General features: G+C 74.1%; 56 protein-coding genes and 1 tRNA gene (2 of these 57 running past the window's edge). 32 read left to right on the forward strand and 25 right to left on the reverse strand.

The genetic code is table 11. The annotated features are described in order from the left end of the window. Positions 1-305, reverse strand: the start of a protein-coding gene (locus LIV55_RS08545) for an NAD(P)-binding domain-containing protein (RefSeq protein WP_229299909.1). 817 nt of this gene lie to the left of the window's left edge; the window shows 305 of its 1,122 coding nt (coding positions 1-305); it begins with the start codon at positions 303-305; the stop codon falls past the left edge of the window. 57 nt (positions 306-362) lie between these two features. Here LIV55_RS08545 and ispF point away from each other — a divergent pair, with 57 nt between their 5' ends. The 3 genes from ispF to LIV55_RS08560 all read left to right on the forward strand — a co-directional run bounded on the left by ispF (position 363) and on the right by LIV55_RS08560 (position 2,642). Then, positions 363-848: a 2-C-methyl-D-erythritol 2,4-cyclodiphosphate synthase gene (gene ispF, locus LIV55_RS08550; protein ID WP_123093553.1), complete on the forward strand. Its 486-nt coding sequence runs from the start codon at positions 363-365 to the stop codon at positions 846-848. 76 nt (positions 849-924) lie between these two features. Beyond that, on the forward strand, positions 925-1,986 hold the full coding sequence (locus LIV55_RS08555; protein ID WP_229299910.1) for a DUF4344 domain-containing metallopeptidase: 1,062 nt from the start codon (positions 925-927) through the stop codon (positions 1,984-1,986). After that, complete coding sequence (locus LIV55_RS08560; protein ID WP_229299911.1) at positions 1,980-2,642, forward strand: hypothetical protein; 663 nt, start codon at positions 1,980-1,982, stop codon at positions 2,640-2,642. Before LIV55_RS08555 ends, LIV55_RS08560 begins: the two co-directional genes overlap by 7 nt. A 3-nt stretch (positions 2,643-2,645) precedes the next feature. Here the strand turns inward: LIV55_RS08560 and LIV55_RS08565 are convergent, their stop codons facing one another. Both LIV55_RS08565 and LIV55_RS08570 read right to left on the reverse strand, forming a co-directional pair. After that, the gene (locus tag LIV55_RS08565) at positions 2,646-3,365 is read right to left on the reverse strand and encodes a type 1 glutamine amidotransferase (RefSeq protein ID WP_229299912.1); all 720 of its coding nucleotides are present in this window, start codon (positions 3,363-3,365) and stop codon (positions 2,646-2,648) included. Next, positions 3,358-3,714 (reverse strand): hypothetical protein, encoded by a 357-nt coding sequence (locus tag LIV55_RS08570; protein WP_123093549.1) that lies wholly within the window; start codon positions 3,712-3,714, stop codon positions 3,358-3,360. The genes LIV55_RS08565 and LIV55_RS08570 overlap by 8 nt, the downstream gene beginning before the upstream one ends. 129 nt (positions 3,715-3,843) lie before the next feature. On the opposite strand from LIV55_RS08570, the gene LIV55_RS08575 reads away from it, so the two are divergent. Together LIV55_RS08575 and LIV55_RS08580 are read left to right on the forward strand one after the other, a co-directional pair. Then, the gene (locus tag LIV55_RS08575) at positions 3,844-4,932 is read left to right on the forward strand and encodes an S-(hydroxymethyl)mycothiol dehydrogenase (protein ID WP_191681269.1); all 1,089 of its coding nucleotides are present in this window, start codon (positions 3,844-3,846) and stop codon (positions 4,930-4,932) included. Then, positions 4,932-5,582, forward strand: coding sequence for an MBL fold metallo-hydrolase (locus LIV55_RS08580; RefSeq protein ID WP_229299913.1), 651 nt, complete (start codon positions 4,932-4,934; stop codon positions 5,580-5,582). Before LIV55_RS08575 ends, LIV55_RS08580 begins: the two co-directional genes overlap by 1 nt. A gap of 228 nt (positions 5,583-5,810) precedes the next feature. Here the strand turns inward: LIV55_RS08580 and LIV55_RS08585 are convergent, their stop codons facing one another. Genes LIV55_RS08585 through LIV55_RS08600 form a run of 4 tightly spaced genes read right to left on the reverse strand, consistent with a single transcriptional unit; the run spans position 5,811 to position 9,950 of the window. Further along, positions 5,811-6,071, reverse strand: a complete 261-nt coding sequence (locus LIV55_RS08585; protein WP_068269872.1) for an HPr family phosphocarrier protein — start codon at positions 6,069-6,071, stop codon at positions 5,811-5,813. A gap of 18 nt (positions 6,072-6,089) precedes the next feature. After that, positions 6,090-8,183 (reverse strand): PTS fructose transporter subunit IIABC, encoded by a 2,094-nt coding sequence (locus tag LIV55_RS08590; protein ID WP_229299914.1) that lies wholly within the window; start codon positions 8,181-8,183, stop codon positions 6,090-6,092. Between the two features lie 40 nt (positions 8,184-8,223). Beyond that, the gene (locus tag LIV55_RS08595; protein ID WP_123093546.1) at positions 8,224-9,186 is read right to left on the reverse strand and encodes a 1-phosphofructokinase family hexose kinase; all 963 of its coding nucleotides are present in this window, start codon (positions 9,184-9,186) and stop codon (positions 8,224-8,226) included. Beyond that, entirely contained in the window at positions 9,183-9,950 is a 768-nt protein-coding gene (locus LIV55_RS08600) for a DeoR/GlpR family DNA-binding transcription regulator (protein ID WP_123093545.1), read from the reverse strand. The genes LIV55_RS08595 and LIV55_RS08600 overlap by 4 nt, the downstream gene beginning before the upstream one ends. A 200-nt stretch (positions 9,951-10,150) precedes the next feature. Here LIV55_RS08600 and ptsP point away from each other — a divergent pair, with 200 nt between their 5' ends. The 3 genes from ptsP to rlmB all read left to right on the forward strand — a co-directional run bounded on the left by ptsP (position 10,151) and on the right by rlmB (position 14,294). After that, complete coding sequence (gene ptsP / locus LIV55_RS08605) at positions 10,151-11,848, forward strand: phosphoenolpyruvate--protein phosphotransferase (protein WP_229299915.1); 1,698 nt, start codon at positions 10,151-10,153, stop codon at positions 11,846-11,848. Between the two features lie 62 nt (positions 11,849-11,910). After that, positions 11,911-13,344 (forward strand): cysteine--tRNA ligase, encoded by a 1,434-nt coding sequence (gene cysS / locus LIV55_RS08610; RefSeq protein ID WP_191564650.1) that lies wholly within the window; start codon positions 11,911-11,913, stop codon positions 13,342-13,344. Continuing rightward, the gene (gene rlmB, locus LIV55_RS08615; RefSeq protein ID WP_229299916.1) at positions 13,344-14,294 is read left to right on the forward strand and encodes a 23S rRNA (guanosine(2251)-2'-O)-methyltransferase RlmB; all 951 of its coding nucleotides are present in this window, start codon (positions 13,344-13,346) and stop codon (positions 14,292-14,294) included. Before cysS ends, rlmB begins: the two co-directional genes overlap by 1 nt. Positions 14,295-14,318: 24 nt before the next feature. On the opposite strand, the gene LIV55_RS08620 is transcribed toward rlmB, so the two are convergent. From LIV55_RS08620 to LIV55_RS08630, 3 genes are all read right to left on the reverse strand, one after another. Further along, positions 14,319-14,921 (reverse strand): RDD family protein, encoded by a 603-nt coding sequence (locus LIV55_RS08620; RefSeq protein ID WP_229299917.1) that lies wholly within the window; start codon positions 14,919-14,921, stop codon positions 14,319-14,321. Continuing rightward, on the reverse strand, positions 14,918-16,165 hold the full coding sequence (locus LIV55_RS08625) for a DUF4032 domain-containing protein (RefSeq protein WP_068269847.1): 1,248 nt from the start codon (positions 16,163-16,165) through the stop codon (positions 14,918-14,920). Before LIV55_RS08625 ends, LIV55_RS08620 begins: the two co-directional genes overlap by 4 nt. Positions 16,166-16,270: 105 nt before the next feature. Next, positions 16,271-17,374 (reverse strand): ABC transporter ATP-binding protein, encoded by a 1,104-nt coding sequence (locus tag LIV55_RS08630; protein WP_068269844.1) that lies wholly within the window; start codon positions 17,372-17,374, stop codon positions 16,271-16,273. Positions 17,375-17,560: 186 nt separating this feature from the next. Here LIV55_RS08630 and LIV55_RS08635 point away from each other — a divergent pair, with 186 nt between their 5' ends. Then, positions 17,561-18,610, forward strand: coding sequence for a LacI family DNA-binding transcriptional regulator (locus tag LIV55_RS08635; RefSeq protein WP_229299918.1), 1,050 nt, complete (start codon positions 17,561-17,563; stop codon positions 18,608-18,610). A gap of 124 nt (positions 18,611-18,734) precedes the next feature. Here LIV55_RS08635 and otsB read toward each other — a convergent pair whose 3' ends face one another. Beyond that, positions 18,735-19,502, reverse strand: coding sequence for a trehalose-phosphatase (gene otsB, locus LIV55_RS08640; protein ID WP_229299919.1), 768 nt, complete (start codon positions 19,500-19,502; stop codon positions 18,735-18,737). After that, a complete protein-coding gene (locus LIV55_RS08645; RefSeq protein WP_229299920.1) occupies positions 19,499-20,944 on the reverse strand; it encodes an alpha,alpha-trehalose-phosphate synthase (UDP-forming) in 1,446 nt (481 codons plus the stop codon). The genes otsB and LIV55_RS08645 overlap by 4 nt, the downstream gene beginning before the upstream one ends. An 81-nt stretch (positions 20,945-21,025) precedes the next feature. Between LIV55_RS08645 and LIV55_RS08650 the strand changes: the two genes are divergently transcribed. The 5 genes from LIV55_RS08650 (at position 21,026) to LIV55_RS08670 (ending at position 26,914) form a co-directional block, all read left to right on the forward strand. Further along, a complete protein-coding gene (locus LIV55_RS08650; RefSeq protein WP_123093538.1) occupies positions 21,026-21,454 on the forward strand; it encodes a CBS domain-containing protein in 429 nt (142 codons plus the stop codon). Positions 21,455-21,537: 83 nt separating this feature from the next. Next, complete coding sequence (locus LIV55_RS08655) at positions 21,538-23,316, forward strand: serine/threonine-protein kinase (protein ID WP_229299921.1); 1,779 nt, start codon at positions 21,538-21,540, stop codon at positions 23,314-23,316. A 10-nt stretch (positions 23,317-23,326) separates the two neighbouring features. Next, on the forward strand, positions 23,327-24,973 hold the full coding sequence (locus tag LIV55_RS08660; RefSeq protein ID WP_229299922.1) for a threonine/serine exporter family protein: 1,647 nt from the start codon (positions 23,327-23,329) through the stop codon (positions 24,971-24,973). A 128-nt stretch (positions 24,974-25,101) separates the two neighbouring features. Beyond that, positions 25,102-25,824 carry a transglycosylase family protein gene (locus tag LIV55_RS17190; protein WP_308012893.1) on the forward strand — a complete coding sequence of 241 codons (723 nt, stop codon included), beginning with the start codon at positions 25,102-25,104 and terminating at the stop codon, positions 25,822-25,824. Positions 25,825-26,185: 361 nt separating this feature from the next. Continuing rightward, positions 26,186-26,914, forward strand: coding sequence for a transglycosylase family protein (locus tag LIV55_RS08670; RefSeq protein WP_229299923.1), 729 nt, complete (start codon positions 26,186-26,188; stop codon positions 26,912-26,914). Between the two features lie 77 nt (positions 26,915-26,991). Here LIV55_RS08670 and LIV55_RS08675 read toward each other — a convergent pair. The 4 genes from LIV55_RS08675 to LIV55_RS08690 all read right to left on the reverse strand — a co-directional run bounded on the left by LIV55_RS08675 (position 26,992) and on the right by LIV55_RS08690 (position 29,301). Beyond that, a tRNA-Thr gene (locus LIV55_RS08675) sits at positions 26,992-27,064 on the reverse strand. A gap of 66 nt (positions 27,065-27,130) precedes the next feature. Next, the gene (locus LIV55_RS08680; RefSeq protein ID WP_123093533.1) at positions 27,131-28,126 is read right to left on the reverse strand and encodes a cation diffusion facilitator family transporter; all 996 of its coding nucleotides are present in this window, start codon (positions 28,124-28,126) and stop codon (positions 27,131-27,133) included. Continuing rightward, positions 28,123-28,584, reverse strand: a complete 462-nt coding sequence (locus tag LIV55_RS08685) for a transporter substrate-binding domain-containing protein (protein ID WP_229299924.1) — start codon at positions 28,582-28,584, stop codon at positions 28,123-28,125. Before LIV55_RS08685 ends, LIV55_RS08680 begins: the two co-directional genes overlap by 4 nt. Before the next feature lie 3 nt (positions 28,585-28,587). Continuing rightward, positions 28,588-29,301 carry a helix-turn-helix transcriptional regulator gene (locus tag LIV55_RS08690; RefSeq protein ID WP_229299925.1) on the reverse strand — a complete coding sequence of 238 codons (714 nt, stop codon included), beginning with the start codon at positions 29,299-29,301 and terminating at the stop codon, positions 28,588-28,590. Positions 29,302-29,448: 147 nt separating this feature from the next. Between LIV55_RS08690 and LIV55_RS08695 the strand changes: the two genes are divergently transcribed. The 14 genes from LIV55_RS08695 to LIV55_RS08760 all read left to right on the forward strand — a co-directional run bounded on the left by LIV55_RS08695 (position 29,449) and on the right by LIV55_RS08760 (position 44,463). Next, complete coding sequence (locus LIV55_RS08695; protein WP_224766851.1) at positions 29,449-31,533, forward strand: catalase; 2,085 nt, start codon at positions 29,449-29,451, stop codon at positions 31,531-31,533. 13 nt (positions 31,534-31,546) lie between these two features. Beyond that, a complete protein-coding gene (locus tag LIV55_RS08700) occupies positions 31,547-32,728 on the forward strand; it encodes a zinc-dependent alcohol dehydrogenase (RefSeq protein WP_123093530.1) in 1,182 nt (393 codons plus the stop codon). After that, positions 32,725-33,744 carry an SDR family NAD(P)-dependent oxidoreductase gene (locus tag LIV55_RS08705; protein WP_229299926.1) on the forward strand — a complete coding sequence of 340 codons (1,020 nt, stop codon included), beginning with the start codon at positions 32,725-32,727 and terminating at the stop codon, positions 33,742-33,744. The genes LIV55_RS08700 and LIV55_RS08705 overlap by 4 nt, the downstream gene beginning before the upstream one ends. Next, entirely contained in the window at positions 33,741-34,763 is a 1,023-nt protein-coding gene (locus LIV55_RS08710; RefSeq protein WP_229299927.1) for an acyl-CoA dehydrogenase family protein, read from the forward strand. The genes LIV55_RS08705 and LIV55_RS08710 overlap by 4 nt, the downstream gene beginning before the upstream one ends. Further along, positions 34,760-36,136, forward strand: coding sequence for a bifunctional PIG-L family deacetylase/class I SAM-dependent methyltransferase (locus LIV55_RS08715; RefSeq protein WP_191563753.1), 1,377 nt, complete (start codon positions 34,760-34,762; stop codon positions 36,134-36,136). The genes LIV55_RS08710 and LIV55_RS08715 overlap by 4 nt, the downstream gene beginning before the upstream one ends. Further along, positions 36,133-36,843, forward strand: coding sequence for a glycosyltransferase (locus LIV55_RS08720; protein ID WP_123093526.1), 711 nt, complete (start codon positions 36,133-36,135; stop codon positions 36,841-36,843). Before LIV55_RS08715 ends, LIV55_RS08720 begins: the two co-directional genes overlap by 4 nt. Beyond that, a complete protein-coding gene (locus tag LIV55_RS08725; protein ID WP_191563755.1) occupies positions 36,844-37,914 on the forward strand; it encodes a glycosyltransferase in 1,071 nt (356 codons plus the stop codon). After that, on the forward strand, positions 37,911-38,885 hold the full coding sequence (locus LIV55_RS08730; RefSeq protein ID WP_123093524.1) for a glycosyltransferase: 975 nt from the start codon (positions 37,911-37,913) through the stop codon (positions 38,883-38,885). The genes LIV55_RS08725 and LIV55_RS08730 overlap by 4 nt, the downstream gene beginning before the upstream one ends. Then, on the forward strand, positions 38,878-39,723 hold the full coding sequence (locus LIV55_RS08735) for a glycosyltransferase family 2 protein (protein ID WP_229299928.1): 846 nt from the start codon (positions 38,878-38,880) through the stop codon (positions 39,721-39,723). Before LIV55_RS08730 ends, LIV55_RS08735 begins: the two co-directional genes overlap by 8 nt. Positions 39,724-39,776: 53 nt before the next feature. Continuing rightward, positions 39,777-41,054 carry a 4-aminobutyrate--2-oxoglutarate transaminase gene (gabT, locus tag LIV55_RS08740; RefSeq protein WP_229300360.1) on the forward strand — a complete coding sequence of 426 codons (1,278 nt, stop codon included), beginning with the start codon at positions 39,777-39,779 and terminating at the stop codon, positions 41,052-41,054. 151 nt (positions 41,055-41,205) lie between these two features. Further along, a complete protein-coding gene (locus tag LIV55_RS08745) occupies positions 41,206-41,775 on the forward strand; it encodes a DoxX family protein (protein WP_229299929.1) in 570 nt (189 codons plus the stop codon). Between the two features lie 137 nt (positions 41,776-41,912). After that, positions 41,913-42,890, forward strand: coding sequence for a glucosyl-3-phosphoglycerate synthase (locus LIV55_RS08750; protein WP_229299930.1), 978 nt, complete (start codon positions 41,913-41,915; stop codon positions 42,888-42,890). Continuing rightward, complete coding sequence (gene folP / locus LIV55_RS08755; protein WP_229299931.1) at positions 42,887-43,753, forward strand: dihydropteroate synthase; 867 nt, start codon at positions 42,887-42,889, stop codon at positions 43,751-43,753. The genes LIV55_RS08750 and folP overlap by 4 nt, the downstream gene beginning before the upstream one ends. Beyond that, complete coding sequence (locus LIV55_RS08760; protein ID WP_229299932.1) at positions 43,750-44,463, forward strand: class III extradiol ring-cleavage dioxygenase family protein; 714 nt, start codon at positions 43,750-43,752, stop codon at positions 44,461-44,463. Before folP ends, LIV55_RS08760 begins: the two co-directional genes overlap by 4 nt. Positions 44,464-44,499: 36 nt before the next feature. On the opposite strand, the gene LIV55_RS08765 is transcribed toward LIV55_RS08760, so the two are convergent. The 3 genes from LIV55_RS08765 to LIV55_RS08775 all read right to left on the reverse strand — a co-directional run bounded on the left by LIV55_RS08765 (position 44,500) and on the right by LIV55_RS08775 (position 46,673). Further along, positions 44,500-44,907, reverse strand: coding sequence for a GntR family transcriptional regulator (locus LIV55_RS08765; protein ID WP_068269774.1), 408 nt, complete (start codon positions 44,905-44,907; stop codon positions 44,500-44,502). Then, complete coding sequence (locus LIV55_RS08770) at positions 44,904-45,827, reverse strand: hypothetical protein (RefSeq protein ID WP_201467762.1); 924 nt, start codon at positions 45,825-45,827, stop codon at positions 44,904-44,906. The genes LIV55_RS08765 and LIV55_RS08770 overlap by 4 nt, the downstream gene beginning before the upstream one ends. A gap of 81 nt (positions 45,828-45,908) precedes the next feature. Then, positions 45,909-46,673, reverse strand: a complete 765-nt coding sequence (locus LIV55_RS08775; RefSeq protein WP_068272145.1) for an SDR family NAD(P)-dependent oxidoreductase — start codon at positions 46,671-46,673, stop codon at positions 45,909-45,911. 77 nt (positions 46,674-46,750) lie between these two features. On the opposite strand from LIV55_RS08775, the gene LIV55_RS08780 reads away from it, so the two are divergent. Next, on the forward strand, positions 46,751-47,698 hold the full coding sequence (locus LIV55_RS08780) for an alpha/beta fold hydrolase (RefSeq protein WP_191563763.1): 948 nt from the start codon (positions 46,751-46,753) through the stop codon (positions 47,696-47,698). Positions 47,699-47,734: 36 nt separating this feature from the next. Here LIV55_RS08780 and LIV55_RS08785 read toward each other — a convergent pair whose 3' ends face one another. After that, positions 47,735-48,898: an acyl-CoA dehydrogenase family protein gene (locus tag LIV55_RS08785; protein WP_229299933.1), complete on the reverse strand. Its 1,164-nt coding sequence runs from the start codon at positions 48,896-48,898 to the stop codon at positions 47,735-47,737. 61 nt (positions 48,899-48,959) lie between these two features. Between LIV55_RS08785 and LIV55_RS08790 the strand changes: the two genes are divergently transcribed. Then, the gene (locus LIV55_RS08790) at positions 48,960-50,108 is read left to right on the forward strand and encodes an LCP family protein (protein ID WP_229299934.1); all 1,149 of its coding nucleotides are present in this window, start codon (positions 48,960-48,962) and stop codon (positions 50,106-50,108) included. A 33-nt stretch (positions 50,109-50,141) separates the two neighbouring features. On the opposite strand, the gene LIV55_RS08795 is transcribed toward LIV55_RS08790, so the two are convergent. The 5 genes from LIV55_RS08795 to LIV55_RS08815 form a co-directional block, all read right to left on the reverse strand. Further along, entirely contained in the window at positions 50,142-50,963 is an 822-nt protein-coding gene (locus LIV55_RS08795; protein ID WP_123093512.1) for an SGNH/GDSL hydrolase family protein, read from the reverse strand. Continuing rightward, positions 50,960-51,634: a uracil-DNA glycosylase gene (locus LIV55_RS08800; RefSeq protein WP_201467756.1), complete on the reverse strand. Its 675-nt coding sequence runs from the start codon at positions 51,632-51,634 to the stop codon at positions 50,960-50,962. Before LIV55_RS08800 ends, LIV55_RS08795 begins: the two co-directional genes overlap by 4 nt. A gap of 47 nt (positions 51,635-51,681) precedes the next feature. After that, a complete protein-coding gene (locus tag LIV55_RS08805) occupies positions 51,682-52,095 on the reverse strand; it encodes an arsenate reductase ArsC (RefSeq protein WP_123093510.1) in 414 nt (137 codons plus the stop codon). Beyond that, positions 52,092-53,099 (reverse strand): ACR3 family arsenite efflux transporter, encoded by a 1,008-nt coding sequence (gene arsB, locus LIV55_RS08810; RefSeq protein WP_229300361.1) that lies wholly within the window; start codon positions 53,097-53,099, stop codon positions 52,092-52,094. The genes LIV55_RS08805 and arsB overlap by 4 nt, the downstream gene beginning before the upstream one ends. An 83-nt stretch (positions 53,100-53,182) precedes the next feature. Then, complete coding sequence (locus tag LIV55_RS08815) at positions 53,183-53,650, reverse strand: ArsI/CadI family heavy metal resistance metalloenzyme (RefSeq protein WP_123093814.1); 468 nt, start codon at positions 53,648-53,650, stop codon at positions 53,183-53,185. A gap of 83 nt (positions 53,651-53,733) precedes the next feature. Here LIV55_RS08815 and LIV55_RS08820 point away from each other — a divergent pair, with 83 nt between their 5' ends. Further along, the gene (locus tag LIV55_RS08820; protein ID WP_068269745.1) at positions 53,734-54,093 is read left to right on the forward strand and encodes an ArsR/SmtB family transcription factor; all 360 of its coding nucleotides are present in this window, start codon (positions 53,734-53,736) and stop codon (positions 54,091-54,093) included. Positions 54,094-54,139: 46 nt separating this feature from the next. After that, on the forward strand, positions 54,140-54,407 hold the beginning of the coding sequence (locus tag LIV55_RS08825) for a pyridoxal phosphate-dependent decarboxylase family protein (protein WP_229299935.1). It continues 1,109 nt past the right edge of the window; 268 of the gene's 1,377 nt are visible here — the first part of the coding sequence; the start codon lies at positions 54,140-54,142; its stop codon lies off the right edge, out of view.

Below are 54,407 nucleotides of genomic sequence, written 5' to 3' on the forward strand. Positions count from 1 at the left end.
GTGACGGCGTCGACCCGCACGGGGCGCAGCACCGGCAGCTCCTGGGCCTGCTCGTACTCGTCGAACCACGACGCGATGACCTGGTTGGCTGGCTCGTCGCCGCGACCCGGGGCGGGGGCGTCGGGCAGGTCGGCGACGCCGTGCACGTCGTCCATCGTCAGCGAGTCCCAGCGGTGCTGCCAGGCGCCACCGGGACGCTCGTCGGCGTCGAGCACGACGTGCTCCACGCCGAGCCGGCGCAGGTGGTAGGACGTCGACAGGCCCGCCTGCCCCGCGCCGATGACGACCGACTCCCAGATCTGCACGTCGGGTGCAACACCGGCCCCCGCCTGGTTGTGCCCGGGCTGGGGGAGACTGGCGCCATGACTGCGCTGCCCCGCACCGGCATCGGTGTCGACGTCCACGCCCTCGCCGACCCCGCGAGCGGGCGGGAGCTGTGGGTGGGCGGGCTGCTGTGGCCGGGCGAGACCGGCCTCGAGGGCCACTCCGACGCCGACGTCGCCTGCCACGCCGCCTGCGACGCCCTCTTCTCCGCTGCCGGCATCGGTGACCTCGGCGCGCACTTCGGCACCGACCGGCCCGAGCTCGCGGGCGCCTCCGGGCTCACCCTGCTCGCCGAGGCGGCGCGTCTCGTGCGCGAGGCGGGCTTCGAGATCGGCAACGTCGCCGTGCAGGTCGTCGGCAACCGCCCGAAGATCGGCTCCCGGCGCGACGAGGCGCAGCGGGCGATGAGCGACGCGTGCGGTGCGCCGGTCTCGCTCGCCGGCACGACGACCGACGGGCTCGGGCTCACCGGCCGGGGCGAGGGCGCCGCCGCGATCGCGACGGCTCTCGTCGTCAGCGGGTAGTCCTCCCCATGGGCGCCGCCGTCGGGTCTGGCTAGCATCGGCCGGGACCGCGACGACAGGGGAGGTGCGCGGCGCGATGAGCCTCACTCACGGTGGTGACCCGCAGCAGATGCGGGAGGTGGCCCGCCAGCTCGTCGAGTCCGGACGCCGGATCGGTGACTGCGGGCAGGTCATCGCGCACTCGGCCGGGGTGCTCGACGGCGGCTGGCAGGGCCCGGACTCCGCGTACCTGCTCCAGGCGGCACGCGACTCGCAGGGCCGTCTCGACGGCGCTCAGCAGGCCCTCATCGCCTTCGCCGCGCGGCTCGTCGACCAGGCCGACCAGCAGGACGAGGCGTCGGGCGCGCGGGCCGGTGGCGCGGGCGCGGGCACCGGCGGCGGCCCCCGGGCCCAGGACACCGGCGGCCCCGGTGGCGACGCCCGGGCCGACAACAACGACGCTCGCGACAACCGCTGGTGGTGGGACCGCAAGGACGAGGCCGACTACGAGACCGACGGGGACCCCGGTCCCGACGTCGAGATGCCCGACGGTCTGGACCCGGACTCCCAGCTCGCCCGCGACCTCATGGCCACGCCCTCGGGGCGCGAGATGCTCGAGTGGCTGCGGATCAACGACATCGAGATCCGCTACGACGACGGCGAGGCCGGCGCCTGGTACGACCCGGGCTCGAACTCCATCACCTTCGGCGTCGACGACCCGAGCCTGCCGGAGGACGAGCGGCAGTACAACGACACCCCGGACACGCTCATCCACGAGGCCAACCACGCGCAGTGGGACGCTCGCGACGAGGGTCTCGAGATCAGCCACGACGACCGTGACGAGTACGTGCAGTCGCAGGTCGACGAGGAGATCGAGGGTCAGGTCGACCGGTGGACGTGGAACGAGGAGGCTCGCCGGGAGGGCATCGACGTGCCGGTCGGCGCGGACGAGCAGGCCTGGCGCGACGCCTACGACGCGGCCCTGGCCGGCGGGGCCTCGCAGGAGGAGGCCGCGCAGGCCGGGCACGACGAGATCGAGCTGATGTTCCGCGGCGAGCACCCCAGCGTCAACTACTCGCAGTCCACCGACGGCCAGAACTACTACGACCGGCACCGCGAGGACTGGGACGACCGGCACGACTGGTGGCCCTGGTGGTGAGCCGCCGGGTCGCGGCGCTCGTCGTCGCGGGCGGGCTGCTGGCAGGGTGCGGTGGACAGGACACGAGCACGGAGGGCACGCAGATGATGCAGGAGCGCACGGTCGAGGCCTTCGAGAGCAGCGACCCCTCGGTCGCCTCTCTCGCCCGCTCCGACGAGACGAGGCCGCGCCCGATCGCGACCCCCTTCACCGACCGGTGGTTCGTCATCCAGCTCGAGGCGCGTCACCGGCTGCAGGTCGTCGCGGTGACGCGCGAAGGGGAGCCGCGCGGCGTCGTCCTGTCGGGTCACCCCGAGCGCTGGGCCGAGGTCGTCAAGGGCGTCACCGTCGCGGACGAGGAGACGGCGACCCAGGTCGCCGACGCGTACTCTGCGGCGCTGCGCCCGACCACCGGGGGGCCCAGGCTGCTCGACTCGATCGACGACCTCGACCTGCCCTCCGGCGCCGCGGACCAGGCGCAGGAGCTGCAGCGCGAGCACGGCGCGGACGTCGCCGACCGGTCGGTGACGGCGCTCGACGGCGGCTGGCGCACCCAGCGCTGGTCCACCGAGGACCGCGACCTCGTGCGGCACGTCCTCACGGTCGCGACCGACGGGACGGTCGAGGACGAGCGCACCGTCGTCGAGCAGGACCTCCCGCTGCCGATCCCGCTCTGAGGATCAGCGCGGGCCGAGCAGGCCCGCCCAGGCCGCGACGACGGGCTGCCAGGCCGCGTCCGTCTCGGGCTGGCGACGGGCGACCTCCTCGAGCACGGCGGGCAGCTCGTCCTCCGAGGCGCCGGTCAGGCCCCCTTCGGCCAGGTCCGTGCGCGCCCAGACCTCGACGACCTCCTTCGTCGCCTCGGGGTGGCCCTGGATGCCCCAGACCGAGCCCGCGAGCCGGGCGAGGAGCACGTCGGCGCGGTCGTTGACGGCCACGACGCTCGCGCCGGGCGGCAGGGCGACGACGGTGTCGTCGTTCCACTGCGGCACGTGGCAGTCCTCCGGCAGCGCCGCGCCGAGCGGGTCGTCGGCGAGCACCCGGGTCACCGCGCGCGCCCCGACGGTCTGGCCGAGGGGGTTGCGGGTCACCTCGCCGCCGAGGGCCACCGCGGCGAGCTGGTGGCCCAGGCAGATGCCGAGGACCGGTCGCCCCGCCTCTGCGTGGTCACGGATGAGCGCTCGGACCGCGGGCAGCCAGGGCGCGCGGTCGTCCTGCTCGGCCCCCATCGACCCGCCGAGGACGAGCAGGCCGTCGTGGGTGAGCGCGCTCGGCACGCTCTCGCCGAGGTAGGGGCGCACGACGTCGAGCGTGGCACCGGCGTCCTCGAGCCACCGACCGACGAGGGCCGGCGGGCAGGACTGCTGGTGCTCGACGACGAGGACGCGGCGCTCAGGCACGGGGCGGGGGCGGGACGGCGCCGGGGGCCCTGGTGGTGCCCGCCGCGCGGGGCCGGTCGACGAGGACGGCGCCGAGCAGCAGGCCGAAGGTCACGAGCGTGAGGATCGTCTGGGGGGCCGAGAGGATCCACCACGGCAGGCCCGTCCGGTACAGGCGCGGGGTGGCGAGGACGGAGATCACCTGCCACATCTGCGAGACCAGCATCATCACGCCGGCGCCGGCGAGCAGCTGCCACCACCGGCCGGAGTCGCGGCGCATGAGCGCCACGGCGATCATGCCCGCCCCGAGCAGCAGGAACGGCGCGGACCACATGAACCAGCGCGTGATCTCGTGGAGGTGGATGCCCATGGCCGCGATCGTAGGCCGCGGGGGCGGGCCGTGCCCGCCGGTCCGGCGACGGGGTCGGACCCGCCCGCCCGTGGCCACCCCCTTCGCGACAAGATGGGGGCAGACCACCCGCCCGAGCAAGGAGTCCACATGCCGCAGACCGTCAAGGCCGTCATCGCCCGCACGAAGGGGGCCGACGTCGAGCTCGTCGACATCGTCGTGCCCGACCCCGGACCGGGGGAGGCGGTGGTCGCGATCCAGTCGTGCGGGGTCTGCCACACCGACCTCCACTACCGCGAAGGGGGGATCAACGACGAGTTCCCCTTCCTCCTCGGCCACGAGGCCGCCGGTGTCGTCGAGGCCGTCGGCGACGGGGTCACCGAGGTCGCGCCCGGCGACTTCGTCGTCCTCAACTGGCGCGCCGTCTGCGGGCAGTGCCGCGCCTGCGCCAAGGGCCAGCCGTGGTACTGCTTCGCGACGCACAACGCCGAGCAGAAGATGACCATCGCCGAGACCGGCGAGGAGCTCACCCCGGCGCTCGGGATCGGGGCCTTCGCCGAGAAGACGCTCGTCGCCGCCGGCCAGTGCACGAAGGTCGACCCCGACGCCGACGCGGCAGCCGTGGGCCTGCTCGGCTGCGGTGTCATGGCCGGCTTCGGCGCGGCCGTCAACACCGGTGGCGTGACCCGCGGCGACTCGGTCGCGGTCATCGGCTGCGGCGGTGTCGGCGACGCGGCCATCGCCGGCGCGCACGTCGCCGGTGCGACGACGATCATCGCCGTCGACGTCGACGACCGGAAGCTCGAGACCGCCAAGGGCTTCGGCGCGACGCACACCGTCAACGGCAAGGACGAGGACGTCGTCGAGCGGATCCGCGAGCTCACCGGCGGCTTCGGCGCCGACGTCGTCGTCGAGGCGGTGGGCCGTCCCGAGACCTACGAGCAGGCCTTCTACGCGCGCGACCTCGCCGGCACCGTCGTCCTCGTCGGCGTCCCGACGCCCGACCTCGAGGTCACGCTGCCCCTCATCGAGATCTTCGGGCGCGGCGGCGCGCTGAAGTCGAGCTGGTACGGCGACTGCCTGCCCAGCCGCGACTTCCCGATGCTCGTCGACCTCTACCGCCAGGGACGCTTCGACCTCGACGCCTTCGTCACCGAGCGGATCGGCATCGAGGACGTCGAGGCCGCCTTCGCCAAGATGCACTCCGGCGAGGTCCTGCGCTCGGTGGTGACGATCTGATGGCCGAGCAGCAGCTGCCCACCTCGCCGATGGGGGTCCGCGTCGAGCGGGTCCTCACCTCGGGGACCTTCGAGCTCGACGGGGGCTCGTGGGAGGTCGAGAACAACGTGTGGGTCATCGGCGACGACGAGCAGTGCGTCGTCGTCGACGCCGGCCACCAGGCCGGGCCGATCCGCGACGCCGTCGGCGACCGGACCCTCGACGCGATCATCTGCACCCACGCGCACAACGACCACGTCGACGTCGCCGTCGAGCTCGCCGAGGCGCTCGGGGCCCCGATCTGGGTGCACCCGAAGGAGCGCGAGCTGTGGGAGATGACCTACCCGCAGCGGGTGCCCGACGCCGACCTGTCCGACGGGCAGGTCATCGTCGTCGGGGACCTCGAGATGCACGTCATCCACACGCCCGGGCACTCGCCGGGAGCGTGCTGCCTCTACCTGCCGGCGCTCGGGCTGCTCGTCTCGGGCGACACGCTCTTCAACGGCGGTCCCGGGGCGACGGGACGCTCGTACTCCGACTTCGGGACCATCGTCGAGTCCATCACCGAACGCCTGCTCACCCTGCCCGACGAGACCGTCGTCCTCACCGGACACGGCGACTCCACGACGATCGGCGCCGAGGCCGCCGGCCGGGACAGCTGGGGCGAGTAGCCCCCTTCGCCGGTCGGGGTGCGACGGCGGGGTCGCCTCCTGTGCTGGTCGAGGTGCGACGGAGGAGCCTCGATACCACCGGCGCACGTCCGCCCGGTGCCCGACGGCGATGTGTGCGCCTGGTACGCGACATACCCCGTGCCAGGTGCAGGTATCGCCGTCAGGCGGGGCGGTGGAGCATGACGAAGGCCCCCGCGTCAGGGACGTGGGGGCCTTCGCCGTGCGGGGTCACTCCGCGTCGAGGTCCTGACGCACGAGGTCGGCGATGACGTCGACGGCCTCCTGGCTGTCGGACTCGACGGTGACCTCGGTGCCCTTCTCGGCACCCAGGGTCATGATGAGCAGCGCGGAGGCGGCGTCCACCGGCTCCTCGCCGTCGACCGCGAGGGTGACCTCGGCGTCGAGGGCCTCGGCCCGCTCGGCGATGATCCCGGCGGGGCGGGCGTGCAGTCCGACGGCGGAGCCGACGACGACCTTCGTGCTGGGCATGTGGTGTCTCCTCGGGGGTCAGGCCGCGGCGGTCGCGGGCTCGGGGGTGGTGCTCGACGCGGCCGGCTGGCCGCGCTTCCAGACCTGCTTGAGCGCGAGCACGCTCACGCATGCCACGACCGTACCGATGGCGATGGCCAGGGCGAAGAGCAGGAAGCGGTCGATGGCGAAGAAGACGAAGATCCCGCCGTGCGGGGCGCGGGAGGCCGCGCCGAAGATCATCGACAGCGCGCCGGTGACGGCGCCGCCGAGCATCATCGAGGGGATGACGCGCAGCGGGTCGGCCGCGGCGAAGGGGATGGCCCCCTCGGAGATGAAGGACGCGCCGAGCAGCCAGGCCGCGCGACCGTTCTCCTTCTCCTGCTTGCTGAAGAGGGCCGGGCGGATCGTCGTCGCGAGCGCCAGGGCGATCGGGGGGACCATGCCGGCGGCCATGACGGCAGCCATGATCTTCAGCGAGGCGGGGTTGTCGGGGTTGAGACCGGTCGTGGCGAAGAGGTAAGCCGCCTTGTTGACCGGACCGCCGAGGTCGAAGCACATCATCAGGCCCAGGACGATGCCGAGGACTGCCAGCGAGCTGCCGGTCATGCCGTTGAGCGTGTCGGTGAGGCCCTCGGTGATCGCCGCGAGCGGGCGGGCGAGGAAGAGGTACATGAGGCCGCCGACGACGAGCGAGGTGGCCAGCGGGATGATGACGACCGGCATGAGCCCGGCGAGCCAGCGCGGCGGCCGCAGCGTCGTGAACCAGTACGCGACGAGGCCGGCGAGCAGACCGCCGACGAGGCCGCCGATGAAGCCCGCGCCGGTGGCGACGGCGACGGCGCCGGCGACGAAGCCGGGGGCGATCCCGGGCCGGTCGGCCAGGCCGAAGGCGATGTAGCCGGCCAGGGCCGGGACGAGGAAGCCGAAGGCGAGCCCGCCGAGGGTGAAGAGGACCGCGCCGATGTAGGTCATGAGCGCCGACCCGAAGAGGGCGTGCTCGCCCGCGGCCGGCAGGTCGGTCAGGCTGTTGCCGGAGACGATGTCGCCGGCGGTGCCGGTGATGTCGTAGCCGCCGAAGAGGAAGCCGAGCGCGATGAGCAGACCGCCCGCGGCGACGAAGGGGATCATGTAGCTGACCCCCGTCATGAGCGCCTGCTGGATCCGCTTGCCCCAGCCGAGCTGGCGACCGGTGGACCCGATCACCTCGTCCCCGCTGCCGCTCGCCGCGGCGACGCGCGGGGCGGAGGGGTTGTCGGCGGCCGCGACGGCCTCGTCGAGCATGACGCCGGGCTCGTTGATGGCCCGCTTGACGCCCGACTCGACGACCGGCTTGCCGGCGAAGCGCTCACGGCCCTTGACGCCCACGTCGGTCGCGAAGATCACGGCGTCGGCGGCGGCGATCTGCTCCGCCGAGAGGGGGTCGGTGACCGAGCTGCCCTGGGGCTCGACGTGGACGTCGATGCCCTTCTCCTGGCCGGAGGCGACGAGGTAGTCGGCAGCCATGTAGGTGTGCGCGATGCCCGTCGGGCAGGCGGTCACGGCGACGACCGAGCGGCGGCGGACCGGCTCGGCGGAGGTGACGGCCGCCGCGGCAGGGGCTGCGGCGGCCGCACCGGCCGTGGTGCTCCCCGTCGTGCTCGACGCGGGGGCGGACCCCCCTTCGGGGGCCGGGCTGACGACGCCCTCGACGAGCGCGACGACCTCGGCGTCGCTGCCGGCGGCGCGCAGCGAGGCGACGAAGTCCTTCTTGACCATCGCGCGGGCGAGCTTGGTGAGCAGCTTCATGTGGTCGCTGCCCCCGCCCTCGGGCGCGGCGATGAGGAAGACGAGGTCGGCGGGGCCGTCCTTCGCGCCGAAGTCGACGGGGGGCGAGAGCCGGGCGAAGGCGAGCGAGCCCTGCGTCACCGCGGCGGAGCGGCAGTGCGGGATCGCGATGCCGCCCGGCAGACCGGTGGCCGACTTCTCCTCGCGGGCCATCGCGTCGGCGACGAGCCCCTCGGTCGAGGTGGCGCGGCCGGCGTCGGCGACGAGGCCGGCGAGAGCGGCGATGACCTCGTCCTTGCTCGCCCCGAGGGGCTGGTCGAGGCGGACGAGGTCCGTGGTGATGAGGTCTGGTGACGGCGTTGTCATGACTGGCCTTCCATGAGTGGTGCCCCGGGCGGAGCGGGTGTCAGAGGTGGATGTCGGAGGTCTCGACCCCGGCGGGGTCGACGTGGTCGGGGCCGGGCAGGCCGGTACCGGGCAGCTGCGCGGCGGCCGAGCCGTAGGCGACGGCGAGCGCGACGCGGTCGCGCTCGGGCAGGCCCCGCAGGGAGCCGAGGAGGTAGCCGGAGAGGGCGGAGTCGCCCGCGCCGACGGTGCTGCGGACCGTGATCTTCGGGGCCCGGCCGAACCAGGCGCCCTCGGCGGTGACGAGGACGGCGCCGGAGCCGCCGAGCGTGGTGAGGACGGCGCCCACGCCCCGCTCGAGGAGCCGGCGGGCGGAGACGACGGTGGGGCGCAGGTCGCCGGCTGCCGCCGCGGCCTCGAGCTCCTCGGGGTCGCCCCCGCCGAGCTGCGTGAGCTCCTCGGCGTTGGGCTTGAGCAGGTCGGGGGCGGCCTGCGGGCCGGCCTCGGCGAGCGCGAGGAGGGGGGCGTCGGAGGTGTCGACGGCGACGGAGACGCCGGCCGCGCGCAGCTGCGGCACGAGCCGGGCGTACCAGTCGGTGGGGGCGCCGGGGGGCAGCGAGCCGCACAGGGCGGCCCAGCGGGACCCAGTCGTGCGCTCGAGCAGGAGGGTCTCGAGGGCCGCGACGTCCTCGGCGCGAAGGGGGGCGCCCGGCTCGTTGAGCTTCGTCGTCGTGCCGTCGGGCTCGGTGATCGTGAGGTTGGTGCGCACCGGGTGGGCGGTGCGGTGCTCGGCGTACCCGACGCCCGCGGCGTCGAGCAGCCGGTGCAGCGGGTCCTCGGACCCGACCGGCAGCACCGCGGTCGCCGCGACACCGGCCATCGTCACGACGCGGGCGACGTTGACGCCCTTGCCGCCCGGCTCGTCGTGGACCTCGGCGAGGCGCAGGACCGCGCCGCGCGACAGCGGCCCGGGCAGGGCGGCCGAGCGGTCGACGCTGGGGTTGGCGGTGAAGGTGGTGATCATGCGATGACGACCTCGATCCCGGTCTGCTCGAGTGCGGCGACGGTACGGACGTCGACGTCGCGGTCGGTGACGAGCACGTCGACGTCGGACAGGCGGGCGAAGGAGTAGAGCAGCTCGCGCCCGACCTTCGAGGAGTCGACGAGGGCGACGACGGTGCGCGCGGCCAATCGCATGGCCCGCTTGACCGAGGCCTCGCTCTGGTCGGGCGTGGACAGGCCGTGCTCGACGGTCAGCCCGTCGGAGCCGAGGAAGGCGACGTCGGTGCGCAGGCGCTGCAGCTGGCGCACCCCGGTCTCGCCGACGGTCGCCTGGGTGACCCCGCGGACGCGGCCACCGAGGAGGTGGACCTCGCCCGGGTGGTCGCTCGCGAGCTGGGCGGAGATCGGCACGGAGTTGGTGACGACGAGCAGCTCGGGGCGGGGCGGGAGCGCGGCGGCCAGCTGGGCGGTCGTCGTGCCGGCGTCGAGGACGATCGAGGTGCGCCCCTGCGGGATGAGGGCGAGGGCGGCCTGGCCGATACGGGCCTTGGCCTCCGAGCTGACCTCGGCGCGGTGGTCGACGCTCGCCTCGCGGCCGGAGGTCTCGTCGACGGGGACGGCGCCGCCGTGCACCCGGCGCACGAGGCCCTGGGTGGCGAGGGCGTCGAGGTCGCGGCGCACCGTCTCGGGCGCGACGTCGAGCTCGGCCGCGAGCGCGGTGACGACGACTCGACCGTCCCGGCGGGCGAGGTCGGCGATGAGCTGCTGACGTTCGTCGGCGAACACGACGCCTCCTTGCGTGTGCGGCGGCCGGGGGTGTCCCGGGCGAGAGTCCGAAACGGTCACCGGTTGTGCCCGTTCGTGTGGACTTAGGGAGATTTGTATGCCCGTATGTGTGGCTTTGTCAAGGGTTGGGGAGTAAGGTCGGGCTCACGACCCTCAACGGCGCCGTCGTCGGCGCCGACCTGTGACCTCACGGAGGCGAGATGACGACGACGTCCGAGACCGCGACGAGCCCCACGGCCGTCCAGGGCACCGGTGTGGTGCCCGGGGTGGCCTACGCCCGGGCCGTGTGGGCCAAGCCCCAGCCGGAGGTGCCGGTGCGCACCGAGGAGGTGCCCGCCGAGCAGCGCGACGCCGAGGTCGAGCGTCTCGTCGCCGCGGCCGACGCCGTCGCCTCGCGGCTCGAGGAGCGCGCCGGGCGCGTCACCGGGGTCGCCGCCGAGGTGCTCAGCGCGACCGCCGGTCTCGCCCGCGACAAGGGCTGGATCGCCGAGGCGCGCAAGCGCGTGACGAAGGGGGCGGACGCCACCGCCGCGACCGTCGGCGCCGTCGACCACTTCGTCGCCCTCTTCGAGAAGCTCGGGGGCGTCATGGCCGAGCGCACCACCGACCTGCGCGACATCCGCTCGCGGGTCGTCGCCGAGCTCGAGGGGCTGCCCGAGCCGGGCGTGCCCCACCCCGACCACCCCTTCGTCCTGCTCGCCGAGGACCTCGCGCCGGCCGACACCGCCGACCTCGACCCGGCCCTCGTCCAGGCGCTCGTCACCTCGCTCGGCGGGCCGACGAGCCACACGTCGATCATCGCGCGGCAGCGCGGCATCCCGTGCGTCGTCGCCGCCTCGGGGCTCGACGTCGTCGCCGAGGGGTCCTACGTGCTCGTCGACGGCGAGACCGGTCTGCTCGAGGTGGAGCCGGACGCCGAGCAGGCGCGCTCCCGCGCCGAGGTCTCCGCGCAGGAGATGGAGCGCGTCCGGGCCTGGCGGGGCCCGGCCGCCACGAGCGACGGGCAGCGCGTCGACCTGCTCGCCAACGTCCAGGACGGCGACTCCGCCGCGGTCGCCGCGCGCGGCCAGGCCGAGGGCGTCGGCCTCTTCCGCACCGAGCTGTGCTTCCTCGGCCGGGACACCGAGCCCTCCGTCGAGCAGCAGGCGAGCATCTACGCCGGGGTCCTGCGCGCCTTCCCCGACGGCAAGGTCGTCACCCGCACCCTCGACGCCGGCTCGGACAAGCCGCTGGCCTTCGTCACCCAGCCCGACGAGCCCAACCCGGCGCTCGGCGTGCGCGGCGCGCGGATCGTCCAGCTCGACGCCGGCATGATGACCCGTCAGCTCGACGCCCTCGCGCAGGCGGCCGGCGAGGTCGGCCGTCCGCTCGCCGACACCTGGGTCATGGCCCCGATGATCGCCACGCCGCAGGAGGCCGCCGACTTCGCGGCTCTCGTGCGCGAGCGCGGGATGAAGCCCGGTGTCATGGTCGAGGTGCCCTCCGTCGCCCTGCAGGCCGAGCAGGTCCTCGAGCACGTCGACTTCCTCTCGATCGGCACCAACGACCTCTCGCAGTACACGATGGCCGCCGACCGCATGGCACCCTCGCTCGCCGGTCTCACCGACCCGTGGCAGCCCGCGGTCCTGCGCCTCGTCGCGATGACGGCCGCCGCCGGCACCGCGGCGGGCAAGCCGGTCGGCGTGTGCGGCGAGGCCGCCGCGGACCCGGCGCTCGCCGTCGTCCTCGTCGGTCTCGGCATCACCTCGCTGTCGATGGCCGGCGGGGCCCTGCCCGGCGTCGGCGCCCGCCTCGCCCAGGTGTCGCGCGAGCAGTGCGCGTCAGCCGCCCGGGCCGCGCTCGCCGCCTCCTCCCCGGCCCAGGCCCGCGAGGCGGCCACCGCCGCCCTCGCCGGGTGAGCAGGGCTGCCCCTGCCCCGCAGTGGCAGGGGCAGCCCCGACCCGCCGGTAGCCTTGCGCGGGTGACTCTTCGCCTGCACGACACCGCGACCCGCGAGCCGCGCGACTTCGAGCCGCTCACCCCTGGCCACGTCGGCATGTACATCTGCGGGCTGACCACCCAGGGCGCCCCCCACATCGGCCACCTGCGCTTCGCCGTCGCCTTCGACGTGCTGCGCCGCTGGCTCGTGCGCGGCCACGGCTACGACGTCACGCTCGTGCGCAACGTCACCGACATCGACGACAAGATCCTGCGCCGCGCCGCGGACTCCGACGAGCAGTGGTGGGCGCTGTCCTACCGCAACGAGCGCCTCACCTCCGAGGCCCTCGACACCCTCGGCGTCCTGCCGGCCACCTACGAGCCGCGCGCCACCGGTCACATCACCGAGATGGTCACCCTCGTCGAGATGCTCGTCGAGGCGGGCCACGCGTACGCCGCCGAGGACGGCAGCGGCGACGTCTACTTCGACGTGCGCAGCTGGCCGACGTACGGCCAGCTGTCCAACCAGTCCCTCGACGACATGGTCGCCGCCGACGACGCCGACCCCCGGGGCAAGCGCGACCCCCGAGACTTCGCGCTGTGGAAGGGCGCGAAGAGCGACGAGCCGGCGACGGCGAGCTGGCCGACCCCCTTCGGCGCGGGTCGTCCCGGCTGGCACCTCGAGTGCTCCGCGATGGCGCGCAAGTACCTCGGCGACGCCTTCGACATCCACGGCGGCGGCATCGACCTGCGCTTCCCGCACCACGAGAACGAGCAGGCGCAGTCGCACGCGGCGGGGCTGGGCTTCGCCCAGTACTGGCTGCACAACGGCTGGGTCACGGTGCGCGGCGAGAAGATGGGCAAGTCCCTCGGCAACGCGCTCGAGGTCTCCGCGCTCACCCGCACCTACGCACCGCTGACGATCCGCTACTTCCTCACCGCCGCCCATTACCGCTCGATGATCGAGTACCACGAGGGCTCGCTCGAGGAGGCCGGTGCGGCGGTCGAGAGGATCGAGGGCTTCCTGCGCCGGGCGCTGCCCGACGAGACGACCCTCGAGGCCGACCCGACCGTCGCGATCCCCGACGACTTCGCGGCGTCGATGGACGACGACCTCGGGGTCGCGGGTGCGCTCGCCGTCGTGCACGAGCACGTGCGCCGCGGCAACATCGCCCTCGACGACGGCGACCGCGAGGAGGCCGCCGTCATCGCCCGCACGGTCGTCGCGATGACCGACGTCCTCGGGCTCAACCCCCTCTCGGCCACGTGGGGCCGCGGAGCGGGCAGCACCGACCACGAGCTCGTCGACGCCCTCGACGCCCTCGTCCAGCTGCAGGTCGAGACCCGGGAGCAGGCTCGCGCCGCTCGCGACTTCGAGACCGCAGACAAGATCCGTGACGCGTTGACCGCAGCCGGCATCACCGTCGAGGACACCGCCCGCGGTGCCCGGTGGAGCCTGGCGAAGAAGGAGAGCTGATGGCAGGCAACAGCCAGCGCCGGGGCGCGGTGCGCCGCACCGGGTCCAAGAAGGGTGCCCAGGTCGGCTCCGGCGGCCAGCGCCGTCGGGGTCTCGAGGGCAAGGGGCCGACGCCCAAGGCATCGGACCGCCCGAACCACAAGGCGTACACGAAGCCCGACCGCTCGAGCTCGCGCTCCAAGCCCGGCAGCGGTGGGCGCAAGAAGTCCGGCGGGTCCGAGATCGTCGCCGGTCGTAACCCCGTCATCGAGGCGCTGCGCGCCGAGGTGCCGGTCTCGACGATGTACGTCGCGGGCCGGGTCGAGAGCGACGACCGCGTCCGAGAGGCGCTGACCATCGCCGCGTCGCGCGGCCTGCCCGTCCTCGAGACGCCGCGCACCGAGCTCGACCGCATCACCGACGGCGCGACCCACCAGGGTCTGGCCATCCAGGTGCCGCCCTACGAGTACGCCCACCCGAGCGACTTCGTCCAGGTCGCCGGCACCGACGCCCCGCTCGTCGTCGCCCTCGACGGCATCACCGACCCACGCAACCTCGGGGCGATCATCCGCTCCGTCGCCGCCTTCGGCGGGCACGGCGTCGTCGTGCCGAGCCGTCGCTCGGTCGGCATGACCGCGAGCGCGTGGAAGACCTCCGCGGGCGCCGCGGTGCGCGTGCCCGTCGCGCAGGCGAGCAACCTCACCCGCGCGCTCGAGGACTACCGCAAGGCCGGCTTCTTCGTCGTCGGTCTCGACATGGACGGGGACGTCGAGCTGCCGGGCCTGTCCCTGGCGACCGAGCCGCTCGTCGTCGTCGTCGGCAGCGAGGGCAAGGGCCTGTCCCGCCTCGTGCGCGAGACGTGCGACCAGATCGTCTCGATCCCGATGAGCAGCGCCATCGAGTCGCTCAACGCCGGCATGGCTGTCGGCGTGACGATGTACGAGATCTCGCGGCGGCGCGCCGACGCCTGATCCTCGGGTCGGGCGACGGGGGAGTCAGCGGGTGCGAAGGACCGCGGCGTCGGCGACCTTGTCGCTGAGGGTGCGGCCCTCGTCGTCGAAGAGCATCCACACGGCGCTGATGAGACCGGCGAAGCCGGCGACGAGCGCCTTGAGCAGGGCCTGCTCGAAGGTGGGGAGCTCGCCCGTGCGCGCGTTGACGACCCTCAGGCCGCAGATCTTGCGGCCGAGGCTCTGGCCGGTGCGCGAGACGCGGTAGGCCTGGTTCCACAGCTCGAAGGCGAGCGCGAGCAGGACCGAGAGCAGCATGGCCAGGACGCCGAGGGCGACGAGCGCGCCGTTGCCGGTGCCGGGCACCGTGCACGTGCCGTCGTAGCTCCCGCACGGGACCTGGTCGGGGCTGCCGGCGACGACGAGCCAGGTGCCCAGGAGCACCGGCACGAGGACGACCGGGAGGGTGAGGAGGCTGTCGAGGAGCGAGGGCAGGATCCGCTCGACGAAGGTCGCCTGCCGCCCGAAGCGGGCCTCGACGTAGGCCTTCGTGCCCGGGACCTGGGCCGGGTCGCCCATCGCCATGGCGAGACCGGGCGCCGGGATCGGCTGCCCGGGGCGGGGCGGGACCGGCGGGGTGTCGCTCACGGGCTCTCCTTCGTGGTGACGGGCAGCATCTGGGTGTCGGTGCCGAGGACGGCGCGCTCGTCGGGCTTGCCGGGCAGGACGTCGCGCAGGTAGTCGGCGACGGCCTCGTCGATGGGCACGTCGTGGCCGAGGCGCTCGGCGAGGTACCACCGGTGCTCGAGGACCTCGTGGAAGAGCTCGGCGGGCTCGAGCTTGCCGCGCAGCGTCGCCGGGATGGCGCGGGTCGTCGGCTCGTAGATCTGCGAGAGCCACGCGTGGGCGACGATCTCCTCGTCCTCGCCCTGGCGGTCGGTGCCGGCGCGGTAGCTGTCGAGGTCGTTGAGCAGGCGGCGGGCCTGGTTCTCCTCGACGTCGAGACCGGTGAGGCGCAGCAGCCGTCGGCTGTGGTGCCCGGCGTCGACGACCTTGGGCTGGATCTGCAGCCGGGTGCCGTCGAGGTCGGTCGCGATGGACAGCTCGTCGACGTCGAAGCCGAGGGCGTTGAGCCGTCGTACGCGCTGGTCGACCCGCCACGTGTCCCCGCTGTCGAACCACTCGTCCTCGGTGAGCTCGGCCCACAGCGCGTGGTAGCGGGTGACGATCTGCTCCGAGACCGCGACGGGGTCGACGCCCTCGGGCAGCACGCCCGAGGCCTCGAGGTCCATGAGCTCGCCGGCGATGTTGACCCGGGCGATGTCGATGTCGTGCTCGCGCTGCCCGCGTGTGAGCGCGTTGTGCAGCTCACCGGTCTCGGCGTCGACGAGGTAGGCGGCGAAGGCCCCCGCGTCGCGCCGGAAGAGCGTGTTCGACAGCGAGACATCGCCCCACCAGAAGCCGATGAGGTGCAGGCGCACGAGGAGGACGGCGAGCGCGTCGAGCAGCCGGGTCGCGGTGTCGGCGCGCAGGTGCTGGCTGAAGACGGCGCGGTAGGGCAACGAGAACTGCAGGTGCCGGGTAAGAAGGCAGGCGTCGAGCGGTTCGCCGTGCTCGTCGACCCGTCCCGTGACGACGCCGAGCGGCTCGACGCACGGCTGGTCCAGGCGGCGCAGCTGGCGCAGCATCTGGTACTCGCCCCGGGCGATCTCGGCCTTGATCTCCTTGACGGCGATGACCCCGCCGGAGAGGCGCACGAAGCGCACGACGTGCCGGGAGATGCCTCGGGGGAGCGCGGCGAGGCGGTCCTCGGGCCACTCCTCGAGCGGGGTGCTCCAGGGCAGGCTCAGCAGGGCCGGGTCGGGCTGGGCCGCGGAGATCTCGAGCGTCACGACCTCATCGTGTCACGCAGGAGGGCTGCCGGTCCGTGGTCGGAGGAGGCAGAGACGGGCCGGCACCCGTGGAGGTGCCGGCCCGTCGTCGCGTGCTGCGCGTCGTCAGTCGCCGATCCGCAGACCGGACTCGGTGTTGAAGACGTGGAGGTGACCCTGGGTGGGCTTGATGTAGACGGTCTCGCCCTTCATCGGAGGGCGGCGGCCGTCGACGCGTGCGATGAAGGGCTTCGCCGTGTCGTCGTCGGTGGTGCCGACCTGCTCGGCGCCCTCGGCGGTGCCGTAGATGTAGGCGTCGGCGCCGAGCTCCTCGACGACGTCGACGGTGATCGCCAGGCCGTCACCCTCGCGGGTGAGCTCGACGTCCTCGGGACGCACGCCGACGATGACCCGGTCACCGGCCTGCGAGAGCGCGTCGCGCTCCACGGGGACGGTCGTCGAGCCGAAGCGGACGCCGCCGTCCTTGACGGGGGTCGAGACGAGGTTCATCGCGGGCGAGCCGATGAAGCCGGCGACGAAGACGTTGTCCGGGTGGTCGTACATGCGGCGCGGGGTGTCGCACTGCTGGAGGATGCCGTCCTTGAGCAGGGCGACGCGGTCGCCCATCGTCATGGCCTCGACCTGGTCGTGGGTGACGTAGACGGTCGTGACGCCGAGACGGCGCTGGAGGCTGGCGATCTGGGTGCGGGTCTGCACGCGCAGCTTCGCGTCGAGGTTCGACAGCGGCTCGTCCATGAGGAAGACCTGGGGCGAGCGCACGATCGCGCGGCCCATGGCGACACGCTGACGCTGACCACCGGAGAGGGCCTTGGGCTTGCGGTCGAGGTACTGGGTGAGGTCGAGGATCTTCGCCGCCTCCTCCACCCGCTTGCGGATCTCGCTCTTGTCCGTGCCGGCGATCTTCAGGGCGAAGCCCATGTTGTCGGCGACCGACATGTGCGGGTAGAGCGCGTAGTTCTGGAAGACCATCGCCACGTCGCGGTCCTTCGGCGAGAGGTCGGTGACATCGCGGTCCCCGATCCAGATCTTGCCGTCGTTGACCTCTTCGAGGCCGGCGAGCATGCGCAGGGACGTGGACTTGCCGCAGCCCGAGGGGCCGACGAGGACGAGGAACTCGCCGTCCTCGATGTCGATGTCCAGAGCGTCCACGCTGGGCGTGTCGTTGCCCGGGTAGACCCGGGTGGCGCTGTCGAACTTCACTGTTGCCATGGCGTCGTTGCCTTTCCTTCACCGGCAGGTACGTGCCGGACGATCCGTCGTAAAGGGTGGGGTGGTGCGCGCCGATCGTAGCCCGGCGGCGTCCCCTTCGCCCGGTGGTCGCCCCAACCGTTACCCGCCGGTTGCAAGAAGTGTCGGCCGTTGCCGACTTCTTGCAGCCCCGGTTATCGTGCGCCCGTGGACCATCCCTCGCAGCCCGCGCCCGGGAGCCCGGCCGCGCGCCGCTCCCGGCTCGCCGACCTCGCGGCGCACGCGGGCGTGAGCGAGGCGACCGTCTCGCGGGTCCTCAACGAGCGGCCGGGGGTCTCCGAGAGCACCCGGCAGGCCGTCCTCACCGCGGTCGACGTCCTCGGCTACGACCGCCCGACCCGGCTGCGCACGACGGCGGTCTCGCTCGTCGGTCTCGTCATCCCCGAGCTGACCAACCCGATCTTCCCCGCCTTCGCCCAGGCCATCGAGGTCTCGCTCGCGCACCGCGGCTTCACCCCGGTGCTGTGCACGCAGTCCGAGGGCGGCGTCCACGAGGACGACTACGTCGAGATGCTCCTCAGCCGCGGGGTCGCCGGGATCATCTACGTCTCCGGGCAGCACGCGGACGCCGGCACCTCCCCCGAGCGCTACGCCCGGCTGCGCGAGCGGGGGCTGCCGATCGCCCTCGTCAACGGCTACATGGAGGGGGTCGACGCCCCCTTCGTCTCTGACGACGACGTCGCCGCGATGGACCTCGCGGTCACCCACCTCGCCGAGCTCGGCCACGAGCGGATCGGCCTGGCGCTCGGGCAGGAGCGCTTCGTGCCCGCGCGGCGCAAGGTCGCCGGCTTCCGCGCGTCGATGGCGGCGCTGGGGCTCGAGGTGCCCGACGAGCACGTCGTCCACACCTTCTTCAGCGTCGAGGGGGGAGCGGTCGCGGCCGCCGACCTCGTCGAGCGCGGCGTCACGGCGATCGTGTGCGGCTCCGACCTCATGGCGCTCGGCGCGATCCGCCAGATCCGCACGACGGGGCGCTCCGTGCCGCACGACGTCTCGGTCGTCGGGTACGACGACTCGCCGCTCGTCGGCTTCACCGACCCGCCGCTCACGACGATCCGCCAGAGCGTGCAGGCGATGAGCCAGGCAGCGGTGCGTGCGCTCACCGACGAGATCGCCGGCGACGCCGCGGCCCGCGGCGAGTTCGTCTTCCGCCCCGAGCTCGTCGTGCGCCGCTCCACCGGGGCCGTCCCGACCTGAGCCGCCCTGGAGCCCGAACTTTCCCGCCCAGGGCGGGAACATGCGACCTCGGGAACGAAATGTTCTTGCCCGAGGTCGAGCTTTCCCGCCCTGGGCGGGAAAGCTGAGGCGGGGCGAAGGGGGGTCAGCCCCCGGAGCGCAGGGAGCGCAGGAGCGCGAGCACGGCGGGGACGTCCTCGCAGCGCTCGACGCGGTGGCGGGCGGCGGTGTCGCCCTCGCCGACCTTGATCGTCACGTCGTCGGGGCCGGTGGCCTCGAAGACGTGCTCGTCGGTGACGTCGTCGCCGAGGTAGACGAGCGCGTCGCTGCCGAGCTCGCGGGCGAGGGCGAGCAGGGCGGTGCCCTTGTCGGCCTCGGCGACGCTCAGCTCGACGACCGACTTGCCCCGCATGAGACGCACCCCCTCGGCCGTCGCCGCGTCGTCGGCGATCTCGTCGACGACCGCCACGTCGGCCTCGTCGAGCCCGCGGGTGTGCAGGACCGCCGCGCTGGGCTTGAGCTCGAGACGCGCCCGCGGGCTGCGCTGCGCGACCTGTGCCTGGAGGTGCCCGACGAGCGCGGCGAGCCGGGCCCGGGCAGCGGGGTCGAGCTCGGGGGCGGTGCCGCGGCTGGACTCGCCGCCGTGGCTGCCCAGCCGGGTGAGCCTGTCGTCGGACCCGGTGAGGGTCACCAGCGTCTCGAGGTCGCGCCCGGAGACGAGCGCGGCGTCCGTGCCCGGGACGGCGGCGAGGGCGCGCAGGTCCTCGAGCGTGCCCTCCTGAGCACGGGCCTGCATGGGGTCGAGGACGAGCGGGGCGAGCACCCCGTCGAAGTCGGAGGCGACGAGCAGCCGCTCGACCCCGGCGACCCGCTGCAGCGCCGCGACGAGGTCGTCGGGCAGGGCTGCGGTCACGACGCGTCCCGTCGGCGCTCGGGGCGCTCGGGCGCGGCCTCGAGGTTGGCGAGGAAGCGGTCGGCCCACACCCGCACGTCGTGGTCGGCGACCCGCCGACGCAGCGCGCGCATGAGCCGCTCCTTGTCCTTGGTCTCGGTGCCGATGGCGCGCAGGATCGTCTGCTTGAGCCCCTCGATGTCGTGGGGGTTGCACACGAAGGCCTGGTGCAGCTCGTGCCAGGCGCCGGTGAACTCGCTGAGCACGAGCGCCCCGCCGTTGTCGTGGCGGCAGGTGACGTACTCCTTGGCCACGAGATTCATCCCGTCGCGAAGGGGGGTGACGAGCATGACGTCGGCGGCGAGGAAGAGGGCGGCCATCTCCTCGCGCGGATAGCTCTGGTGCAGGTAGTGCACGGCCGGCGACCCGATCGCGCCGTGGTTGCCGTTGATCCGACCCACGGTCGTCTCGACCTCGGTGCGCAGCTGCTTGTACGCCTCGACGCGCTCGCGGCTCGGCGTGGCGACCTGGACGAAGGTGACGTCGGGCGTGCTCAGCCGGCCGTCGGCGAGGAGCTCCTCGTAGGCCTTGAGCCGGTGCCGGATGCCCTTGGTGTAGTCGAGCCGGTCGACGCCGAGGAGGAGGGTCTTCGGGCTGCCGAGCGACGAGCGGATCTCCGCGGCCCGCTCCTGGACCTCCGGGGTTCGGGCGAGGGCGTCGAGGCCCTCGAAGTCGACGCTGATCGGCACGGCGCTCGCCCGGACGGTGCGCTGGGGGCGCCCCTCGTCGGAGGGGAGGGTGACGGTCTCCCCCTTCGTGCTCGCGCCGAGGTGCTGGCGGCACGCCCGCACGAAGTTCTGCGCGTCGGCCTGGCGCTGGAAGCCGAGGTAGTCGGCCCCGAGGAGGCCGGTGAGGAGCTGCTGGCGCCACGGGAGCTGGGCGAAGAGCTCGACCGGCGGGAAGGGGATGTGGTCGAACCACCCGATCCGCACGTCGGGGCGCAGCTCGCGCACCATCGCCGGGACGAGCTGGAGCTGGTAGTCGTGGACCCACACGACGGCGCCCTTCGCGGCGACCTCGGCGATGGCCTCGGCGAAGCGGCGGTTGACCCGCTCGTAGGCCTGCCACCACACCCGGCGGAAGCGCGCGGGGACGATGACGTCGTGGTAGATCGGCCACAGGGTGTCGTTGCTGAAGCCCTCGTAGTACTGCTCGACCTCCTCGGCCGAGACCGGCACCGGGTGGAGCCACATGCCCGCCTCGTCGAAGGGCTCGGGCGCGTCACCGGTGTCGCCGGCCCAGCCCACCCAGGCGCCGTCGCGGCCGCGCATCACCGAGTCCATCGCCGTGACGAGACCCCCGGGGGAGCGGTGCCACTCGACCTCGCCGTCCGGTCCGACGACCCGGTCCACGGGCAGCCGGTTGGCTGCGATGACGAAGTCGAAGGTCGTGCGGCGTGCCATGGTCTCCCTCACTGCGGCGGCCCCTGCCCCGCCACCATATGACCCCTTCACGTGGAGAGGGCTGGGGACTACCGTCTGATCATGAAGATCTCGGACGTGCTGCGGGACAAGGGCCAAGACGTCGTGACCATCGGTCCCGACGCCACCGTCGGCGAGCTCCTCGCCCTCCTCGCCGAGCACCGCATCGGTGCCGTCGTCGTCTCCACGGACGGGGCGAGCGTCGACGGGATCGTCAGCGAGCGCGACGTCGTGCGCCACCTGCACTCCGAGGGTGTGGCGATCGTCGACGGGCCGGTGCGCTCGATCATGACTGCCGAGGTGCACACGTGCAGCGCCGGCGACCAGCTCGTCGACCTCGAGAGCGCGATGACCCAGCGGCGGATCCGCCACGTGCCCGTCGTCGAGGACGGCCGGCTCGTCGCCATCGTCTCGATCGGCGACGTCGTCAAGCACCGCATCCGCGACCTCGCCGCCGAGCGCGACCAGCTCGAGGCCTACATCCGCCAGTAGGACGCGGCGCGGCCCGACACGCTCAGCCGGCGCACAGCCGGTGCTGCGAGAGCGCCCAGCGCGGTGCCCCTACCCTGGACGGCATGACGACCGAGCTCATCCCGGGAGATCCCGCGCCCGAGGAGCCGGACGGCCAGGACAGCACCTCCGAGGACCTCGTCGTCGACGACTTCGCGCGGATCGGCCCCTACCGGGTGGTCCAGCAGCTCGGCGAAGGGGGGATGGGCGTCGTCCACCTCGCCCTCGACCAGCGCGGTCGCGCCGTCGCGGTGAAGGTGCTGCGTCCCCACGTCGCCCACGACGAGGACGCCCGGGCCCGGCTCGCCCGCGAGGTCGCGACCCTCGCGCGGGTGCGCTCGCCCCGGGTGGCCCCGGTCTTCGACGCCGACCTCGACGGCGACCAGCCCTACATCGTCACCCGCTACGTCCCCGGGCCCTCGCTCGACGCCCACGTCAAGGAGCACGGCACCCTCTCGGCCGAGGAGCTGCTGCGCCTCGGGCGGGGTCTGGCCGAGGCGCTGCGATCGCTGCACGAGATCGGCGTCGTCCACCGCGACCTCAAGCCGGGCAACGTCCTGCTCGTCGACGGCGACCCCGTGCTCATCGACTTCGGCATCGCCCACGACGCCGACGCGTCGCGGATGACGATGACCGGTCTCGTCATGGGCACCCCCGGGTACCTCTCGCCCGAGATCATCGAGGGCGCCGAGGTCGACGCCGCCACCGACTGGTGGGGCTGGGCGGCCACCCTCGTCTTCGCGGCGAGCGGGCATCCCCCCTTCGGCCGGGGCGGCATGGAGGCCGTCCTGTCGCGCGTCACCCGGGGCGACGTCGACCTCACCGGGGTCGACCCCCGCCTCGCGCCGCTCCTCTACGCCGCGCTCACCCCCGACACCGCCCGGCGGCCGCACGCCGACGAGGTGCTCGAGGCCCTCGAGACGTACGCGAAGGGGCACCCCGTCACCGAGGCGCTCCCGCAGCGCGCGCGGGCGATGCCCGGCAGCGAGCCGACGAGCGTCGTGCCGGCCGCGCCGCAGACCTCCGTGCTGCCCGCGGTCGCCCCCGCCCCGGCACCCCGGCCCGAGCCCGCGCCCTCCGTCGCCCCGCGGCCGACGCCCCAGCCGCCCGCGCACCAGCCGTACTCGCCGCAGGCCTACGCCTCGCAGCAGCTCGCCCCCCAGCCCGCGCCGCATCAGCTCGACCCCTCGCCCCAGGCCTGGCCGGGCACGACGCCGTCCTCGCGCGAGGGCGACCCCCGGATCGGGCTGCCTCGGCGCACCGGCGTGCTCCTCGGTCTGCTCGCGGCCGTCGTCGGGGGAGCGGCGGTCGCGCCGCTGCTCACCGCGGTCGTCGTCTTCGTCGGCTCGGCTCTCGCCCGTCTCGTCGACCGCTCGATGACCTCGACGGTCATGCGCCGCTACCAGCACGGCCGGCGCCGCAGCGACGGCGCGGTCGCCGCCGCGAAGTCCCCGCTCCACCTCGTCGTCGCCGTCGTCGGCGCGCTCGCGGCGATGCTCCTGCCCCTCGCGGTCGGTGCGAGCACGCTGCTGCTCGTCTCCGTCGCCTTCTCGCTGCTCGCCGTCGACGTCGGCCCCGATCACCCGGCCGGGCTCGCGCTCGCCGGGCTGATGACGGCGCTCGTCGTGTGGTGGGGCCCGGGCAGCGCCTCGTTGCGGCGCGGCACCCGGAGCATCGCCCGGTCGCTGACGGGCAGCCCCGCGGCACGCACGGGCATCACCCTCGCGCTGTGGGCGCTCGGCGTCGTCCTGCTCGGTCTTGCGCTGAGCGCGGGCTTCCCCTCGACGTGGTGGCCGCTCGTCGAGTCGCCCCTGCCCGACACGACCTGGCTCCCGGCGCGGTGAGCGAGCAGCAGTGAGCGATCGACCCAGAGGCGCACGGACCGGTCGGCAGGCCTGGCTGCCCGGGCAGTACCGCCAGCCGCGCCAGACCCAGCCGATCCCGACCCAGCCCGGTCTGCCGAGCCAGCCGATCCCCGTCAAGCCGGCGACCGCACCGACCAAGCCGCCGCAGGGCACCAAGCCGGCCCAGCCGAGGCCGCGGCGCCGCCCGACCGTGCGCGGCGAGGCCCCGACGGAGACCCTGCCGATGCTCGGGTCGCTGCGAGGGACGCCCTACCGCGACCCCCGTGTCACCCGTGCCGTCGCCGAGGAGCACGCGGTCGCCGAGGTCATCGACGTCTGCCTGCGCGTCGGCGAGCTCATGCTGCGCAGCGGCGCCGGTGCGCCGTCCGTCGAGGCCGCCGTCATCGGGGTCGCCGTCGCGGCCGGTGTCGACGAGATGGACATCGACCTGACGATGCAGTCCCTGCACATCCAGGCGCGCACGCCGTCGGGGTCGAGCATCTCGCGGCTGCGGGTCGTGCGCGCGCCCCAGATGGACTTCGGACGGCTGGCGTCCGTGCACTCTCTCGTCGACGACGTCATCTCCGGCGAGACGAGCATCGACCAGGCGCGGGTGCGCCTGCAGGAGATCCGTCGGGCGCCGCGCACGTGGGCCCGGTGGATCGTCACGACGAGCCAGGGCGCGGTCGCCGCGGGCGTCGCGATGGCGCTCGGCGCCGGGTGGGTCGGCGTGCTCGTCGCGCTGCTCACCGCGATCGTCGTCGACCGCGTGCTGCGGGCCCTGTCGGCGGTGCACCTGCCCGACTTCTACACGGGCGCGATCGGGGGCGCCGTCGCGACCGTCGTCGCCTTCGTCGCATACGCCCTGGGGTCTATCGAGTGGTTCCCGATGACGCCCTCGGACTTCGCCTACGTCGTCGCCGGCGGCATCGTCATGCTCCTGCCCGCGCGCACCATCACCTCGGCGATGGAGGACATCATCGGGGGCTACCCGGTGACCGGCACCGCCCGGCTCTTCGCGGTGCTCCTGCACTCCTTCGGCCTCATCGTCGGCGTCGCCGCAGGTCTGACCGCCTCGCTGGCCGTCGTCGAGATGCTCGGCGTCGTGCTCAGCCCGCCGGACGTCGGCCGGCTGGCCTGGGCATCGGCGAGCCCTCAGACGGTGCTCATCGGCTCGGCGATCGTCGGCGCGGCCGGGGCGATCACCGTGCAGGCGCGACGCCGCATGCTCGTGCCCGCGGCCCTGCTCGGCGTCGTCGCCGTCGGCCTCGCGAGCTATCTCACCCAGAGCGGTCTGGGCCGGGTGACGGCGACCGGCGTCGCGGCGGTGACGCTCGGCTTCGCCGCCCGTCTCGTCGCGCTGCGGATGGACTCGCCGCCGATCACGCTGGGCATCCCCGCGAGCTTCGGTCTCATGCCCGGTCTGTCGATCTTCATCGGGCTCTACCACCTCACGGTGCCAGGGTCGGACGCCGGCGCGCAGGGGTGGACCAGCGTGCTCACCGCGCTGGGCATCATCTTGGCCATCGCCACCGGCGTCACCCTCGGCGAGGTGCTCGCCGCCCCGCTGGACTCGCCGGTCAACCAGAGACGACGTCTCGCGGGCGTGCGGGACACGCGAGACGACCCCTCGGGGGCGAGCCACCCGGGGACGTGAGCGGGTCCCCCTTCGTCGAGGGGCGGTTGACCCGAAAGGTCACGAGAAGGTAACGTCCGTGCGCGTCGCGCGTCTGACCCCTGGACGGCGCGCACGTGCGTTGATCCCCCTGAGAGGACCCTCCCCTGATGTTCTACGCGCCCAAGCACGCCCTGCCCACCCACCGCTCGACCGCCCGCCGGCGCGTCACCGGTGTCGCCGTCGCCGGTGCGACCGCCGCCGTCGGCACCGTCGCGACCGCGGGCTCCGCCTCCGCCGGCACCGTCTGGGACCGCGTCGCCGCGTGCGAGTCCGGCGGCAACTGGTCGATCAACACGGGCAACGGCTTCTACGGGGGCCTGCAGTTCCACCCGCGCACGTGGACCGGCTTCGGCGGCGGCCGGTACGCCGCGTACGCCCACCAGGCGAGCAAGTCGCAGCAGATCGAGATCGCCAAGAAGGTCCTCAAGGCCCAGGGCCCCGGCGCCTGGCCCGTGTGCTCGCGCCGTGCCGGCCTGACGACCGCAAACGGCCTGGCCGTCGGCACCGAGCCGCAGCGCGCCGCCCGCTCGCAGGTGCGCGTCTCCGAGAACGGCTACGTCGCCGTCGACGGCATCCGCGGCCGTCAGACCAACCGCGCCATCGAGAGCTGGATCGGCTCGCGCCAGGCGCGCAACGGCGTCCTCTCCGCGAAGTGGGAGGTGCACCGCCTCCAGCGCAAGGTCGGCGTGCCCGCCGCGCAGCGCAACGGCAACATCAACGACGCGACCTTCGTCTCCGCGCTCCAGCGCACGCTCGGCGTGAGCCGGACGGGCTCGTGGGACGTCAGGACGGTCAAGGCGCTGCAGAACCACCTCAACACGGTCGGCTGACCCGACCCGCGTCCAGCGAAGGGGGCCCGCTCACCACGGTGAGCAGGCCCCCTTCGTCACGCCACCCGAGCTGCCCCCAGCCTGTGGACCCCCGCCCCGCTGCGTCGCGAGCTATCGGCCCCGCTCCGTCGCGAGCTATCGGCCCCGCTCCGTCGCGAGCTACCACGCCGTACTGGTCGTGATCACCACCAGTACGGCGTGGTAGCCGGGGTCTGGACAGGCCGGGGTGGGGCGGATGGGGCCAGAGTTACAGGTCTGTATTTACGCGCCAGGTGTTGTTGGTGTGACTGGAGTGCACATAGCGTCGCGGACGGCTCCCGCGAGGACCCCCTGACCTCGCGCCAACCGAAAGGCCCGCCACATGCTCGCCACCACCGACTTCCCCGAACGCTCCTCCCTTCGCCGCCGCATGCGCCTGCGCGCCGGTGTCGCCGTCCTCGGCGCGACGGGTGCCGTCGTCGGCGGGATCGGCCTGGCGAGCAGCGCCGGCGCCGTCGGCACGGTCTGGGACCGCGTCGCCGCGTGCGAGTCCGGCCAGAACTGGTCGATCAACACCGGCAACGGCTACTACGGCGGGCTGCAGTTCTCCGCGCAGACGTGGAGCGGCTTCGGCGGCGGGCGCTACGCCGCCTACGCCCACCAGGCCACGCGCTCGCAGCAGATCGAGATCGCCCAGAAGGTGCTCCGGGTCCAGGGCCCCGGCGCCTGGCCGGTGTGCTCGCGTCGCGCGGGCCTGACCCGCACCAACGGCCTGGCCGTCAACCCCTACACCGGCGGCGACCGTCCCTCGCGCGACGACGCCCGCCCCCCGGTCACCTCGACCGGTGGCAAGCTCGCCGTCGACGGCGTCATGGGCCCGCGCACGAACGCCGGCATCGAGACCTGGGTCGGCGGCTCCGTCAACGGCTGGCTCGACACGAGCGACAAGATGAAGATGCAGGGCAAGCTCGGCGTCGCCCGCGACGGCGCCATCGGCCCGCTGACGACCAAGGCCCTCCAGCGTCGCGTCGGCGCCACCCCCGACGGCGCCTGGGGCCCGCAGACCACCTCGCGCCTGCAGAGCTACCTCAACGGCAACGTCCTGCGCTGACCCGCTCGCCCACCCGGGCGCACCGATGGCCGCGACCTGACAGGTCGCGGCCATCGGCATGCTGCGGCGACGGGGAGAGCTGGCGGGGGGACTCGAACCCCCAACCACCTGTTTACAAGACAGGTGCGCTGCCAGTTGCGCCACGCCAGCGGCGGCGGCCGGGGCCGCCCTGCGCCCCGCGCGGGACGCGGCCACGATGCTACGGCAGGGGAGGGGTCACCCCTTCGCCCGTCCTCGACGGTCGAGCTCCTCGGGGATCTCGCGGACGGGCACGACGACGACGTCGTCGACCTTCCAGTCCAGCCCCCGGGCGACCTGCGCGGCGTGCTCGAGGTCGCCGAGGTCGGGGGTGTGGCCGGCGTGCGGTACGACGAAGCTCTCGACGTGGAAGACGTGGCCCATGTCGCGCACGCGGCTGCCGCTGCGACGCACCCAGGCGATCTCCTCGAGCGCCTCGTCGACCTGGCGGGTCAGCGGGTGCGGCTGCGAGCCCTCGACCGTGCGGGCCTGCGAGTCGACGAGCGCCCCGGACGCGTGCCGGACGTTGGTCCAGCCGTCGTGGATGATCGAGAAGGAGATGGCGATGGCGACGACCGCGTCGGCCCACCACAGCCCGAGACCGATGCCGAGCACGCCTACGACCGTCCCGGCGGCGGTGCGCCAGTCGGCCTTCTGCATGTCGGCGTCGGCGTAGAGGACCCGGTCGTGCAGCGCGTCGGCGAGCGGCATCTTCATCCGTCCGAGGATCACCGGGCCGACACCCGTGTAGACCATGGCGGCGATCATCACCCAGCCCGCCCACACCGCGTGACCGAAGAGCTCGACGGTGGCGACCGGGGGGTGCTCGGCCTTGATCAGCCCCATCGCGGAGTCGACGGCGAGGTAGGTGCCCGTGCCGAGCAGGGCGACGGCTGCGGCGAGATGACCGGCGCCGACGGCGCGGTGGTAGCCGTACGGGTGGTCGGGGTCGACCGGGCGGCGGGCCCGGCGCTGGGCAAGGAGGAAGGCGATCGGCGGGGTGAAGGCGAGGAGGTCCTCGACCCACGCCGTCTTCATCGCCTGCGAGCTGCCCATCGCGAGGTAGACGACGGCGACGGCGGTCGTCATGAAGGCGATGGTCACCCACTCGAGGTGGATCGCGCGCGTCAGGGCCCGGCGCTGCTCGTCGGGCAGCTGGGTGCGGCCGAAGGACAGAGCCCCCTCGGTGCTCATGGCGCCCTCCCGTGGTCGTCGAGCCAGCGCTCGAGCGAGGACTGCAGGGCGTTCTCACCGGCCGGCACGGCCATGACGTGCGCGTGCCTGCCGTCCGGCCCGGAGATCTCGACGTAGGGACGGGTCATCCCGACCTTCGAGCTCCAGGCGCTCTTGTCGGTGAGCCCGCCGACGACGACGTCGACGTCGCCGCGCTCGAGGGCGGCGACGAGCGCCTCCTCGCCGTCGACCCGCCAGGTGGGGCGGGCGCCGAGCGACTCGGCCCACGCGGTGACGAGCTCTACCTCGGAGCCCGTCGGTGGGTCGGTCGTGACGTCGGTCCACGGCGGGTGGTGCGAGACCCCGACCCTCAGCTCGCCGGTGGAGCGGATCTGCTCCAGGGTGCCGTCGGGGTCGCGAGGGATGCTCGCGCAGCCGGTGAGCAGCGCGAGGACGAGCAGCAGAGCCGCCGCACGCATCGCTCAGCCAGACGTCTGGCCGTCGTCGACGACGAAGGAGGTGCGGGCGCCGTCGCCGTCACGGGCGATGAGACGCAGCTGGTTGCGGTGGAAGCCGTGGTCGATGCCCCACAGCACGGCCTGGCTGCGCGAGGAGACGCCCATCGTCCGGTAGGCGGCGCGGATGTACGACTTCACCGAGTTGATGCTCAGGTAGCACTGCTTGGCGATCTCCTGGTTGCTCAGCCCCTCGGTGACGAGCGCGATGACCTCGGACTGGCGCGGGGTCAGGCCCTGCTCCTGCCCGGGCCAGCCGGCCGCGCGGGGCTCGACGTCCGTCGCGGCCTGCGGGGTGAGCAGGGTCTCGCCGGCGCAGATCCGGCGCAGCGCGGAGACGAGCTCTTGGGCGCTCATCGACTTCGAGAGCACGCCGGACAGGCCGCGGTCGCGCGCCGCGGCGATGACCTCGGGCCCGGCGGCCCAGGTGTAGAGCACGGTGTGCCCGACCTTGTCGTCGGAGACGATCGTGTCGAGCTTGCGGGGGGCGTTCGACGGCGCGGCGAAGGCGTCGTACAGCGCGATGTCGACGGGCTGCGACAGCGGCATGTCGCAGTCCAGCTCGACGACGCGGATCTCGTCGGCGAAGGGGGCGAGCATGGCCGCGACGCCGTGGACGACGACCTCGTAGTCGTTGAGGACAGACAGGCGGATGGGCCCGCTGGGACCGGCTTCGTGCATGGGCCCAAAATAGCCCGTCCGATGCTCACTGCCGAGTCCGCGCATACACCCCAAGGGGGGTGTCTGCTCCCGCGTCCCGCGGGAGGCCTGCGTGCTTGTGTCGAGGGACGGCGCGAGACCTCGCGCCGACCCGACCGGGAAGCAGCCATGGCAGCCAAGAACACCTCCGAGGACGTCCGCGGGGCCGGCGACGAGCTCCACCAGCGCAGCGGCGGCGACAGCCCCCCGCTGACGACCGCGCACGGCGTGCCCGTCGAGGACGACCAGAACTCCCTTCGCGCCGGTGACCGGGGCCCGACCCTGCTCGAGGACGCGCACTTCCGCGAGAAGATCTTCCACTTCGACCACGAGCGCATCCCCGAGCGCGTGGTCCACGCCCGCGGCTACGGCGCGCACGGCGTCTTCGAGGCCTACGAGTCGCTCGCCGACATCACCCGGGCGAGCGTCTTCGCGCAGGCCGGCAAGAAGACCGAGGTCTTCGTGCGCTTCTCGACGGTCGCGGGCAACCTCGGCTCCTTCGACCTCGCGCGCGACGTCCGCGGCTTCGCGACGAAGTTCTACACCGACGAGGGCAACTGGGACCTCGTCGGCAACAACATCCCCGTCTTCTTCATCCAGGACGCGCTGAAGTTCCCCGACCTCGTCCACTCCGTCAAGGAGGAGCCGGACCGCGGCTTCCCGCAGGCGCAGTCGGCGCACGACACCTTCTGGGACTTCGCCTCGCTCATGCCCGAGTCGACCCACATGACCCTGTGGCAGATGTCGGACCGCGCGATCCCGCGCTCCTTCCGCACCATGCAGGGCTTCGGCGTGCACACCTTCCGCTTCGTCACCGCCGAGGGCAAGAGCTCCTTCGTGAAGTTCCACTGGACCCCGCTGCAGGGCATGCAGTCGGTCGTGTGGGACGAGGCGGTGAAGATCAACGGCGCCGACCCCGACTTCCACCGGCGCGACCTCTACGACGCCATCGAGTCCGGTGACTTCCCGCAGTGGGAGCTCGGCGTGCAGGTCTTCGACGACGACTTCGCCGACTCCTTCGACTTCGACGTCCTCGACGCGACGAAGATCATCCCCGAGGAGGTCCTGCCGGTCCGCCCCATCGGCCGGATGACCCTCGACCGCACGGTGACCAACGTCTTCGCGGAGACCGAGCAGGTCGCCTTCATGACGCAGAACGTGCCGCCGGGCATCGACTTCAGCGACGACCCGCTGCTCCAGGGGCGCAACTTCTCCTACCTCGACACCCAGCTCAAGCGGCTCGGCAGCACGAACTTCAGCCAGCTGCCGGTCAACGCGCCGCGCTGCCCCGTCGCGCACTTCCAGCGCGACGGCCACATGCAGACCTCGCTGCAGCCGGGGCGCGCGACCTACGAGCCGAACTCCTTCAGCGGCGCCGAGCGCGGTCCCCGCGAGGCCGGCGCCGAGGGCCACGTGCCCGTGCCGGAGCGCGTCGAGGGCACGACCCGGCGCATCCGCAGCGAGTCCTTCGCCGACCACTACAGCCAGGCGCGGCAGTTCTGGGTCAGCCAGACCCCGGTCGAGCAGGACCACATCGTCTCGGCCTACGTCTTCGAGCTCGGCAAGTGCGAGGTCGAGGCCATCCGCTCACGGATGGTCGCCAACCTGCGCAACGTCGACGAGGAGCTCGCCGGCCGGGTCGCGAAGGGCCTGGCCCTCGACCTGCCGGAGGCCAGCCCCGCCGCGGTCGAGACCCGCACCGACCTCGACCCCTCGCCGGCGCTGAGCATCCTGGCCAACGCCCCGGAGACCTTCGCCGGGCGCAAGCTGGGGCTGCTCCTCGGCGAGGGCGCGGACGCCGGCACCGTGGCCGCCGTCGAGAAGTCGGTCACCGACGCGGGCGGCATGGTCGAGGTCATCGCGATCGCCGTGGGGGGCACGACCCTCTCCGACGGTCGCCGCATCCCCGCGGACCAGGCGATCGCCGGGGCCCCCTCGGTGCTCTACGACGCCGTCGCGATCATCGCCGGCGATGCCGGCGGCGCGGCGCTCGCCGACGAGCCGGCCGCCCGTGACTTCGTCACCGACGCCTTCACCCACTTCAAGGTCATCGGGCTCGGGGGAGCGACGAGCACGCTCGTCGCCGCCGCCGGTCTCGACGGCAAGGTCGACGCCGACGACGCCGTCCTCACGGTGTCCGGCGCGGACGACGCGCAGACCTTCATCACCCGGTGCGCGGGACCCCGCCACTGGGACCGGGCCATCACGGCCTGACGAGAGGAGCAGCATGAGAGCACTCACCTGGCAGGGCACCCGCGACGTGCAGGTCGTCGACGTGCCGGACCCCCGCATCCAGGAGCCCACCGACGCCGTCATCAAGGTGACGTCGACGGCGATCTGCGGGTCCGACCTCCACCTCTACGAGCCCCTCGGGCCCTTCCTCGCCCAGGGCGACGTCCTCGGCCACGAGACGATGGGCGTCGTCGAGGAGGTCGGCGCCGAGGTCACCCACATCAAGCCCGGCGACCGCGTCGTCATCCCCTTCAACATCTCCTGCGGGCACTGCTGGATGTGCCGGCGCGGCTACACCGCCCAGTGCGAGACGACCCAGGTCACCTCGCAGGACAAGGGGGCGGCCCTCTTCGGCTACACCGAGCTCTACGGCTCGGTGCCCGGCGGCCAGGCGGAGTACCTGCGCGTCCCGCAGGCGCACTTCGGGCCGATCAAGGTGCCGGACGGGGTGCCCGACGAGCGCTTCCTCTACCTCTCCGACATCCTGCCCACCGCCTGGCAGGGCGTGGAGTGGGCCGAGGTGAGCGAGGGCGACACGCTGGCGGTCTTCGGGCTCGGCCCGGTCGGTCTGCTCGCCACGCGCATCGCCCGTCACCGCGGCATCCGTGTCATCGGTGTCGACAACGTGCCCGAACGGCTCTCCGCCGCCCAGGCGTACGGGGTCGAGGTGCTGAGCACCGACGAGGTCGACGACATCCCCTCGGCGATCAAGGAGATGACCGACGGCCGCGGCGCCGACGGCACCCTCGACGCGGTGGGCATGGAGGCGCACGGCACGCCGGTCCTCGGCGCGGCCGTAAAGGGCGCGGGACTGCTGCCCGACGCGATCGCCAAGCCGCTCATCAAGAAGGCCGGGGTCGACCGTCTCGCCGCGCTCTACGACTCCATCAAGTCCGTCCGTCGCGGCGGCACGGTCTCGGTGAGCGGGGTCTACGGGGGTCAGTCCGACCCGATGCCGATGATGGAGATGTTCGACCGCGGCATCGCGCTGCGGATGGGCCAGTGCCACGTGCGGCGCTGGGTCGACGACATCATCCCGGTCCTCACCGACGACGCCGACGTCTTCGGGGTCGAGACCCTCGCGACGCACCGGCTGCCGCTCGAGGACGCGCCGCACGGCTACGACATCTTCCAGAAGAAGGAAGACGGCTGCATCAAGGTCGTCCTCAAACCGTGAGCACCGACGCGTCCCACGCCGTCCCCGCGTCCGGGGGCGTCGCCCTCGTCGCGGGGGCGTCGCGCGGGCTCGGCTTGCTCGTGAGCATCGAGCTCGCCCGCCGCGGCTACCGGGTGCACGGCTGCGGCCGTGACGCAGGGACCCTCGACCGGGCCGCGACCATCGTCGCGGCCCGGTCCGGGCGTGGCGAAGGGGGAGCCGGCTCCCCCTTCGTCCCCGCGGTGTGCGACGTCCGCGACGCGGACGCCGTCGAGAGCTGGGTGCGCTCCGTCGTCGACCTCGAGGGCGGGGTCGACGTCGCGATCCACGTCGCCGGGATCATCCAGGTCGGGCCGGTGTCCTCGACGACGCTCGGGCACTTCCGTGACGCCGTCGACACGATGCTCATGGGCCCGGTCCACGTCGCGCTCGCCGTGCTGCCCTCGATGCGCGCCGCCGGCAGCGGGCGGATCGGTGTCGTCAGCTCCGTCGGCGGGGTCGTCAGCGTGCCGCACCTCCTGCCCTACTCCGTCGCGAAGTTCGGTGCCGTCGGGCTCACCGAGGGCCTGCGGGCCGAGCTCGCCGGGACCGGCGTCACCGCGACGACCGTCGTGCCCGGCCTCATGCGCACCGGCGGCCACGTCGCCGCCCAGCTCGTCGGGGACGCCGAGCGCGACTACGCGTGGTTCGCCCCCGGCGCCTCGCTGCCGGTGCTGTCGATCGGGGCCGAGCGCGCGGCCCGGCGCATCGTCGACGGCGTGCTCGCCGGCCGCTCGCAGGTCGAGCTCACCCCCCTGACGATGATCGGGCGACGCGTCCACGGCATCGCCCCCGCCCTCACCGTCGGCGTCATGGGGCTCGCCGCCCGGCTGCTGCCCGACGGGCCCGACCGCGGCCCGTCGATGTCCGCCGAGCGTCCCCGGGTCACCGGGGCCACGGCTCGAGAGCGCCTCGGCTCCCGCGTCGTCGACGCCCTGAGCGTCCTCGGCGACCGCGCCGCCCGCCGCACCAACGAGCGCGTGGACGGCGGCGCATGAGCCTGCGACCCGACCCCGGCCTCGTCGACCGCGCGCGCACCCTCGGGGCGGCCGTCGCCGACGGCGGGGACCTCGACGAGGTGCTCGCCCTCGCCCGCGAGCTGAGCCCGACGGCCCAGCGCCTCGGGTCGGACAGCGCGCCCTACCTCACCGCGCTGCTCTCGGTCGGCGCGGGCGACCTCACGGTCGCCCGGGTCGTCGAGCCGCACCTCGACGCCGTCGCGATCCTCGCCCAGAGCGCCGTCGCGCACGAGACGAGCGACGTGACGAGCGACGGCGTGTGGGGCGTGTACGCCGCCGAGGGCCCCGGTCACCACCTGGCCGGCACGCCGGACGAGCACGGCGCCTGGACGCTCACCGGTCGCAAGCCCTGGTGCTCGCTGGCCTCCGAGGTGAGCCATGCCGTCATCACCGCCCACACCGGTCCGGGCATGCGACGCGCCTTCGCCGTCGACCTCGGGCACCCGGGCGTCTCGCACCCCGAGCAGCGGTGGGTCTCGCGCGGGCTGACCCGGGTGCGCTCGACGAGCCTCGAGCTCGACGGCGTGCCCGCCCTCCCTCTCGGCGAGGACGGCTGGTACCTGCGACGCCCGGGCTTCGCCTGGGGCGGGATCGGCGTCGCTGCCGTGTGGCTCGGTGCGGCGACGGCGCTGCGCGACGCGCTCTGCGCCGCGAGCGCCCGACGAGAGCCCGACCAGGTGGCCCTCGTGCACCTCGGCCGAGCCGACACCCTGCTCCATGCCGCGACCAGCGTGCTCGGCGACGCGGCCCGGGCGATCGACGCCGGGCAGGCCACCGGGGGCGCGGGCGAGCTGCTCGCGGCGCGGGTCCGGGCGACGTGCGCCGAGGCCGCCGAGGAGCTCGTGCGCATCACCGGCCACGCCCTCGGGCCGGGCCCGCTCACCGGCGACGAGGAGCACGCCCGACGGGTCGCCGACCTCACCGTCTACGTCCGCCAGCACCACGCCGAGCGCGACCTCGCCCGGCTCGGCTCCCTCGTGCTCGGGGGCGGGCGATGAGCGGGCCCCGCCCCTTCGACGCCGCCGACCCCGGCACGGACGAGGCGACCTGGCTGCTCGACCCGCGGTGGGACACGGTGCCCTCGACGTCGGCAGCGGACCTCGTCGCCCCCTTCGAGCAGGTCGTCGTCCTCGCCCCCCACCCCGACGACGAGAGCCTCGGCCCGGGCGGGGTCCTCGCGGCCGCCGCGGCCGCCGGGATCCCCACCCACGTCGTCCTCGCCTCCGACGGCGAGCGCTCGCACCCGCAGGGATCGACCGACCCCGCCGCGCTCGCCGCGGTGCGGCGCGAGGAGGTCGCCGCCGCGGTGGCGCACCTCGGCGCCTCGGTCGAGCTGCACCGCCTCGCCCTCCCGGACGGCGGGCTCGCCGACCACGTCGAGACGATGGCCGCGGCGGTCGTCGACCTCGTCGGCGACCGGCTCGCCCTCGTCCTCGCCCCGTGGCGCGAGGACGGGCATCCCGACCACCACGCGGCCGCCGACGCGGCCTGCCTCGTCGAGCGCACGACGCAGGCCCAGGTGGCCCTCGTGCCCGTGTGGCTGTGGCACTGGGCCACCCCCGACGAGCTGCCGTGGGACCAGCTCGAGCTCGTCGACCTCGGGCCGGCCGAGCTCCGCGCGAAGGCTGCCGCCGTGGCGAGCCACCGCAGCCAGGTCGAGCCGCTCGGCCCGGGGCACGGCGACGGCGTGCTGCTGGGGCAGCACGTGCGCGTGCGCTTCGAGCGGGTCGTCGAGACGATCATCCGCACGACGCCGCTGCCCCGCGTCCCCCGCGAGGACGGGTCCTGGGAGCGCGGCGCGGCCTTCGACGCGATGTACGCCGCCGACGACGACCCGTGGGACTTCGGGTCCTGGTACGAGCGGCGCAAGCGGGCGCTGACGCTCGCCGTGCTCGCGAAGGAGCGCTACGGCCGGGTGCTCGACCTCGGCTGCGCGACCGGTGAGCTCACCCACGGGCTCGCCGGGCGGGCCGACGCGATCACCGCGGTCGACCTCAGCGAGAGCGCGCTCGAGATGGCCCGTGCCCGTCCGCCGGCGCGCTCGGCGCCGCAGGTCCGGTGGGTGCAGGGCGAGTGCCCCGACGTCCTGCGCGAGCTGCTCGAGACCGGCGAGGACTACGACCTCGTCGTGCTCTCCGAGATCGGCTACTTCCTCACCGGCTCCGAGCTGCTCTCGACGCTGCGGTCGGTCCGTCGGCTGCTCGCGGACGGCGGCGAGCTCGTGCTCGTCCACTGGAGCCACCCGACGGCCGACATCCCGCTCGACGGCGTCGCCGTGCACGCCCAGGTGCGCTCCGTGCTCGGCGAGCCACGGGTCGCCTACCGCGACGCCGACGTGCTCCTCGACGTCTACGGCGGGCAGGTCCGGTGAGCGACCGGGTCGCGCGGGTCGCCGTCGTCGTGCCCGCCCGCGACGAGCAGCTGCTCGTCGGCTCGTGCCTGGCGGCCCTGCTCACGAGCCGCGACCACCTCCGGCGCTCACGCCCCGACGTCGTCGTCGACCTGCTCGTCGTCCTCGACCGCTGCACCGACGCCACGGCACCGGTCGTCGCGGCCGCCGGTGTCTCCGCGGTCGTCAGCGACCACGGCCAGGTGGGCGCGGCCCGCGCGGCCGGCGCCCGGGGCGTGCTCGCCCGGTCCCGTGCCGCCGGGGTGCCCGACGACGCGCTGTGGCTCGCCTCGACCGACGCCGACACCGTCGTGCCGGTCGACTGGCTGGCCGTCCAGGTCGAGCTCGCCGAGGGCGGCCTCGACGCCGTCGTCGGCACCGTCGAGCCCGGTGACGTGGAGGACCCGCGGGCCCTCCTCGCCTGGCACTGCCGCCACGAGCTCGGCGAGGGCCACCCCTACGTGCACGGCGCCAACCTCGGCGTGCGCGCCAGCACCTACCTCGCCGTCGGCGGGTACCCGCCCCTCCCGCTCCACGAGGACGCCGTCCTCGTCGACGCAGTCCGCGCGACCACCGACCGCTGGGTCGCCACGGACCGCACCCGCGTCTGCAGCTCCGGCCGTCGTGCCGGCCGCTGCGACGGGGGCTTCGCCACCTACATCGACGAGATCACCAGAGAGGCGGTCTAGATGCGCATCGCGGTCCTCGCGACGTCTCGTAACCCCCTTCGCCAGCCCTGGCTCGGGGGCCAGGAGTCGCACACCGGCCTGCTCGCGCAGGCCCTGCGCGCTCGAGGGCACCACGTGACGTTGCACGCCCGGCCCGGGTCGGACCCGGCGCTGGCCGACGAGATCGTGCCCTACCCCGACCTGCCGCCGTTGTCGGTGGCGGCCGCCGCAGACCCCGACGTGCCCCCGCTCGCGATGATGCGCGACCACGCGGCCTTCACGAGCGCGATGTCGCTCCTGCTGCGCGACGGCGGGGTCGACCTCGTGCACAACCAGAGCCTGCACCACCTGCCGCTCGCGATGAGCGCGGTCCTCGACCTCCCCCTCGTCACGACCCTGCACACCCCGCCCCTGCCGATGATGGAGATGGGCGTCGCGCTCGCCGACCCGCGCAACCGCTACGTCGGCGTGAGCCAGACGACGGCCCGAGCCTGGACGACCCTGCCGCAGCCCGCGACGGTCATCCGCAACGGCGTGCCCACCGGTGGCGGCCCTCCCGGCCCGGGCGGCGACCACCTGCTGTGGGTCGGTCGGATCACCGCCGAGAAGGGCGTCGACATCGCCATCGCCGTCGCCCGGGCCATGGGGTGCCGGCTGCGCATCGCCGGGCCCGTCTACGACCCCGAGTACTTCGAGTCCGTCATCGCCCCGGTGCTCGGCCCCGACGTCGAGCTGCTCGGCCACCTCAGCTCCGAGGAGCTCGTGCACGAGCGCGACCACAGCGCCGTGAGCCTGGTGACCTCGCGCTGGGAGGAGCCCTTCGGTCTCGTCGCGGCCGAGTCGATGGTGCGCGGCACCCCGGTCGTCGCGCTCGACCGTGGGGGTCTGCGCGAGGTCGTCGGGCCGCGCGGCGGTGTGCTCGTGCCGGGCCAGGAGGACGACGGGCTCGTCTGCCGCGTCGTCGAGGGGGTACGGGCGGCCCTCCGCCTCGACCGCCAGGACGTCGCGGACTGGGCGCGCAGCACCCACGACATCGAGCTCATGGTCGACCGCTACGAGCAGCTCTTCGAGGACGTCGTGAGGTCGCGATGAAGGTCGGGATCTACGTGCACCACCACGGCGCAGGCCACCTGCGCCGGGCCCGCTCGATCGCCGAGGAGCTGCGCGCACGGGGGGCCGAGGTCACCCTGCTCGGCTCGCGCGGCGACGTCGACATCGCCCTGCCCCGCGACGACGACGGGCCGCCCGCCGACCTCGTCGGCACCACCGCCGACGGGCAGCTGCACTGGGTCCCCCTCCGCCACGAGGGACTGCGCGAGCGGATGGCGGCGGTCGCCGCCTGGGTCGCGCAGGAGGACCCCGCCGTCATGGTCGTCGACGTCTCCGTCGAGGTCACCGCCTTCGTCCGCCTGCTCGGCGTCCCCGTCGTCGTCGTCGCCCAGCCCGGGCTGCGCGACGACCCGGCCCACGAGCTCGGCTGCCGCCTCGCCGAGGCGATCATCGCGCCCTGGCCCTCGTCGGTCTGCCCGGCGCCGCACCTGCGCCGCTGGGAGGACAAGGTCGCCCACGTCGGCGGGATCAGCGCGCTGCGCCCCGGCCCGCCGGTGCCCCGCGAGCCGCTCGCCGTCCTCCTCGGCGGGGGTGACGGCTGGCCCGACCCCGCGCTGCCCGAGATGGTCACCTCGGCCGTGCCCGACCTGCGCTGGCAGGTCGTCGGCGGGTCGAGCTGGGTGAGCGACCTCGGACCGCTGCTCCAGCGGGCCTGCGTCGTCGTCAGCCACGCGGGCCAGAACGCGGTCGCGGATCTCGCCGCCCTCGAGGTGCCGGCGGTCGTGGTGCCGCAGCCGCGCCCCTTCGACGAGCAGGACTGGATGGGTCTCGCCCTCGCCCAGGGCCGCTACTGCGTCACCGTCGGCGCGGCCCTCGCCGCGCACCCCGAGGAGGTCGACTGGTCGCACGTCGTCCACGCGGCCCAGGACTTCCCCACCCGGTGGCAGGACTGGGGCACCGACGGGGCCGCCGAGCGAGCCGCCGAGGTCATCCTGAGGGTCGGCCGTGGCTGAGGGCACCGTCGTCGTCACCGTCGCGCACGGGCGCCACGACCACCTGCTGCGCCAGCGCCGCCTGCTGCGCGAGGTGGCCCCCGGCACCCCGCACGTCGTCGTCGCGATGGACGACGCACAGATCGTCGCCCTGCTGCGCGACGACCCCCACGTCGGCGTCGTCGAGGTGGCCGGCCACCCCGACGGGCTGCCGCTCGCCGCCGCCCGCAACGCGGGCGTCTCGACCGCGCTGGACTCCGGCGCCGATCTCGTCGTCCTGCTCGACGTCGACTGCCTGCCCGGACCGGGACTGCTCGAGGGCTACGAACGGGCCGCGGCCCAGGTGCCCGACGACCTGCTCTGCGGGCCGGTCACCTACCTGCCCGAAGGGGTCCTGCCCGAGCTGGCCGACGAGCTCGCCGGGCTCTCCCGGCCGCACCCCGCCCGTCCGGCACCCCCGCCGGGGGAGCTCGTGAGGGACGGCGACCACGACCTCTTCTGGTCGCTCTCCTTCGCCGTCACCCCGTCGACCTGGCGCACGCTCGGCGGCTTCTGCGAGGAGTACGTCGGGTACGGCGGCGAGGACACCGATCTCGCGTGGACGGCCCGCGACCGCGGCGTCGGGCTCACCTGGGTGGGCGGCGCGCAGGCGTACCACCAGTGGCACCCCGTCTCCTCGCCGCCGGTCGAGCACGTCGTCGACATCGTGCGCAACGCCCGTGTGGCGCACCGGCGGTGGGGCCGCTGGCCGATGCGTGGATGGTTGGCCGAGCTCGAGGCGCTCGGGCTCGTGCGCTGGGAGGCCGACGGACCGGTGGTTGCGGGGGAGTCGGTCCCCGGCCCTACCATCGGCTCGTGATCACCCAGCAGCGCGTCCTCGCGACCCAGATCCCCGGCCCGCGGTCGGTCCAGATGCAGCAGCGCAAGCTCGCCGCCGTCGCCGACGGGGTCGGCACCGGCCTGCCGGTCTACGTCGAGGCCGCCGAGGGCGGCATCGTGCGTGACGTCGACGGCAACCAGCTCATCGACTTCGGCTCCGGCATCGCCGTGACGAGCGTGGGCAACCGCAACCAGCGCGTCATGGACGCCGTGACCGCGCAGGTGCAGGACTTCACCCACACGTGCTTCATGGTCACCCCCTACGAGGAGTACCTCGAGGTGTGCGAGGCGCTCGCCGAGGTCACTCCCGGCGACCACGCGAAGAAGTCCGCGCTCTTCAACTCCGGCGCCGAGGCGGTCGAGAACGCCGTGAAGATCGCGCGGCACGCGACCGGCCGCAGCGCGGTCGTCGCCTTCGACCACGGCTACCACGGCCGCACCAACCTCACGATGGCGCTCACGGCGAAGAACATGCCGTACAAGGACGGCTTCGGCCCCTTCGCGGGCGAGGTGTACCGGGCGCCGATGGCCTACCCCTACCGCTGGCTCACCGGCGAGAAGCAGTGCGCCGACGAGGCCTTCGACGCCTTCACCTCGATGGTCCACGCGCAGGTCGGCGAGCAGAACTGCGCAGCCGTCATCCTCGAGCCGATCCAGGGCGAAGGGGGATTCATCGTCCCGCCCGCCGGGTGGACGAAGCGGGTGGCCGACTGGTGCCGCGAGCACGGCATCCTCTTCGTCGCCGACGAGGTGCAGTCGGGCTTCTGCCGCACCGGTGACTGGTTCGCCAGCGACCACGAGGGCGTCGTCCCCGACCTCATGACGACGGCCAAGGGCATCGCCGGCGGCATGCCGCTCGCGGCGGTCACCGGTCGCGCCGAGCTCATGGACGCCGTCCACGGCGGCGGTCTCGGCGGCACCTACGGCGGCAACCCCGTCGCCTGCGCGGCGGCCCTCGCGAGCATCGAGACGATGCGCGAGGAGGACCTCGCCGGGCGCGCCCGCGAGATCGAGGCGATCCTCGTCCCGCGCCTGCAGGCGCTCGCCGACTCGACGGGCGTCATCGGCGAGGTCCGCGGCCGGGGCGCGATGATCGCGATCGAGCTCGTGTCGGACCTCGACCTCAAGACGCCGGCGCCCCAGCTGGCCGCCGCGGTCAACGCCGCGTGCCACGAGCGCGGTCTCGTCACCCTCACCTGCGGCACCTACGGCAACGTCTTCCGCTTCCTGCCCCCGCTCACCATCGGCGACGACCTCCTCGCCGAGGGGCTCGACATCCTCGAGGAGGCCTTCGCGCAGGCCCTGCGCTGACCCCCTTCGCCGTGCCCACGCCGTCTCCCGTCCGCGGGAGGCGGCGTGCGTCACATCCGGGGGAGTTGTCTACGACACCGCGTAGTACTACATTGGGTAGTGCCAGCAGGAAGGGATCCTGCCGGACCCGGTTCCCGATCAGGAGGACACCATGACCGCCACACAGGACGCCCGCCGCACCACCGGTGCGCACGTCACCCACCACGAGGACGTCGTCCGCTCGCCGATCGCGCGGTACGTCATGGGCGCGCTGCGCGTCGTCCTCGGCTTCACCTTCCTCTGGGCCTTCGTCGACAAGCTCTTCGGCTTCGGCTACACGACCCCGGCCGGCGCCGGCTGGCTCGACGGCGGCTCGCCGACGACGGGCTTCCTCACGAAGAACCCCGCGGTCACCGAGGGCCCCCTCGGCGACGTCTTCGCCGGCTTCGCCGGCGGGGTCTGGGACTGGCTCTTCATGGCCGGTCTGCTCGGCATCGGCGTCGCGGTCCTGCTCGGCGCGGGCATGAAGGTCGCCGCCTGGGCGGGTGTCGTCCTCCTCGGCCTCATGTACCTCGCCGAGCTGCCGATCGGCCGTCCGGATGCCGGCTTCACCAACCCGCTCGTCGACAGCCACTGGGTCGAGGCGCTCGCGCTGCTCGCCCTGGCCTACACCTTCAGCGGTGACACCCTCGGCATCGGCCGGTGGTGGGGCCGGGTCGTCGGCGACGGCTTGCTGCGCTGACCGCGCCGCACCCTGACGGCTCCCCGGGAGATCTCCCGGGGAGCCGTCAGGCATCTCCCGGCGAAGGGGGAGGAGGCGTCGGCTAGCGTCGGCCCGGGACGACCGCCGGGTCGCCCCGGCTGACGGACGGAGACGGCATGCGTGCGGAGACCCTCGCCTGGCTCGACGCGCGCAGCTCGAGCCACGAGGACTGGCCGCTCGCCGATCTCGTCGCCCGCAAGGTCGCCGGCGGCACCCGGGTGAGCGTCGTCGTCCCCGCGAAGGACGAGGCCGCCACCGTGGCCGACGTCGTCGGGGGGATCCGCGCCGAGCTCGTCGAGCGAGCCGCGCGCGACCACGGGCACCCGCTCGTCGACGAGCTCGTCGTCGTCGACTCCGACTCCCGCGACGGCACCGCCGAGATCGCGCGGGCCGCGGGCGCGGTCGTCCACGCGAGCGCCGCGATCCGCCCCGACCTCGGCACCCACCCCGGCAAGGGCGAGGCGCTGTGGAAGTCGCTCTTCGTCACCAGCGGCGACCTCCTCGTCTTCGTCGACGCCGACCTCCGGCTGTGGGGCACCCACTTCGTCACGGGGCTGCTCGGCCCGCTGCTCGCCCACCCGCAGACCCAGCTCGTCAAGGGTTACTACGACCGGGTGCTCGACCGCGAGGGCGAGGCCGCGAGCACCCAGGGCGGTCGGGTGACCGAGCTCGTCGCCCGGCCGCTTCTCGACCTGTGGTGGCCCGAGCTGGCCGGCGTCATCCAGCCGCTCGCGGGGGAGTGGGCGGCGCGCCGCGAGCTCATGAGCTCGCTCGCCGTGCCGACCGGCTACGGCGTCGAGATCGCGACCCTGCTCGACACCTACGCGCGGTACGGCCTCGACGCGATCGCCCAGGTCGACCTCGGCGTCCGCGCCCACGAGCACCAGCAGGACCACGACCTGGCCGTCATGGCCGCCGAGCTGCTCGCCGTCGCCCGCTCGCGGTGCGACGGCGACCCGGGGGCGCCGCGTGCCGCGGTGCTCCAGCAGCACACCCGGGCCGAGGGCTGGCGGGAGCGGCCGGTGCCGCTCGCCGTGCGACCACCGGCCGCCGACGTGCCCGGGGCGACCCCGGGCGGAGGAGGACCCCGATGAGCCTGCGCCTGGGGCGGCGCACCTTCGCCGACACCGATCTGCTCGTCATGGCGATCGTCAACCGCACGCCCGACTCCTTCTACGACCGCGGGGCGACCTTCGCCGACGACACGGCGATGGCCCGGGTCGACGCCGTCGTCGCGCAGGGCGCCGACCTCGTCGACATCGGCGGGGTCAAGGCGGCGCCGGGCGGTGAGGTGTCGGTCGCCGAGGAGGTCGACCGGGTCGTCGGCTTCGTCGCCGCCGTGCGCGAGCGACACCCCGACCTCGTCATCAGCGTCGACACATGGCGCCACGAGGTCGCCCGCGAGGTGTGCGCCGTCGGCGCCGACGTGCTCAACGACGCCTGGGGCGGGGTCGACCCGCGGCTGCTCGACGTCGCCGCCGAGCACGGAGCGGCCGTCGTGTGCACGCACACAGGCGGTGCCGCCGTGCGCACGCGGCCCTTCCGCACCGGCTACGACGGCGACGTCGTGCGCCACGTCCTCGACGGCGTCCTCGACTACGCCCACCGCGCGGTGGCCGCGGGCGTCGACCGTGAGTCGGTGCTCGTCGACCCGGCGCACGACTTCGGCAAGAACACCCACCACACGCTCGAGGTGACACGGCGTCTCGACGAGATGGTGCAGGCGGGGTGGCCGGTCCTCGTCTCGCTGTCGAACAAGGACTTCGTCGGCGAGACCCTCGACCGGCCCGTCGACGAGCGGGTCGTCGGCACGCTCGCGACGACCGCGGTCTCCGCCTGGCTCGGTGCGCGCGTCTACCGGGTGCACGAGGTCGCCGAGACGCGTCAGGTCCTCGACATGGTCGCGACCCTCCGCGGCGAGCGCCCGCCGGCCCGCACGGTGCGAGGTCTGGCATGAGCCTCGTCGCCGCGGTCGTCGTCCCCGCCGCCCCCGCCCTGCTGCCCGGTCTCGGTGGCTCGGCCGACCCGCTCGGCCCCCTTCGCTCGACCGCCCGCGACGTGGTCGCCGAGGCCCTCGCCGCGGCGCCGGGTGCACGGGTGGTCGTCGTCGCGTCCGCGACCCATCGCGAAGGGGGAGCCGCCCGTCGCCCGGTGCGCCAGGAGTGGCCGCTCGACGCGCCGTCCGGGGCGGCCCGGTACACGCACGGCCGGGTCATGCCCGACGCCCTGCCGACGGGGCTGGAGATCGGGCGCGAGCTGCTCGACGGCCTCGGCGCGGGCGAGCGGGTCCGTCTGGTCAGCGTGGCCGACGACGCGGCGCCGCCGGAGTGCGCGACCCTCGGTGCCCGGCTCGTCGCGGACGCCCCGACGGTGCTCGTCGTCGTCGGCGACGGGTCCGCGACCCGCACCCTCAAGGCCCCGGGCCACCTCGACGAGCGCAGCGAGGACTTCGACGCGGCCCTCTCGCAGGCGCTGGCAGCCGTCGACGGCCCGGCCCTGCTCGCCGTCGACCCCCACCTCGCGGACGCCCTGTGGTGCCGGGGCCGCCCCGCCCTGCAGGTCCTCGGCGGCGCCGCTTCGCAGGCGAGCGCGCTGCACGGCCGCGTCGTGCTCGACGTGGCGCCCTACGGCGTCGGCTACCTCGTCGCGACCTGGCTCCCGCGCTGACGCGCTACGGCGCAGAACTGGTCGCGATCGCGACCACTACTGCGCCGTAGCGGGGGCCGATGCGGGGCCGGGCTCGTCCCGCAGGGCGGCGAAGGCGTCGTCCACGGCTGCTCGTGCCTGGTGCGGTGTCACCCCGAGGGCGGCGATCTCGGCGACGAAGACCGCGGCCGAGCGTCGCAGGCGCGCCTCCGCTCCGCCGCTCACCGGGTGCCAGGCCCGGGTGCCCCCGCCGCGGCGCGTCTGCACCAGCCCGGCGGCCTCCAGCTCCTTGTAGGCGCGGGCCACCGTGCCGGTCGCCAGACCGAGGTCGCCGGCGAGCTGGCGGACGGATGGCAAGCGCTCGTCGTGCGGGATCTGACCGGTCTCGATGAGGGCCGCGAGCTGGCGACGGACCTGCTCGAAGGGAGGGGTGGGGTCCGCGACGTCGACGCTCACCTCGCTCATCGGCCGGCCACCTCTCTCGGCTGCGCGGTGGGCATCGCGACGAGGGCCGGTCGGACGAGCAGGCTGCTCGCCGCCCAGGCCGTGCCGAAGCACGCGGCGAGAGCGAGGGCCCCGCACAGCAGCGCCAGTGCGCCGTAGCCCGTCGGCCGGCAGCTCGCCCCCGCCAGGCCGGCGGTCATGAGGACAAGGACCGGCACGAGGGTCACGCAGGACGCGAGCGTCAGGCCGAGGAGGACGTCTCGTGCCGACCAACGTCGCATCGCGGCGTCGAGGGCGCGGTCCTGCGAGACCACCGGCCGCCGCGCCACGACGACGAGCGTGACCGCGGCGAGCAGGGCTGCCAGGGTGAGCGCTGCGGCGACGGGGAGGGCGTAGAACGACCCGGGCCAGGGCCCGCGCAGGTGCGAGACCTCCAGCCCCGAGGCATCGACGCACCGGGTCGCGAGCGCGCGACCGGCCCGTCCGAGGTCGTCCGCGTCGCCCAGGGCGGTCCCGAGGGCGAGAGTCGCCGCGACGGCCCCCAGCGCCACGGCGGCGGTCCGGGCATGCGCCCGCGGGAGCACCTCGAGCACCGAGCGCGGCGCGAGGCTCGCCGTGCGGACCCGGGTCGCGGCCCGGCGCACCGTGAGCTCCGCGAGGCAGCAGCCGGCGAGGAAGACCAGTGCGGCGAGGGCGGGCCCGGCCGAGGCGACCTGACCGGGGCCGCCCAGGCCGCCGCCGGCACCGGAGGTCACGGCGACACCGGTGACCGCGGCCGCGACGAGCGCCCCGAGACGCAGGAGCACGAGCCGGCGGTGGGTCCGCGCGACCTCGTCGTGAGCCTCGGGCGGCACGACGAGGGACTGGCGCCGCAGGACGGCCACGACGACCCCGGCGACGAGCGCCAGCAGGGCGAGGGGGAGGACGAGCAGACCGGCCATGACCACTCCTTGTATCAAGCGACTACGACAAGCAGAGGATCCACCCGTCGGTCACCTTGTGTCAAGGAGGCAGGACAAATGTCAGCGCGGGGGCATCCGCAGCGCGCCGTCGAGGCGGATGACCTCGCCGTTGAGCATCGAGTTGTCGACGACGTGGGCGACGAGCTTCGCGTACTCCGCCGGCTGGCCGAGGCGCGAGGGGTGCGGCACCTGCGCCTCGAGGACGGCCGTCGCCTCGGCGGGCAGGCCCGCGAGCATCGGGGTGGCGAAGGTCCCCGGCGCGATCGTCGTGACGCGGACGGCCTTGTCGGCCAGGTCGCGGGCCGCGGAGAGCGTGAGCCCGACGACGCCCCCCTTCGAGGAGGCGTAGGCGGCCTGGCCGACCTGGCCGTCGTAGGCGGCGATGGAGGCGGTCATGACGACGACGCCCCGGTCGCCGTCGACCGGCTCGAGCTCGGCCATCGCGGCGGCGGCGAGGCGCAGGACGTTGAAGGTGCCGACGAGGTTGACCTCGATCACCTGGCGGAAGGTCTCGAGGGCGAGCGGGCCCTTGCGGCCGACGACCCGGCCGGGCGTGCCGATCCCGGCGCAGGTGACCGCGATGCGCAGCTCGCCGAGCTCGGAGGCGGCCGCGACGGCGGCGAGGACCTGGTCCTCGTCGCGCACGTCGGTGGCGACGAAGCGGGCTCGCTCCCCGAGCTCGGCGGCGAGCTGCTCGCCGGGGCTCGAGGCGAGATCGGCGATGACGACGGCGGCCCCCAGGTCGTGGAGGTGGCGGGTCGTGGCCTCGCCGAGGCCCGAGGCCCCGCCGGTGACCAGGGCGACGGTGGTGTCCGTGATGCGCATGGCCGCGAGCATAGTGAGCCAGACGACCTCCACCCCGCTGGCCGGACCCGGGGGCTCGCGGGAGAGACTCTGTGCTCATGACCCCTGCTGAGCGCACGCCCCTCGAGGCCGCCGTCGACCGCTGGGGCGGCCGGCTCGAGACCGTCGACCTCGACGGCGACGCGCACATGGCCGTCTTCGCCGGTCCGGAGGGGGCGAGCGCCACCCCGGCCGTCCTCGTGCACGGGCTCGGGGGGCACGTGACGAACTGGGTCCTGCTCGCCGACGAGCTGCGCCGCGAGCGCGACGTCTACGCCGTCGACCTCGGCGGTCACGGGCTGACCCGCGCCGACGTGCACGCGCCGAGCGTCGGGTCCAACGCCCAGCTCGTACGCCGCTTCGTCGACGAGGTCGTCCTGCCGCGCACCGGCGCCGACGAGGTGCTCCTCGTCGGCAACTCGATGGGCGGGCTCGTCGTCACCCTCGTCGCCTCGCGGGACGAGCGCGGGATCGCCGGGGTCGTCCTGCTCAATCCGGCGCTGCCGGCGCCGCGCAGCCGTCCCCACGTGCAGGCGCGCACCCTCGCCACCCTCGTGCGGCCCGCCCTGAGCCGCGCGGTGCGCACGCGCCGCGGCACTCCGATCACCCTCGAGGAGGAGGTCGAGCGCTCGCTGCGGATGTGCGTCGGCGACTGGAGCCGGATGGACCGCGACGCCCTCGACGCCCATGTCGTGATGGCGCGCAGCCAGCACGGCTTCACCGAGCTGGCCCGCGCGCAGACCGAGGCGGGGCGCACGATGATCGCCGCCCTCGGGCGTCACCGCGTCGTCGCCGAGCGGCTGCGCCGGATGTCGGTGCCGGTGCTCCTCGTGCACGGCACCGAGGACCGGCTCGTCGACGTCTCAGCAGCCCGCTGGGCGGCGAAGGTCGCCACGGACATCACCTACGAGGAGCTCAGCGGTGTCGGCCACGTGCCGATGCTCGAGATCCCGGCCCAGACCGCCGAGATCGTGCGGCGCTGGGAGCGCGAGCACGTCGGGCACTGACCGGCTCGCCGGCCGGTGCCTGCGCCGGCGCGCGCCTCAGCGCACCGAGCGCAGCAGGTCCCGCGAGATGACGAGACGCTGGATCTGGTTGGTCCCCTCGAAGATCTGCGTCACCTTCGCCTCGCGGAAGTAGCGCTCGACGGGGAAGTCAGCGGTGTAGCCGGCGCCGCCGAGCACCTGGATCGCGTCGGTCGTCACGCGCATCGCGGCGTCGGTCGCGACGAGCTTGGCCACCGCGGCCTGGCGGCCGAAGGCGCGCCCGGCGTCGCGCAGCCGCGCGGCGTGGAGGTAGGTCGCCCGGGCCGAGGTGACCGCGGCCTCCATGTCGGCGAGGAGGAAGGCCAGGCCCTGGTTGTCGGCGATGCTCCGCCCGAACTGCTGGCGCTCGGCCGCGTACCGGGCGGCGGCATCGAGGGCGCCCTGTGCCAGACCGGTCGAGGCGGCGGCGATGCCGAGGCGGCCGGCGTCGAGGGCGGACAGGGCGATCGTCATGCCCTGGCCGATCTCGCCCACCCGGTGGTCGTCGGCGACCGGCACGTCCTCGTAGTAGACCTCGCGCACGGTGTCGCCGTGCAGGCCCATCTTGCGCTCGGGGGTGCCGAAGGTCAGGCCGGGCGCGTCCGCGGGCACGACGAAGCACGTGATGCCCCGGCCGCCGTCGTCGCTCGTCCGGGCGAAGGTCGTGTAGAAGTCGGCGTGCCCGGCGTGGCTGATCCACGCCTTGCGGCCCCGGACGACCCAGCCGTCGTCGGTGCGCGTCGCCCGGGTCGTCATCGAGCCGACGTCGGAGCCGGCGAGGGGCTCGGAGAGCGCGTAGGCGCCGAGCTGAGTACCGGAGAGCATCTCCGGGAGCATCCGCTGCTGCTGCTCCGGGGTGCCGAAGGCCGCCACCGGGTAGCAGGTGAGCCCGTGCACGGAGGTGCCGACGGCCACCGACATCCACACCGAGGCGATCTCCTCGACGACCTGGAGGTAGACCTCGTAGGCCTGACCACCGCCGCCGAGCTCTTCCGGGTAGGGCAGCGAGAGCAGACCGGCCTCGCCGAGCTCGGCGAAGACCTCGCGCGGGAAGACCTCACCGCCCTCCGCGGCGCGCTCGGTCTCGTCGACGGCCGGGCGCAGCACCCGGTCGCAGATCGTGCGGGTCATCTCGATGAGGTCGTCACCGATCTCCGTGGGCATGAGCCGGGTTGCGGGCATGTCTCGCAGCGTAGACGAGCGGGCCTCGAGACCACCCAGCCCCGTGTGGTGCCATGGGGACGTGCGCACCTCAGCCCTGCCCGTGACGCTCACCGCCGCGGTGAGCGCCCTCGCCCTGGCCTCCTGCACCGGCCCCGCCGACGAGCCCATGGCCTCGACGACCCCGTCGACGACGTCGTCGGCCACCCCTTCGTCCTCCGCCACCTCGGCCTCGAGGCCCACGCCCACCTCCCGCATCTCCGGCGCCCCGGCGGGCCTGCGTGACGTCGTCACCGCCCGCTACGGCTCGGCCGTGACCGGCTCGGCGGAGCGCGGCCGCTGGCGCGGTGACGACGTCGCCGTGGTCACCGGCAGCGGCGACCAGGACGGCGACGTCACCCTCGCCGTGCGCCCGAGGGGACGCCAGGGCTGGAAGGTCGTCGGCGGCTGGTGGCCCTCGCTCGGCCCGACGAAGGGCAAGGCGCAGCTCGGCGGCCGTGGGCACGTCCTGCTCATCGGCTCGGACGCCCGCCCGGGCGAGGACCCCGCCCGCACCCGGGCCGACGCCCTCCAGCTGCTCGGCGTCGACGGCACCGGCGGCGCCGGTCTCATGGGCTTCGCGCGCGACCTGTGGGTCCCGATCCCCGGTCACGGCGAGGGCAAGCTCAACTCCGCCCTCGTCTACGGCGGCCCGCAGGGCCAGGTCGACACGGTGCGCCGCCTCACTGGCATCACCCCCACCGGCTACGTGCTCACCGGCTTCGAGGGGTTCGAGGGCGTCGTCGACGACCTCGGCGGGCTGAGCTTCCGCGCGCCCTTCAGCATGGACAGCCATCTCACCGGCGGGCAGATCGACAAGGGCGCACGCCGGCTCAGCGGCCGTCAGGCGCTCGCGTGGTCGCGCGAGCGCAAGAGCCTGCCCGGCGGTGACTTCGACCGCTCGCGCAACCAGGGGCTGCTCCTCGCGGCGGCCGCGCTCCAGGCCCGTCTCGCCGGCCCCTCCGCGCTGCCCCGCGCGCTCACCGTCGTGGACCGGCACACCGAGTCCGACCTCACCGGCGAGGAGATGCTCCTCTTCGCGGCCGCCTTCTACCGGGTCGACCCGGGACAGGTGGGCCGAGCCGTGGCGAAGGGGCCGACCGGCACCGCCGCCGGCCAGTCCGTCGTGCGCCTCGACGACGCCTCCCGGGCCGCCTTCCGCGACTTCCGCGACGGGCGCATCAGCGGCTGACGAGCCGTCCCGGGTGCCCGCGACGGTGGGACCTCAGCCGCCGAAGGGCAGCTCGCCCGGCCGCAGCGGCGCCAGCTCGGGCCGCTTCGCGTCGAGCGCGTCCCCGGACGACCGGCCGGTGAGCCGACGGTGGACCCAGGGCCCGGCGTACTCCCTGGCCCACCGGCTGCTCTCGGCGAGACGCTCCCGGCGCGGCGCCAGGGCTGCCGGCGGCAGCGGGGCGTCCCACGCGCCGCGGTCGGTCTCGACGCCGAGCGCGTCGAGGGCGGCGAGCGCGACCCGACGGTGGCCCTCCGGGGAGAGGTGGATGCGGTCCTGCGACCACATCCGCCAGTCGCGCAGCGAGCGCATCGTCCACAGGTTGAGCACGTGGGCGCCGTGCCGCTGGGCGATGGAGAAGAGGTTGGCCGTGTGCACCGCGTGCCGGGGGCGAAGGGAGGCCAGCAGCCCCGCCTTCGCCGGGTCGGTCGGGGTCGCGAGGAGCACGTCGGCGCCGGTCGCGCGGATCCGGACGACGGCGGCCTCGAGCCGGTCGGCGATCGCGTCGAGGTCGACGCTCGGCCGCAGGATGTCGTTGCCACCGCCGACGAGGGAGACGAGGTCGGCCCCCATCGGCAGCGCGAGCTCGAGCTGGCGGCCCACGACGTCGTCGAGCTTGCGCCCCCGGACGGCGAGGTTCGCGTAGCGGAAGGGCTGGTCCGCGTCGCCGGCCGCGTCCTCGTGCCGCTGGGCGAGCGCGTCGGCGAGCCGGTCGGCCCAGCCGAGGTACGAGCCCTCGACCCGGGGGTCCGGGTCGGACATCCCCTCGCTGAAGGAGTCGCCAATCGCGACGTAGCTGGACCAGGTGCGGGTCATGGGAGCCTCCAGTCGACCGGCTGCGCGCCCTGGCGGGTGAGCAGCTCGTCGGTGCGCGAGAAGGGACGGGAGCCGAAGAAGCCGTTCCGGGCGGACAGCGGCGAGGGGTGGGCGGACTCGACGACCGGGACGTCACCGAGGGCGGGGGCGAGGGAGCGGGCGCCGCGGCCCCACAGGATCGCGACGAGCGGACCGCCGCGGGCGGCGAGGACCTCGATGGCGCGGTCGGTGACCTCCTCCCACCCCTTGCCCTGGTGCGAGGCCGGGGCACCCGGTCGCACGGTGAGGGTGCGGTTGAGCAGCATAACGCCCTGCTCGGTCCACGGGGTGAGGTCGCCGGTGCTCGGCATCGGCACCCCGAGGTCGTCGACGAGCTCGCGGTAGATGTTGCCCAGGCTGCGCGGCACGGGGCTGACGTCCGGCGCGACGGCGAAGGACAGCCCGATCGCGTGCCCGGGGGTCGGGTAGGGGTCCTGGCCGACGACGAGGACGCGGACGTCCTCGAGCGGGATGGTGAAGGCGCGCAGGACGTGCTCGCCGCTCGGCAGGTAGCCGCGGCCGGCCTCGACCTCGGCTCTCAGGAAGTCGCCGAGCGCGGCGATGGTGCCCGCCACCGGCTCCAGGGCCTGCGCCCACGACGGGTGGACGAGGTCGGCGAGGTCGCGGGGCACGAGCGCCAACCTAACCCCGGCGAAGGGGATGGCACCCCGCCGGGTGGTCAGGCCCGGTCGACGCCGAGCGAGTCGAGCAGGGCGACGACCCGGTCGCGGATGGCGTCGCGGATCGGGCGCACGGCCTCGACCCCCTGACCGGCGGGGTCGTCGAGCGGCCAGTCCTCGTAGCGCGTGCCGGGGAAGACCGGGCAGGCGTCGCCGCAGCCCATGGTGACGACGACGTCGCTGGAGCGGACCGTCTCGGGCGTGAGGACCTTCGGCTGCGCGGCGCTGATGTCGATGCCGACCTCGGCCATCGCATCGACGGCTGCGGGGTTGACCGCGTCGCCCGGCGCGGACCCGGCCGAGCGGACCTCGACGGCGCCACCGGCGAGGTGCGCGAGCCAGGCCTGGGCCATCTGCGAGCGCCCGGCGTTGTGGACGCAGACGAAGAGGACGGAGGGATGGGCGGCGGTCATCGGGTCTCCTGGGGTGACGGGGTGGCGGACGCCCATCGGGGACGCCGGCGCAGGGCGAGCGAGACGTAGACGAGCCCGACGAGGACGGGGACCTCGATGAGCGGTCCGACGACCCCGGCCAGGGCCTGGCCGGAGGTGACGCCGAAGGTCGCGACGGCCACGGCGATGGCGAGCTCGAAGTTGTTGCCGGCGGCGGTGAAGGCGAGGGTCGTCGTGCGCTCGTAGCTCAGCCCGAGGCTGCTGCCGAGGAGGTACCCACCGCCCCACATGACGGCGAAGTAGACGAGCAGCGGCAGGGCGATCCGCGCGACGTCGAGGGGCCGGCTCGTGATCTGGTCGCCCTGGAGGGCGAAGAGCAGGACGATCGTGAAGAGCAGCCCGAGCAGGGCGAAGGGAGAGATCCGCGGCAGGAAGGTGCCCTCGTACCAGGCGCGGCCGCGCACCCCTTCGCCGATCCGGCGCGAGAGGTAGCCGGCGAGCAGCGGCACCCCGAGGAAGACCAGGACCGAGACGGCGATCTGCCCGAAGGAGACGTCGAGGGCGGCCTGCTCGAGGCCGAGCCAGCCCGGCAGGACGGTGAGGTAGAACCAGCCGAGGGCGGCGAAGGCGAGGACCTGGAAGAGCGAGTTGAGCGCGACGAGCACGGCGGCGGCCTCGCGGTCACCGCAGGCGAGGTCGTTCCAGATGATGACCATGGCGATGCAGCGGGCCAGCCCGACGATCACGAGGCCGGTGCGGTACTCGGGCAGGTCGGGCAGGAAGACCCAGGCGAGGGCGAACATCAGCGCCGGGCCGAGGACCCAGTTGAGGACCAGGGAGCCGGCCATGAGGCGGCGGTCGGAGGTGACGGTGCCGAGGCGGTCGTAGCGGACCTTGGCCAGCGGCGGGTACATCATGACGAGCAGCCCGATCGCGATGGGCAGCGAGATGCCGTGCAGCTGCACCGCGTCGAGCGCCGGGCCCAGGCCGGGGATCGTGCGGCCCAGGGCCAGGCCGAGGACCATCGCGACCCCGATCCACACCGGCAGGAAGCGGTCGAGCGTGGACAGGCGGCCGGTGACGTCCGCGGGTGCGTCGTGGGTGGTCGTCACGCGTCGGCACCCGCGGGGGCGCAGCAGGGCGAAGGGGAGCCGAGCACCGGCAGCGACGCGGTGGCCGGGCGGGCGTCGGCCGGGTCCTCGTCCTTGACGACGTAGACCTCCCACGGCGCGCCGGCGGGGTCGTGGACCCACACCTTGTCCTGCAGGGCGTAGCAGCACGTCGTGTCGTCCTCGTCGAAGGTCGCCAGCCCGGCGTCGGCCAGACGGGTCCGCGCCGCGGTGACCTCCTCGCCGGAGCCGACCTCGACGCCGAGGTGGTTGAGGGCCCCCTTCGCCCCGGTGCCGCGCGTGGCCTCGTCGCTCTGGATGAGCACGAGCTTCAGCGGCGGCTCGGCGATCGCGAAGTTCGCGTACCCCGGGCGGCGCTTGTGGGGCTCGACGCCGAAGAGGGTGGAGTAGAAGGCGACGGACGCCTCGAGGTCGACGACGTCGAGGGCGAGCTGCACACGGCTCATGGCGGGTCCTCCCGGTCAGATATCGACGGGTGTCGATATGCCAGACCCTGGCACCGCATATCGACGTATGTCAATATGGAGGCATGACCGCCCCCACCGCCGACGGACGCCCGCTGCTGGCCCAGGCCGTCGAGCGGTGCTGCGCCGCCGAGGGCAGTGCGCCGATCACCCGCGAGGACGCCGAGGTCGTCGCCCGCCTGCTCAAGGCCGTGGCGGACCCCGTGCGCCTGCAGATCCTCGGCGTCGTGCGCTGCTCGCCGCAGCAGGAGGTCTGCGCGTGCGACCTGCCCGCACCGCTCGGGCTGGCCCAGCCCACCGTGAGCCACCACCTCAAGGTCCTCGTCGACGCCGGCCTGCTCACCCGCGAGCGGCGCGGCCAGTGGGCGTGGTTCACCCTCGTGCCCGAGCGGCTCGCGCTCGTGCGCCGCGCCCTCGAGGTCTGAGCGGGACGGGCGACGTCGGGGCCGCCGTGCTCGTAGAGTGCGCCCCATGCATGGCCAGACTGACGCGACCATCGAGCGGCTGGGCCGCCAGGTCCTCGAGTACGCCGAGGGGCGGCTCAAGCTCGACCCGGTGCCGCTCGACTACACGCTGACCCCCGAGGAGCTCCTCGACCGGGCCGGCCAGACGGTGACCCCCGACGGGCTCGGTGGCGAGCGGGCGATGGACATCTTCGCCGAGGTCCTCGCCCCGGCCTGCCTGTCGGTCGACCACCCCCGCTACCTCTCCTTCATCCCGTGCGCGCCGAGCGACGCGG

Source organism: Janibacter melonis (assembly GCF_020567375.1).
Taxonomy (GTDB): Bacteria; Actinomycetota; Actinomycetes; order Actinomycetales; family Dermatophilaceae; genus Marihabitans; species Marihabitans melonis.

Bases quoted from the DNA above. Each gene is read 5' to 3' on its own strand.
- ispF (WP_123093553.1), top strand. From the start codon at position 363: ATGACTGCGCTGCCCCGCACCGGCATCGGTGTCGACGTCCACGCCCTC.
- LIV55_RS08555 (WP_229299910.1), top strand. From the start codon at position 925: ATGAGCCTCACTCACGGTGGTGACCCGCAGCAGATGCGGGAGGTGGCC.
- LIV55_RS08570 (WP_123093549.1), bottom strand. From the start codon at position 3,714: ATGGGCATCCACCTCCACGAGATCACGCGCTGGTTCATGTGGTCCGCG.
- LIV55_RS08575 (WP_191681269.1), top strand. From the start codon at position 3,844: ATGCCGCAGACCGTCAAGGCCGTCATCGCCCGCACGAAGGGGGCCGAC.
- LIV55_RS08580 (WP_229299913.1), top strand. From the start codon at position 4,932: ATGGCCGAGCAGCAGCTGCCCACCTCGCCGATGGGGGTCCGCGTCGAG.
- LIV55_RS08585 (WP_068269872.1), bottom strand. From the start codon at position 6,071: ATGCCCAGCACGAAGGTCGTCGTCGGCTCCGCCGTCGGACTGCACGCC.
- LIV55_RS08590 (WP_229299914.1), bottom strand. From the start codon at position 8,183: ATGACAACGCCGTCACCAGACCTCATCACCACGGACCTCGTCCGCCTC.
- LIV55_RS08595 (WP_123093546.1), bottom strand. From the start codon at position 9,186: ATGATCACCACCTTCACCGCCAACCCCAGCGTCGACCGCTCGGCCGCC.
- ptsP (WP_229299915.1), top strand. From the start codon at position 10,151: ATGACGACGACGTCCGAGACCGCGACGAGCCCCACGGCCGTCCAGGGC.
- rlmB (WP_229299916.1), top strand. From the start codon at position 13,344: ATGGCAGGCAACAGCCAGCGCCGGGGCGCGGTGCGCCGCACCGGGTCC.
- LIV55_RS08630 (WP_068269844.1), bottom strand. From the start codon at position 17,374: ATGGCAACAGTGAAGTTCGACAGCGCCACCCGGGTCTACCCGGGCAAC.
- LIV55_RS08645 (WP_229299920.1), bottom strand. From the start codon at position 20,944: ATGGCACGCCGCACGACCTTCGACTTCGTCATCGCAGCCAACCGGCTG.
- LIV55_RS08650 (WP_123093538.1), top strand. From the start codon at position 21,026: ATGAAGATCTCGGACGTGCTGCGGGACAAGGGCCAAGACGTCGTGACC.
- LIV55_RS08655 (WP_229299921.1), top strand. From the start codon at position 21,538: ATGACGACCGAGCTCATCCCGGGAGATCCCGCGCCCGAGGAGCCGGAC.
- LIV55_RS17190 (WP_308012893.1), top strand. From the start codon at position 25,102: ATGTTCTACGCGCCCAAGCACGCCCTGCCCACCCACCGCTCGACCGCC.
- LIV55_RS08670 (WP_229299923.1), top strand. From the start codon at position 26,186: ATGCTCGCCACCACCGACTTCCCCGAACGCTCCTCCCTTCGCCGCCGC.
- LIV55_RS08680 (WP_123093533.1), bottom strand. From the start codon at position 28,126: ATGAGCACCGAGGGGGCTCTGTCCTTCGGCCGCACCCAGCTGCCCGAC.
- LIV55_RS08685 (WP_229299924.1), bottom strand. From the start codon at position 28,584: ATGCGTGCGGCGGCTCTGCTGCTCGTCCTCGCGCTGCTCACCGGCTGC.
- LIV55_RS08690 (WP_229299925.1), bottom strand. From the start codon at position 29,301: ATGCACGAAGCCGGTCCCAGCGGGCCCATCCGCCTGTCTGTCCTCAAC.
- LIV55_RS08695 (WP_224766851.1), top strand. From the start codon at position 29,449: ATGGCAGCCAAGAACACCTCCGAGGACGTCCGCGGGGCCGGCGACGAG.
- LIV55_RS08700 (WP_123093530.1), top strand. From the start codon at position 31,547: ATGAGAGCACTCACCTGGCAGGGCACCCGCGACGTGCAGGTCGTCGAC.
- LIV55_RS08710 (WP_229299927.1), top strand. From the start codon at position 33,741: ATGAGCCTGCGACCCGACCCCGGCCTCGTCGACCGCGCGCGCACCCTC.
- LIV55_RS08715 (WP_191563753.1), top strand. From the start codon at position 34,760: ATGAGCGGGCCCCGCCCCTTCGACGCCGCCGACCCCGGCACGGACGAG.
- LIV55_RS08725 (WP_191563755.1), top strand. From the start codon at position 36,844: ATGCGCATCGCGGTCCTCGCGACGTCTCGTAACCCCCTTCGCCAGCCC.
- LIV55_RS08730 (WP_123093524.1), top strand. From the start codon at position 37,911: ATGAAGGTCGGGATCTACGTGCACCACCACGGCGCAGGCCACCTGCGC.
- gabT (WP_229300360.1), top strand. From the start codon at position 39,777: ATGCAGCAGCGCAAGCTCGCCGCCGTCGCCGACGGGGTCGGCACCGGC.
- LIV55_RS08745 (WP_229299929.1), top strand. From the start codon at position 41,206: ATGACCGCCACACAGGACGCCCGCCGCACCACCGGTGCGCACGTCACC.
- LIV55_RS08750 (WP_229299930.1), top strand. From the start codon at position 41,913: ATGCGTGCGGAGACCCTCGCCTGGCTCGACGCGCGCAGCTCGAGCCAC.
- folP (WP_229299931.1), top strand. From the start codon at position 42,887: ATGAGCCTGCGCCTGGGGCGGCGCACCTTCGCCGACACCGATCTGCTC.
- LIV55_RS08760 (WP_229299932.1), top strand. From the start codon at position 43,750: ATGAGCCTCGTCGCCGCGGTCGTCGTCCCCGCCGCCCCCGCCCTGCTG.
- LIV55_RS08765 (WP_068269774.1), bottom strand. From the start codon at position 44,907: ATGAGCGAGGTGAGCGTCGACGTCGCGGACCCCACCCCTCCCTTCGAG.
- LIV55_RS08770 (WP_201467762.1), bottom strand. From the start codon at position 45,827: ATGGCCGGTCTGCTCGTCCTCCCCCTCGCCCTGCTGGCGCTCGTCGCC.
- LIV55_RS08775 (WP_068272145.1), bottom strand. From the start codon at position 46,673: ATGCGCATCACGGACACCACCGTCGCCCTGGTCACCGGCGGGGCCTCG.
- LIV55_RS08780 (WP_191563763.1), top strand. From the start codon at position 46,751: ATGACCCCTGCTGAGCGCACGCCCCTCGAGGCCGCCGTCGACCGCTGG.
- LIV55_RS08785 (WP_229299933.1), bottom strand. From the start codon at position 48,898: ATGCCCGCAACCCGGCTCATGCCCACGGAGATCGGTGACGACCTCATC.
- LIV55_RS08795 (WP_123093512.1), bottom strand. From the start codon at position 50,963: ATGACCCGCACCTGGTCCAGCTACGTCGCGATTGGCGACTCCTTCAGC.
- LIV55_RS08805 (WP_123093510.1), bottom strand. From the start codon at position 52,095: ATGACCGCCGCCCATCCCTCCGTCCTCTTCGTCTGCGTCCACAACGCC.
- arsB (WP_229300361.1), bottom strand. From the start codon at position 53,099: ATGGTCCTCGGCCTGGCCCTGGGCCGCACGATCCCCGGCCTGGGCCCG.
- LIV55_RS08815 (WP_123093814.1), bottom strand. From the start codon at position 53,650: ATGAGCCGTGTGCAGCTCGCCCTCGACGTCGTCGACCTCGAGGCGTCC.
- LIV55_RS08820 (WP_068269745.1), top strand. From the start codon at position 53,734: ATGACCGCCCCCACCGCCGACGGACGCCCGCTGCTGGCCCAGGCCGTC.